A 57,671-nucleotide genomic window follows, 5' to 3' on the forward strand; every position below is an offset into this window, starting at 1 on the left:
GGCCAATACGTTTAATATTCATGTGGACACCTCCCCCTGGGAACTGAAGTTAACACCTCAGTCTGGCACTCTGATGCCGTAAGGTGGGAGGTGTCCATCACATCGGCCTACGAAGTGCGTCGAGCGCGCAACGACCAAACTCATGCATTTCTATTATTGAACTTAATTAGCCAGCTATAAGACTTTAACTACGTTCATTCTCTTCCAGGGTTACGCACATGTTTCTGTCATGGTGGTTAATCGTTCCTGTCGTGGTAGGGATCGCCATACTCTTCATCATGGTTTCCCGGCTCTCCAATGAAGTAGATAAACTTGAAACGGCGCTAGAAGAGAGCCGGGGGCAGATGAAGACCCTGGGTGAGAACGCGGAGGCGTTCAAGCTGGCGAACCTGCGCACTGCTGAAAATTTGATACGGGTTAGACGTTGCGTGCAAAATTTGCAGAGCAGCAGTGTGCCTGACCAAGAGAACCTCCTGTTCGAAATGAACTGCGCGCTGAATCTGGCTACCAATAATGCGATCAATAATCCTGATTTTATTGCGCCTCGCGCAACGCCAGAGGCATCTCCAGCGCAGAAGATTAACGAATCGTTGCCGTTAATGTTTCGTTGAAAATGATTAAGCCGCCTTACAGCGGCTTTGTGTCCTGTTGCTGCTATAAATGGCAGGTGAAGATTAATAATTACTGTGAAAGGATCATTAAAATATTTTTAAGGGAGCAGTAAAGTGACGCACAAGAGAAAAGGATGGGAAAGACAAGGCAGTACAACAAAGAGGTCTCCTGTCGCTAAAGCAGCGCCTGTACAACAGGCGGAGATGTGTTCGCAAGCGATAGCTACTCATCAGGAAAATAAAAGTGAAAAGAAGACGTTTTTAAATTTGAGTCGTTTGAATGGCGCTTTATTAATTATTTTAATTGGCTGGCTATGTGCCTATCTGGGATGTGAGCCCTGGATAAACGAACACCTTGGTTATCCAGAGAACCCTGATAAAGTCGCTAACGCAATGAGTTTATTCAGAGCCTGGCTTAACTTAGGTATGGTGACCATCGTGATTCTATTCACCTACTGGGACCGATGGGGTATTTTCAAACAGACGATTTCAAATAACATTGAAGAAGCTGCATTGAAAAAAAGAGTTAATGCACTCTTTCCCCCCTTTGCTTTAGCCCTTATACCCTTTACCACTGCCGCGAGTGATTTAGGGGCGCTTCTTTCCCTACCCAATCTTACTTTCCATCTGTTGATGGCTTTCTTAATACTACTGATTATTATCGATGGATTGGTGGCGGCTATTTTGGTTAAAAAAGATCCTGATAAGTTTTTTAACAGGACATTGTCCTCCCATATTGGGGCGTTTTTTATTCTAATTGCAATTTGGTTTGTCATGACGGTGAGATTGAGTTTCCCGTTGAGTATTTAATTCAGGAAATCCTGTAGGCCGGGTAAGGCGCAGCCGCCACCCGGCATTGTTGCAATCTTTACCTTTCCCTTAACGCCTCTTTCGCCCGGTTAAACGGCTTGATCATATAATCCATCACCGATTTCTCGCCGGTTTTGATATCCACCGTGGCAATCATCCCCGGCACGATGGAGAAGTGGCGGCCCGCTTTATTGACCAGATAATCCTGGCTGGTGCGGATAAACACCCGGTAATAGAACACTTCCGGTTTTGCCTCATCCTGGATGGTGTCCGGCGAGATAGTCTCCACCACGCCGTCCAGCCCGCCGTAGATGGCGTAATCGTAGGCGGTGATCTTCACCAGCGCCTTCTGCCCGGGGTGAATAAAGGCGATATCGCGCGGCGAGAGGCGGGTTTCAATCAGCAGGTGATCGTCCACCGGCACAATCTCCATCATTTCGCCGTTCGGCGGGATCACGCCCCCGATGGTGGTCACCTTGATGTTCTTCACGATGCCGCGTACCGGGGAGGTGACGGTCAGACGGGTCACCGAGTCTTCACGCCCCTTCAGCACCGCCGAGAGCATATCCACTTCCGCATTGGATTTGGACAACGCCTCCCGGGCCTGAACGTAATACTGCGAGCGCAGGTCGGTAAGCTTCAGCTCCAGGTCGCTCTTCTGGCGCTGCAACCGCAGGGCTTCAACGTGGCTGGCGGCACCGGTTTTCACCAGCCGCTGGGTGATGGCAAGTTCCGCATTGACCAGCTCCAGCGCCTGGCGCAGCTCGCGTCGGGAGTCTTCCAGCTGCTCCCGGCGGGAGTTATAGAGCCGGGTTTCGGCGGCGATCAGATCGGTCCATTTCGCCAGCTCGGGCGGGAAGGAGAGCGGCAGATCGTTCACCTCCGCGTGCAGACGGGCGCTGGAGGCCAGCGACGCCCGGTAGCGGGCGGCGCTTTCCCCGACGTTCGATTCTGAGCGGGTCGGGTCGAGGCGCGCCAGCACCTGACCGGCCTGCACCTGATCCCCCTCATGCACCTTCACCTCGGCAAGGATCCCGCCGTCGAGGGACTGCAATACCTGCTCGCGGGAGCTGGGGATCACCTTCCCGGTGCCGGTGGAGACCTCATCCAGGATGCTGAACCACGCCCACACCCCGGCGATGACAAACAGCAGCAGGCTGAAGATGACAATGCTTCTGGCCCCGGTATAGCCGCTCTCGGAGCCGAGGGCGTTATCCAGGTCGTCCATCGCGGCGGCATCATGCTGATTGATTTTCATTTTTCCACTCCCGGCCATTCGCCTGCTGTTGCTGCTGCATCCGGCTGTTGCTCAGCGCCTGGGCTTTCGGCGCATCCATCACCAGCATCCCCTCTTTCAGCACCACCACGCGCTCCACCAGTTCCAGCATCGGCACCCGGTGGGTGGCGACGATCAGGGTCCGGTTGCCGAGCCACTGGCTCAGGCGCTGAATAAACTCGCGCTCGGTGTGTTCATCCAGCGAGGCGGTCGGTTCGTCCAGCAGGACGACGTTGGGATCGCGCAGGAACATGCGCGCCAGCAAAATCGACTGCCGCTGGCCGCCGGAGAGCCCGACGCCGTTCTCCATGATCGGATGGTCCAGCCCCTTCGCCAGCTTCTGCACGAAGGTGGCGGCGCCGCACATCTCCAGCACGGCAAAGATCTCTTCGTCGGTGGCGCGCGGCATCCCGAGGGTGATGTTTTCCCGCAGGGTGCCGTAAAACAGCCGCGCGTTCTGGCTCATCAGGCCGACATTGCGGCGCACGTCCGCCATGTCGAGATGGGGCAGGCTGAGGTTGTCGAGGCGCAGCTCGCCGCCCACCAGATCCATGCTGCCGACCATCGCCTGCAGCAGGGTCGATTTGCCCGCGCCGTTACGTCCGAGGATCGCCACGTGCTCGCCGGGTTTGATCTCCAGCCGGTTGATGCGCAGGGCCGGGTTCTGCACGTCGCCGCCATAGGCAAACTGCGCCTGCTCGAACAGGTAGTGACCGCGCAGCACGTCCTGGCGGATCGGCGTCTCTTCGCGCTGGTTCTCGGTCGGGAGCTGCATAATATTGTCCAGCCCCTCTTTGGCGGCCTTCACTTGCTGCCAGCGGGCCAGCACGCCGCACAGGGTCGCCATCGGAGCGATCATCCGCGAGGCCAGCATCGAGGCGGCCACCACCGCACCGGTGGTCATTTCACCTTCGATCACCATCGGCGCGCCCACCACGATCACCGCGGTGTAGACCAGGCTCTGAATGGTCATCCCCCAGCTGATTAAGCCCTGGGTCAGTTCGCGGGTTTTCAGCCCCGACTCGGCGGTGATCTGCACGTAGCTGTTCCACTGTTGCAGGAAGCGGTTCTCCGCCTGCATCAGCTTGATATCCTCCAGCCCCTGCACGCTCTCCACCAGCACGGCGTTGCGCAGGGTCGATTCATGGGCCGCCTGCTTCGCCAGCGCCGCCAGCTTTTTCTGCAACAGCAGGCCCGGGAGCACCATCAGCACCGCCGCCACCGGGGCGATCCACGCCAACGACGGGGCGATGATCGCCAGCACGCCGACAAACAGGAAGAAGAAGGGCAGGTCAACGATAGTCGAGATGGTCGAGGAGGTGACCATCTCGCGGATCTGCTCCAGCTCGCGCAGCTGGGAGATAAAGCTGCCGGTGGAGCGGGGCACCGCGCTGTTGCGCAAGCGCAGGGCATGGCCGAACACCCGGTCCGAGACGCGCAGGTCGGCCCGCTTGCCCAGCAGATCCATAATGTGGCTGCGGGCGAGCCGCAGGATAAAGCCGAACAGGGTGGCGATCAGCACCCCGATGGTAAGCACGTAGAGGGTGGGGTAGGACTGGGCCGGGATCACCCGGTCATAGACCTGCATCGAGAACAAAATCCCGGCCAGCGACAGCAGGTTGATGAACAATGCCGCCAGCATCACGTAGGTGTAGGGGCGCAGGTCGCGCATCACCAGGCGGTAGAGCCAGTCCGGGCGATATTTGGAGATATAAGCATCCACGCGGCTGTCTTTTAACGCTGCCAGCGGACGCAGGGCCACCACCTGATGAATGGCGGGTAGCATCTTCGCCAGTGAGATGCGGTTGGTCTGGGCCTTGCCGTCAAAGAAGCAGACGTCGACCATATCTTCGCCGTCGAAGTGCTCAATCACCCCGATCTTGCCGTCATTCAGCTCCACCACCACCGGCAGCCGCCAGCTGTTAAGGGATTCCTGACCGTTATTCAGCAGCCGAAAGGAGAGCCCCGCCTCCCGGGCCAGCCCGGTCAGGGCCGGGGTTTTGCTTTTACCCTGTAGCCAGGGGGCACCGGCCACCAGCGCGCCGGGAGAGCAGGCCACCCGGTAGCGGGTGGCGACATAGCCAAACGCCTGCGCCCAGTGCTCCAGCGCCTCCTGCGTCAGTGGCTCCTCGTGAAGGATATCGTCTCGCGTCATGGCTGGATCTCCACTGACTGAATAGTGTGGTTTTCGAGGTCGAAGGCGTTGCGCATCCGCCCGGTGTTATACAGGCAGTTGATCTGCAGCTGGTGCAGCTGTCCGGCGGTCTGCCACTGGGTAAAGCGTGCCTGGTAGACCTCCTGCTCGGCGTTCAGCACGTCCAGCAGGGGGCGGGAGCCGAGATCCAGATACTGCTGCTGATAGAGTTCACGGGTGCGCTGGCTGAGGGTCTCTTGGCGGGACTGGATCTGCAGGGTGCTCATCAGGCTCATCACCTGGCTGCGCGACTCCTGCAACTTCTGCCGCACGTCCAGCCGGGTGCGCTGCACGTTGGACTGGGCTGCCTCCACCGCATGGCTGGCGGCGTTGCGCCGGGCGCTCAGGCCGCCGCCCTGGTAGATGGGCATCTCGACGTTGACCGACACGTTGTACTGGGTCTTATCCAGGGTGTCGTGGCCGGGATAGCGATTGTTAATGTAGTGACGAACTTCCGGCTCCAGCGAGATGGTGGGGGTCATCTGGGCGTTGGCGTAGTCCAGATTGGCCTGGGCCACGTTGGCCTGCGCCCAGGAGGAGAGCACCGCGGGCACCAGCCGGTCGTCCGGCTCTTTGATGTCGCAGCTTTGGGCCAGTTTAGCCGGGAAGCTGTTGCTGACCGCGTTGAGGTTGCTCCAGCCGAGGTTGTTCATCAGCGTGGCGCGGGCGCTGTCGAGGTTGGCCTGATACTGCATCAGCTGCGCGCGTGCCCCTTCGATACGGGCATCGGTCTGCACCACGTCGGAGAGCGAGGTGGCCCCTTCGTCGTTACGCTGGCGCGTCAGTTTGCCGATGCCGCCCAGCGCCTCAAGCTGCTCTTCGGCGGTCTCCACCATCTGCTGCCACATCTGCACCTGCACCAGTGCGGTGGCGGTATCCCGGGCGATGGTATCGATGCTCAGCAGGACGTTGGCCTGCTGCTGCACCACGCCCGCGTCTTCGGCCCGCACCTGGCTGGAAACCTTGCCGAAGTCATAGAGCATTTGGGAGAGGGAGAGCACTACCGAGGGGGTAAAGCCGGTATCGCTGGAGTTGTTGCTGTAGCCGTTGTTGATCCCGGCGCTGATCTGCGGGTAGTACTTCGATTTGGCAACATCCACCTGCTGGATCTGTTCGTAGAGTTTGCCCACCGCTTCCTGAATGGTGGGGTGCCAGTTGACGGCGCGCGTCACCGCATCGCCCAGGGTTAAGGTGCCGGGCGCGGCCTGGCTTGTCGGCAGGGCGACCCGTCCATTGAGGGCGGGGAGCTCCTGGTTTTCACGTAATTGTCCAAAACTAATGACCGCAGGCGAGTCGGCCGCCAGGGCCTGCCCGGACAACAGGCAGCACCCTAGCCACCAGCAAGGTACTTTGTTCATGGCATTATCCCTAAAAAACTGAACAACTTTATTATGTCTGGCCCGGGCGACGTGAGCCCGGGCCTTGTTATTAGCGCTATTGGGTAATGATATGTTGTTGGTTAACCAGTTCCTCGTAGGTTGTCTGAACGTTATCCAATGTTACCAGTGTAGTATTTGTGTAAATATTTGCCGCTCCGTCTCGATCGACGGAGATCACGGTATTGCCATTGCTGTTGGTGACGTGCAGATAGTTACCCAGCGTGGCGCTGCTACCGTTCCAGCCCACCAGCAGATCGCTGATGTCGATCTTGTCTCCCTGTGCCAGCGAGAAGTTGGTCCAGTGGTCATTGCTGCCGTTGCCCGCCGTGCCGTTACCTGCCGTGTTGTTCAGCACCTGGTAAATCAGCGTGTCGCCATAGGCGCTACCGGTGAAGGTATCGCTGTGCTCGGAGCTGACGAACTTCGGTGCCATGTTGATGGTCAGGGTGGCGGTATCGGTGGTGCCGTTATCGCCGGTCAGTTTGTAGGTAAAGGTCTCCTTAGTGGTCATGGAAGCCAGCGAGACGCCGCTGTTCAGGGTGTAGCTGTAGTGGCCATCCACCCCGATGGTCAGCACGCCGTAATGCCCCTGAATGTTGGCGGTGGCATTAGCGGTGGTGTACGGATCCAGAGTCGTGACGGTGCCGGTATAGCTGGTGACGCTCAGACGGCTGTCCACCGAATGGAGCTGATCCAGCACGCCGCCGGAATCCGTGCCGTCAAAGATATTGCCGGTGACGGTGTGGCCCGCGCTGGTGAGCTCATTGTTGAGTAACACCGTGGTCCCGGTGACGTACGGCGTGATGGAGATCTGGCCTAACCCCAGCGGGCCCATCGACCCGGTAAAGCTCAGGGTGTAGGTCCCGGCGTCCAGATCCAGACCGGTGACGTTAATGGTCGCCACACCGCCCAACAGCAGACCGCCATTGAAGGATCCCGTTCTGGTGACGCCTGGCCCGCTAATGGTCCAGTTGACGTTCAGACCGCCCAGCGACAGCAGGGAAGCGACGTTAAAGTGGAGCACGACGTCGTGCAGGGCGGTGTTGGCCCCCACCACAAACGTCCCGCTGCCTGAACCCGAGGTGGAGGCCAGCAGAGCCGCGTTCCAGGTGGCGTTACCCACCGTATCATCCCGATAGGCCGCCACCGGGTGCGTCGCATCGACGCTCAGCTCGCGGCTGACGTCGTTGACCGCATCCAGGGCTACCGGCGTTGGGGTGATGTTCAGCGAGGCGGTGTCCTTATCGCCATTCGGAGCCGTGACGGTATAGACGAAGGTGTCCGGCGTGCTGATGTGGTCCGCGCCCACCCCGGCCCGCAGGGTGTAGGTGTATTTCCCGTCGGCGTCGATCGTCAGGGTGCCGTACTGCCCCTCAATGCGGGTGGTACCGGTGGCGTTCACGTTGACCCCGTTCACCTGGGTGACATGCGAGCCCGCCGGCAGGATGTCACTCTGCAACACGTCGCCGGTGGTGGCGGCGGTGGTGCTGGTGACGGCGTAGACATGATCCTGCAACACGTTGATCTGGTAGCCGGTCAGGGCGGTGATCCCCGAGACGGTGTTCATCAGGAAGATGTAATCCCCCGCCGGCAGGGTCAGGGTCAGCGGTGCCGAGGTGCCGCCCAGCAGCGGCGCGCGCAGCCAGCCAGCCTCGGTGCGCATCCGCTCATAGCTCTGGGTCGCCGGGTTGAACTTGTAGATATAGAGATCAAACACCGACGCCAGCGCCACCCCGCCCACAGAACCCTGAATCGTCATGGTGCGGGTGGTGCCTTCCGCCACGCTGTACTTCATGGTCTCGCTGCGGTCGTCCAGCAGGTTGAGGTTCAGCACGTTGCCCAGATTGACGCCCACCACGGTGTAGCCGCTCTGGCTCGAGGTACCGTAGTCGATGGCCTGTACCTGGGTGTTGAAGGTCAGCGAGGCGGTATCGTCCACCGCCGTCACGCTGTTCCGCACCGTGTTTTCGCCGAGGGTGATGATCAGGCGGGCGTCGTCCGTAGCCCCTTTCCCGGCGATGTTGTAGACGAAGGTATCGGTCCGGCCCAGCACCGAGGCGCTGGTGTTGGTCAGGGTGTAGGTATAGCTCCCGTCAGCGTGCAGGGTCAGGGTGCCGTACAGCCCGTTGATGGTGGTGCCCGCCGCCCCAGCCGCCACGTTGACGGTGACGCCGTTGGCGTTGGTGACGCTGGTGACCACCGTGCCGTTCGGGGCGCTGTCGCTGCCGCTTACCGGATCGGTGTCGGTGATGACGTTACCGTTTTTCACCAGCGCGCCGGTGAGGGTGCCCGCGGTGGTTTGCGTGACGTCCACATCGAGGCTGGTGTAGGACCCGGTCGCCAGCAGGTTGGAGTTGTAGCTCAGAACGCGATACTGCCCGCCCGGCACGCCGGTGAGGTTCAGGGTCACGCCGCTGGACCCGAGGGTCAGCAGGTTAGCGAACTGCGGCAGGCCGGTATCCACTTCGGTGGTCCAGGTGGTGCCGTTCCAGCGTTGAACAATGATCTCCAGGGTGTTGAGCAGGGAGAGCACGATGCCGCTGGCGCTGGCGTTGATCTCCATATCCGCGCTGCCGCCGGTCGGTACGGTGAAAGTCACCTGGGCAGAGTTTTCCCCCAGCAGCGACAGCACGTTGCCGACGCCGCCCACCAGCTGGACGCCGTAGTCGCTGTACTGGGCAGTGCTGGTGGTGGCGGTGGTGGTCAGGGCCAGACCGACCACGTTGTCACTGGCCGACAGCGGCAGGTTAGGGGCGATCACCGTCCCGGTAACGGAGGTGTTACCCGCCGCATCGGTGGCCGAAAGCGTGATCCGCTCCCCTTCGGACTGCTTGTCGAGGAAGGTGTAGCTCCAGTTGCCCTGGGCGTTGGCAGTGGTGGTGACCACGCTGTTATCGCTCAGCAGCAGGGTGATGGTGCTGCCCGCTTCCGCGGTGCCGCTCAGCACGCTGCCGTCGGCGTTGAAGGTCCCCTGCGGCGTGCCCGGCGCGACGGTATCCACCACAATCGAACTCAGTGGCGTTACCGCGCTGGTGCCCACCGCATTGCCGGCGGTGGCGGTAAAGGCGTGCGGGCCATTCCCCAGCGGCACGGTTGGCGTGTATGTCCAGACCCCGGCGCTGTTGGTGGTCACCGTGGCTAACAGCACGTTGTTGTCATACAGGGTGATGGTGGAAGAGGGCTGCGCGGTCCCGGTCAGGGTCGGGGTGGTGTCGTCCGTGCTCTGGCCGTTCAGCAGGTTGCCGATGATGCTGCCCGCGTTGTCGTTGACGCTGGTGATGACCGGTGGGTTCGGCACCAGCGAGTACGGCATCCGCAGATCCACCGCCAGCCCGGCGTTACCGGCCCGGTCGGTGGCAAAGACGTGCAGCAGCTCGGCATTAACCTGCGGCGTGGAGAGCGTGATGCTGAACTTGCCGCTGGCATCCGCGACGCCGGTCCCCAGCACCGTCACGTTGTCAGTGCCGAGAATGGTCACGGTGCTGCCCGCCTCGGCGGTACCGTTGACCTGGCCGCCGCTGTTCAGCACGGTGAAGCCGCCCGGCGCTCCCGGCGCGACGGTATCCACGGTGATCGAGGTAATCGGCGAGGCCGCGCTGAGGTTGCCCGCCGCATCGGTCGCCGTTGCGGTGAAGTTATGCACCCCGTCGGTCAGCGTGGTGGTGGTCTGGGCCAGGGTCCATTGACCCTGGGCGTTGGCCGTCACCTGGCCCACCAGGGTGGTGCCGTCGTAGATGCGCACCGTTGCGCCTGCTTCGGCGGTGCCGTTGAGGGTCGGACGGGTGTCGTTGGTCGGGTTACCGTTGAGCACCGGGCCCTGGATTGAGCCAACGTCATCCACCACCGAGGTGATGACCGGCGCGCCCGGGGCGGTGGCATCAAGGTTCAGGTTAAAGGCTGGGGTCGGCAGGCTGACGTTGCCCACCGCGTCGGTGGCGGTCACTGTCAGGCTACGCAGGCCGTCGGCCAGCGGCGTGGCGGGGGTAAAGCTCCAGGCGCTGTTGGCGTCGGCCACCACGCTGCCCAGCAGCTGGTCGCCGTCGTAAACGTTCACCGTCGAGCCCGCTTCCGCCGTACCGCTAAGGGTTGGTCTGGCGTCGTTGGTCAGCTGGCCGCTGGTGAGCGACACCACAGTGCCAACATCATCCACCACCGAGACCAGCACCGGCACCGCTGGCGGCAGGGTGTCCACCGTCAGGGTGAAGGTGGCGGACGGATCGCTGACGTTGCCAGCCGCATCCGTCGCCACCGCCGTGAAGTTGTGCTGGGCATTGGTGAGCGGCGTGGTCAGCGCAAGCGTCCAGTTGCCGCTGCCGTCGGCGGTAGCGGTGCCGAGCAGGGTCTGACCTTCGAAGATCTGCACCCGGGCGTTCGGTTCACTGGTACCGGTCAGCACCGGCAGGGTGTCATCGGTGCGCTGACCGCTGGTCAGGGCGCCGGTGAGGGTGCCCACGTCGTCCTGGGCCAAGGCGATGACCGGGGCGACCGGTTTCAGGGTATCGACAATCACCGTGAAGCCCGCCGAGGCCTCGCTGAGGTTGCCTGCGGCGTCGGTGGCGCTGGCGGTGAAGGTGTGGCTGCCGTTGCCCAGTTCGGTGCCCGGGGTGAAGGTCCAGTCCCCTGCGGCACTGGCCTGCACCGTGCCGAGGGAGACGCCGTTGTCATACACCGTCACGGTGGCGTTAGCGGCAGCCCGGCCCGACAGGGTTGGGGTTGGGTCGTCCGTCACCTGGCCGGAGACGGTAAGCGGGTTCTGGATGGTGCCCACGTTATCGGCGGCAGAGACGATAGTCGGTGCCGCAGGTGCCAGGGTGTCCACCGTCAGGGTAAAGGCCCCGCTGGCCGGACCGGTATTGCCGGCAAGATCGGTGGCGGTGAGGGTCACGCTGCGCAGCCCGTCTTCCAGCAGGGTGTCAGGCGTAAAGCTCCAGCTGCCTGCGGCGTTAACCACCGCGGTGCCGATCTCCTGCCCGTCGACGAGAATGTGGATCGTCGAGCCCGCCTCGCCGGTGCCGTTGAAGGTTGGCCGGTTATCGTTGGTGATGCCGCCGTTGTTGACCGGGCCGGTCAGGGTCCCGACGTCATCCACCACGCTGCTGAGAACCGGGGCCAGCGGAGCCACGGTATCAACGCTGAGGGAGAACGCGGGCGAGGTGCCCGAGACGTTACCCGCCGCATCGGTGGCGCTGACGCGCAGTTCGTGCGGCCCCTGGGCCAGATCGCTGGTCGGGATAAAGCTCCAGCCGCCGGTGTCGTTCACCAGCGCGGTGCCGATCTCGATCCCGTTATCGAGGATATGCACGGTGCTGCCCGCCACGCCGGTGCCGGTCAGTTCCGGACGGGCATCGTTGGTGAGCTGCCCGCTGACCAGCAGGCCGGTATTGCCCGCCACGTCGTCGCTAACGCTGACCAGCACCGGGGTTGCCGGTGGGGTCATGTCGACGGTGAGGGTATAGGCTCCGGAAGGCTGGCTGAGGTTGCCTGCGGTGTCGGTGGCGATGGCGGTAAAGCTGTGTTCGCCTTCCGCCAGCACTACCGTTGGGGTGAAGCTCCAGATCCCGCTGGCGTTGGCGACCACGGTGCCGAGCAGTCTGGTGCCTTCATAGATGGCGACGCTGCTGCCCGCTTCCGCGCTGCCCGACAGGGTTGGGGTGTTGTCGTTGGTGACGCCGCCGTTGACCACGTTGCCGGTGACCGGCCCCACGTCATCGTTGGCCCCGGTGATCACCGGCGCAGCGGAGACGGTATCCACCACCAGCGAGAACGGATCCGAGCGCAGGCTTTCGTTGCCCGCCGGATCGGTGGCGCTGAGGGTCAGGGTATAAGTGCCGTCGTCCAGCGCCTGAGGCAGGGTAAAGCTCCAGGCCCCGGTGGTGCTTACCGGGACGCTACCCAGCAGGGTGTCGCCGGAATAAACGTTAATCACATCCCCCGGCGTGGCGGTGCCGTTGAGGGTTGGCTGGTTGTCGTTGGTCGGTCTGCCGCTGACCACCGCGCCGGTGACGGTACCCAAGTCATCAATCACCGTACCCAGTGCAGGGGCCGCCGGTGGAGTGAGATCGATATTGACCGTCGCGTCCGGCGACTGGCCGCTGGTCTGGCCGTTGACGGTGGCGGTGACGCTAAAGCTGTGGCTACCTTCCCCGAGGGCGGAGACCGGGAACGACCAGGCCCCGGAGGTGGCATCGGCGGTGACGGTGCCCAGCGCCGTGGTGCTGCCGTCGAGATAAATCGTCACCAGACTGCCCGGGATCGCCGTCCCGGTCAGGGTTGGGGTGGCGTCGTTGGAGCTGAGTCCTTTGACGTTGACGCTGCCGCCGGTGCCGTTGTCATCGAGGATGGCATCGATGGTCGGGACGTCCGGCAGCGCAGGGGTGGCCGGAACGTTATAGGTTGCCGGGCCGCTGACGTTGCCCGCCACGTCGCTGGCGGTCAGGCTGAGGGTCACCGCATCGCTCTGCGGCGGGGTCAGGGCAACCGAGAACTGCCCCTGGGCGTTGGTGACGCCAGTGCCCAGCACCGTGTTGTCCGGGCCACGTACCGTAATGGTGGAGCCCGCTTCGGCGGTGCCGGTGAGCGGCGTACCGCCGGAGACAATGCCGGTCACCGCAGGCGCACCCGGCGCCTGGGTGTCAACGACGAGGTTCACCGGGCTACCTTCGCTGATATTGCCCGCGGCATCTGTTGCCACCAGGGTCAAGGTGTGCGGACTATCGGACAGCGGGGTGCCGCTGGCGACGGGGAGCGTCCACTGTCCCTGGGCGTTGGTCTGCACCTGGCCCAGAGACTGGCCGTCAACAAACACGGTGATGGTGCTCAGCGGTTCGCCGGTGCCGCTCAGGGTCGGGGTGCTGCTGTTGGCGTACAGCGCACCGTTGGCGAGGGTGCTGTCGGAGATCGCCAGCAGCTGCGGGATCGCCGGTGGCACGGTGTCGATGGTAAAGGCAAAGGGACTGCCCGCCTCGCTGACGTTCCCGGCGGCATCCATCGCCGCCACGGTCAGGGTGGTCACGCCATCCTTCAGCACCGGCGTGGTGATGGTCCAGGTGCCGTTGCTGACCAGCCCGCGGCCCACTTCAATGCCGTTGCTGTAGAGGATCACCGTGGTGCCGTTCTCCCCGCTGCCGGTGACGGTCGGGGTGGTATCGTTGCTGCTGCTGCCCGCCGTGATAGTGCCGGTGACCGGCCCGACGTTGTCAGCCACGCTGGTGATGACCGGGGTATCCGGCACCTGGCTGTCGACGGTCACGGTGATGGCATCCGACACCTCCGAGACGTTACCCGCCGGATCGGTGGCGGTGAGGGTGAAGCTGTGATCCCCCTCGGCCAGCGGAGTGTCGGAACGCCACGTCCAGTTGCCGTTGATGTCCACCACCACTTCGCCCACCAGCACGTTGCCGGTTTCGGTCTGGTCGTAGATGCTGATCACGTCATCCGGCGTGCCGGTCCCGGTCAGGACCGGACGGGTGTCGTTGGTGGCACCGTTATTGCCCACCGGGCCGGTAATGTCGCTGACGTTATCGGTCACCACTGGCAGCCCCGGTGCGTCCGGCGCCTCGGTATCGATGGTGATGGTTACCGGATTCGACGGCGCACTTTCGTTACCCGCGCCGTCACTGTTGGTCACGATCAGCACGAGGTTATAGGTGCCGTTCGGCAGATCCTCTGGCGGCGTCCAGCTCCAGGTTCCTCCTGGCTGTACGGTGGTTTCGCCGATTTTGGTGGTGCCGTCGTAGATGGAGACGATATCGCCTTCCGTCCCGGTGCCGCTCAGGGTTGGGGTGGTATCGCGGGTACTGCCTCCGCCGGTGATGGGGGTCTCGCCGCTGCCGTCAGGGTTGACGGTGATGTCCGGAATGCCCGGGGTGGCCGGGGCCACGGTATCCACCACCAGGTTAAAGGTGCCGGAGGTGGCGGTGTTGCCCGCCGCATCGCTGGCCGTGGCGGTCAGGGCGTGGGTGCCGTTGCCCAGCGGCGTGGTGAGCTGGATGCTCCATGCCCCCGTGGCGCTGGTGGTGGCGGTGCCGAGCAGGGTGGTGCCTTCATAGAGGCTGATCAGGGTGTTGGCCGGGCCGGTCCCGCGGATCAGCGGCAGGGTTTCGTCGGTCGGCTGGTCGCTGACCACGTCGCCGGTGACGTTGCCGGTACTGTCCACTGCCAGGGTGATGGTCGGGGCGGCAGGCGGCACGGTGTCGATGGTGATGTTAAAGGGCTCAGACGGCTCGCCGGTGTTCCCGGCGGCATCGGTCGCCACCACGGTAATCACGCGCGGCCCCTCGCTGAGGGCGTCCTCCGGGGTGAAGGTCCATACCCCGCCTGCGTTCACCTGAGTGGTTCCCACCTCCACGCCATCCACCCGAATGCTGATGGTGGATCCCGCTTCCCCGGTGCCGTTCAGGGTTGGACGGGTGTCGTTGGTCGGGCTGTTGTTGGCAATTGCCACCGGGCTGCCGGAGAGATCGTTGATCGCCGAGGTGATCGCCGGGGCATCCGGGGCGGTGGCATCCACCAGGATGCTCCAGCTGTTGGAGGCGGCGCTGTGGTTGCCCGCAGCATCCACGGATTGCGCCGTCAGAACGTGGCCGCCGTCAGGCAGCGCGGCGGTGAGCTGGATCTCCCAGGTTCCTTCCGCGCTGGTCCGGGTGGTGCCGATCAGATCCGCGCCGCTGTAGATCTCGATGGTGGTGTTGGCCGGACCGGTGCCGCGGATCAGCGGCGTTGAATCGTTGGTGATCTGGCCGTCGATAACGGTGCCGGTATTGGCACTCACGTTGTCAATCACGTCCACAATGACCGGAACCGCCGCTGGGGTGGTATCCGGAGCGGTGATCTGGCCTTCCGCGCCGGTATTCCCGGCCCGGTCGGTGGCGGTGACCGTCAGCAGTTCGCCGTTCGCTTTCGGCGTGGTGAGGGTGAGGGAGAAGCTGCCGTTTTCACTCACTACCCCGGTGCCGATCACGGTGTTGCCGTCGCGCACGGTGATGGTGCTGCCCGCTTCGCCACGCCCGGTAAGGGTGGTGCCGTTATTGAGGAGAGTGAAGCTGTCCGGGGCCCCCGGGGCGATAGTGTCGACGGTAATCGACGTTACCGGCGAGGCCGGGCTGAGGTTGCCCGCCGCATCGGCGGCGATGGCGGTGAAGTTATGCACCCCATCGTTGAGGGCGACGGTGGTCTGATCCAGCGTCCACTGGCCCTGGGCGTTAGCGAGGGTCTCGCCCACCAGAGTCTGGCCGTCGTAAATGCGCACGATGGCGTTGGCTTCGGCGGTGCCGTTGAGGGTCGGACGGGTGTCGTTGGTCGGGTTGCCGTTGAGCACCGGACCCTGCACCGAACCGACGTCATCCACCACCGAGGTGATGGTCGGGGCGACCGGGGCGGTGGCATCAACGTTAATCACAAACCCGGTGGTCGGCGGGCTGACGTTACCTGCCGCATCGGTGGTGGTCACCGTCAGGGTGTGGGTTCCGTCGGCCAGCGGGCTCTGCGGGGTGAAGGTCCAGGCGTTGTTGGCCCCGACGGTGGCGCTGCCCAGCAGGGTCGTGCCGTCGTAAACGTTCACCGTGGTGCCCGCTTCCGCCGTACCGCTAAGGGTCGGTCTGGCGTCGTTGGTCAGCTGGCCGTTCGTGAGGGCCACTTCGGTGCCCACATCATCCGTGACCGAGACCAGCACCGGCGCAACCGGCACCTGGGTATCTACCGTCAGGGTGAAGGTGGCGGACGGATCGCTGGCGTTGCCTGCGGCGTCGATCGCCACCGCGGTGAAGCTGTGCTGGCTGTCGCTCAGCGGCGTATTCACCTCGATTGACCAGTTGCCGCTGGCATCTGCTTTGCCTTCGCCGACCAGCACGTCATCAGCAAAAATGCGCACCACGGCGTTCGGTTCGCTGGTGCCGGTGAGCACTGGCTGCTGGTCGTTGGTGGTGCGGCCGCTGGTGAGCGGGCCGGTCACCGGGTCGACGTCGTCAATCGCCAGGGCGATGGTTGGCGGGGTCGGTTTCAGGGTATCGACAATCAGCGTGAAGCCCGGAGAGGTTTCGCTGAGGTTGCCCGCCGCGTCCCGGGCGCTGGTGGTAAAAGTGTGGCTGCCGTTACTCAGGGCGGTGGTCGGGGTCCAGCTCCAGTCGCCGGTTTCAGTGGCCTGCACGGTGGCGACGAGGGCACCGTTATCGTAAATCGCCACGCGGGAATTGGCTTCAGCCTGGCCTGTCAGGGTCGGCGTTGTGTCATCGGTGGTCTGGCCGGAGGCGGTGATAGGATCCTGGATGCTGCCCACGTTATCGCTGATGGCGGTCAGCGTCGGCGCGGCCGGGGCCAGGGTGTCGACCGTCAGGATAAAGGGCGCGCTGGCCGGGCCGGTGTTCCCGGCGGCGTCGGTGGCGGTAAAGCGGATGCTGCGGGTGCCGTCCTCCAGCGCCGTCTCCGGGGTGAAGGTCCAGCTGCCCGAGGCGTTGACCACCGCGGTGCCGATCTCCACCTCGTCGACAAGGATGTGGATGGTCGCGCCCACCTCGCCGCTGCCGGTGAGGGTAGGTTGCGCGTCGTTGGTGACATCGCCGCTGTTCAGCGTGCCGGTCACGGTGCCGACGTCATCCACCGCGGTGAGCAGAACCGGTGCCAGCGGGGCGGTGCTGTCGATGTTCAGCGAGAACGCTGGTGAGGTGCCGGAGACGTTGCCCGCCGCATCGGTGGCGTTGACGCGCAGATCGTGTGGCCCCGGGGCCAGATCGCGGGTGGGGGTGAAGCTCCAGCTGCCGCTGGCGCTGACCAGCGCGGTGCCGATCTCGATCCCGTTATCCAGAATGTGGACGGTGCTGCCCGCCACGCCGGTGCCGGTCAGCTCCGGACGCACATCGTTGGTGATCTGGCCGTTGCTCAACGGGCCGGTGTTGCCCGGCACGTCGTCATTGACCAGGGTGATCACCGGCGTGGCCGGAGGGGTCATGTCAACGGTCAGAATATAGGCCCCGGAGATCGGGCTGACGTTGCCCGCGCTGTCGGTGGCGACGACGGTAAAGACGTGCTGACCTTCTGCCAGCACGCTGGTCGGGGTGAAGGTCCAGGCGCCGGTGTTGCTGGCGGTGACGGTGCCAATCAGCTTAATGCCGTCGTAAATGGCGACGCTGCTGTTGGCTTCCGCAGTGCCCGTCAGGGTCGGGGTGTTGTCGTTGGTGCTGCCGCCGTTGGCGACGTTGCCGGTGACCGGCCCGACGTCATCGTTGGCCCCGGTGATAACCGCTTCTCCCGCGGTGGTATCCACCACCAGGGAGAACGGCTCCGAGCGCGGGCTTTCGTTGCCGGCCGGATCGGTGGCGCTGAGGGTCAGGGCGTAGGTGCCGTCATCCAGCGGCGCGGTCAGGGTGATGCTCCAGGCCCCGGTGTTGCCCACCGTGGCGGTGCCGATCAGGGTATCGTCGGCGTAAAGGCGGATCACATCCCCCGGCGTGGCCGTCCCGTTGAAGGTCGGCAGATCGTCGTTGGTGGCTTTGCCGCTGACTACCGTGCCGGTCAGCGGGCCGACGTCGTCCACCACGCTGCCAAAGGCCGGAGCGGTCGGTGGGGTGAGATCGATAGTGACCGTTGCCTCCGGCGACTGGCCGCTGGTCTCCCCGTCGACGGTGGCGGTGACGCTGAAGCTGTGGCTGCCTTCAACGAGGGTGGCGATCGGGAACGACCAGGCCCCGGTGGTGGCGTCAGCGGTGACGGTGCCGAGCGGCGTGGTGCTGCCGTCCTGGTAAATGGTCACGAGGCTGCCCGGGAACGCGGTGCCGTTGAGGGTCGGGGTGGCGTCGTTGGAGCTACCGCCTTTAACGTTGATGCTGCCGTCGGTGCCGTTGTCATCGAGGATGGCGTCGATCGTTGGCACGTCCGGGAGCTGCGGCGTTGGCAGGACGTTAAAGTCGACCGGATCGCTGGCGTTGCCCGCCGCATCGCTCGCCACCACGCTGAGGATGGTTTCGTTGTACTGCGGCGGGGTCAGGGCGATGGAGAACTGACCCTGGGCGTTGGCCACGCCGGTGCCCAGCACCACGTCGTCCGGGCCACGCACCGTAATGGTGGCGCCTGCTTCAGCGGTGCCGGTCAGCGGCGTACCGCCGGAGACGACCTCGGTGACCACCGGCGCATCCGGCGCGTCGGTATCAATCACCACGCTGACCGGGCTGCTTTCGCTGGTGTTGCCCGCCGCGTCGCTCGCCACCAGGGTGATGGTGTGGGTGTCATCCGGCAGGGCGCTGCCAGCCGGCAGCGGGAAGGTCCACTGCCCCTGCTCGTTGACCTGCACCTGGCCGAGCGGATTGCCGTCAACCGAGACGGTGATGGTGCTCAGCGGCTCGCCGGTACCGCTCAGGGTCGGGGTGCTGCTGTTGGCGTACAGCGTGCCGTTGACGAAGGTGCTGTCAGAGATCTCCAGCAGCTGCGGGTTGCCCGGCGGCAGGGTGTCGATGGTAAAGGCAAAATCGCTACCGGCGCTGCTGGCGTTCCCGGCGGCATCCAGCGCCGCCACGGTCAGGGTGGTCGGGCCATCCTTCAGCGCGCTGGCGGTGATGGTCCAGGTGCCGTTGCTGACCAGCCCGCGACCCACCTCAATGCCGTTGCTGTAGAGGATCACCGTGGTGCCGTTTTCGCCGGTGCCGGTGACGGTTGGGGTGGTGTCGTTGGTGCTGCTGCCCGCGGTGAGGGTGTCATTGACGCTGGCAATCACCGGGATCTCCGGCACGAGGCTGTCGACGGTCACGGTGATGGTGTCCGATACCACCGAGGCGTTGCCCGCCGGGTCGGTAGCGATGACGGTAAAGCCGTGCGTCCCCTCCGCCAGCGGCTCTTCGGCGCGCCACGTCCAGTTGCCGTTGATGTCGACCACCACTTCGCCCACCAGCACGTTGCCGGTCTCAGTCTGGTCGTAAATGCTGATCACGTCATCCGGCGTGCCGGTGCCGCTCAGCACCGGACGGGTGTCGTTGGTGGCACCGTTGTTGCCCACCGGGCCGGTAATTTCGCTGACGTTATCGGTGACTACCGGCGCGTCAGGTTGCGCCGGGGCGTCGGTATCAATGGTGATGGATACCGGCTGGGACGGGGCGCTCTCGTTGCCCGCGCCGTCTTTGTTGGTCACGGTCAGGCTGAGATCGTAGGTGCCATTCGGCAATCCTGCCGGTGGCGTCCAGCTCCAGTTACCCCCCGGCGGAATGGTGGTTTCGCCGATTTTGGTGGTGCCGTCGTAGATGGTGACGATATCACCTGCCGTCCCGGTGCCGCTCAGGGTTGGGGTGGTATCCCGGGTGCTGCCGCCGGAGGTCAGGGTCTGTTCCGCACCGCCCTCAGGGTTGACGGTGATCGCCGGAATGCCCGGCGTGCCCGGGGCGAGGGTATCGACCACCAGGTTAAAGCTGTCGGAGGTGGCGGTATTGCCCACCGCATCGCTAACGGTAGCGGTGAGAACGTGGGTGCCGTTAACCAGCGGGGTGGCAAGCTGCAGGCTCCAGATGCCTTCCCCGTTGCTGGTGGTGGTGCCGAGCAGGGTGGTGCCTTCGTAGATGCTGATCTGCGCGTTCGCCGGGCCGCTGCCGTGGATCACCGGACGGGTTTCGTCGGTGGGCACGTTGCTGGTCACATCCCCCTGAATGCTGCCGGTATTGTCTTCGATGCGGGTAATGACCGGGACGGTGGGCGCGACGGTATCAATGGTCAGGGTAAAGGTCCCGGAGGCGGGGCTGCTGTTACCGGCGGCATCTTTTGCCACCGTGGTGATCGCGTGCTGACCATCTTCCAGCGCCGTGGCGGGGGTAAAGCTCCACGCCCCGCCGTCGCCGACCTGGGCGGTGCCCACTTCCACGCCATCCACCAGAATGCTGATGGTGGATCCCACTTCGCCCGTACCGTACAGGGTCGGGCGGTTGTCGTTGGTGGTGCCGTTGTCGCCGATGGCTACGGCGGTCTCAGGCAGATCGTTGATCACCTGGGTAATCGCCGGGGTAGCCGGTGGCGTGGCATCGATGATGATGGTCCAGCTGCCGGAGGATTCGCTGCGGTTGTCATTGCGGTCAACGGCCTGGGCTGTCAGCACATAGCCGCCGTCATCAATCAGCAGCAGCTCGGTGGACCAGTTGCCGTCCGCGTCCACTTCGGCAAAGCCAACCTGGTCCGTGCCGCTGTAGATGTAAATGGTCGCCCCCGGTTCGCCGGTGCCGGTGATGACAGGATGGGTGTCATTGGTGATCTGCCCGTCGCGGACCACGCCGGTGATGCCCTCCACGTCATCCACCACGCTGGTGATGACCGGGGCCTGCGGTGGGGTGACGTCCGGGGCGGTCACGCTGGCTTCCTCCCCGGTATTGCCCGCGGCGTCGGTGGCGGTAACCGCCAGATCCTGGCCGTTCAGGCGCGGGGTGGTGAGGATAATTTCGAAGCTGCCGTCCGTGCCGGCCACCCCTCTGCCAATCACGTCGTCGCCATCGCGGATGGTGACGGTGCTGCCCGCTTCCGCCTTACCGGTGACGATGGAGCCTTCAGGATTGATCGCCAGGTCGGTCGGCGCATCAGGCGGGGTGACATCGCCCACCACGGCGCTGATTGGCTGACTCTGGTTTCCGGCGGCATCGGAGGCCACCACGTTAATGGTATCCCCTTCGGTTTGTGGCTCGTCGAGGGGAACCCGGTAGTCGCCGTTGGCATCGGTCTGGCCGGTACCAATCACATTCCCGTTACCGTCGGTGATGGTGATGGTGCTGCCTGGCTCGGCGCTGCCGGTGACCTCGGTGCCGCCCGGGATCAGGCTGATGGTCGGCTGGTCCGGCGGCGTGCGGTCAATGGTGAACGCAAACGGGGCGGACGGATCGCTGGTGTTGCCCGTCAGGTCGGTCTCCGTCAGGGTGATGACGTGGGGGCCATCGGCAAGCGGCGTGTCTGGCGTAAAGCTCCATTTGCCATCCGTGCCCACCGTGGTCTGGCCCACGGCCTGACCGTTGTCGTAGATGGTGATGGTGCTGCCGGGTTCACCGGTGCCGTTGAGGGCAGGGCGGTTGGCATCGGTGGTCTGCCCGGCGGTGAGGACGCCCTGCACCGTCCCGGTGGTGTCGGTGATGGTCACGCCGGACGGGGCATTCGGGGCGAGGGTATCCACAGTAAAGTTGAAGGCCGGCGAGGCCGGACCGGTATTGCCCGCGCCGTCGGTGGCCCGGGTGGTGATCTGGTGCGCCCCTTCGCCGAGCGCGGTGGCCGGGGTGAAGGTCCAGCTGCCGTCGCTGTTGACCTGCGCGGTGCCGATGGCTGCGCCGTTGTCGTAAACCGTGATGGTGCTGCCCGGTTCGCCGCTGCCGCTAAAGGTCGGGCGGGCGTCATCGGTGGTCTGGCCGCTGGTGAGCGATCCGGTCACGTTGCCCACATCATCGACAACGCTGTTGAGCGTCGGAGCCTCGGGCGGCGTGGTATCCACGGCGGTCACCGGGGTGCCCGGTCCGGTGTTGCCTGCCCCGTCGGTCGGGGTCACGGTCAGGGTCTCTCCGTTGGTATAGGGCTTGCCGAGATCGACGGTGAATTCGCCGTTGCCGTTGGCCTGGCCCTGGCCGATGACGTTGCCGTTGGCATCGGTAACGGTGATGGTGCTGTTGGCCTCGGCGCTCCCGCTAAGCTGGGTGCCATCGGCTGAGAATCTGAGGTTGGTTGCTGCGCCCGGCGGCGTGGTGTCGTTCGGATTGGTGCCCGGCAGCGTCGGGTTACTGCCATTGCCATTGCCTCCGTCACTGCCACTTCCACTGCCATTATCACTGTCGCTCCCGCCGCCGCCACCGCCACCGCCGCCACCTGCGGCCAGCGCGATGCCGCCTGCCACCGCCACGCCACCCAGGGCCCACGGCCAGATCGCCGCCTCACCGGCTGACGCGGTGGCGGTGCCCGCCAGCAGGGCATCAACGGAGGCAATCGACTGGTAGCTCTCTGCCGCCATTGGATCGGCAATCCACCACAGGGCGCCGTTACTCTCTTCCAGCACCAGCTGGCTGATCCCCTGTTCACCGGCAACAAAGAAATTTTTGAGGGTCAGGGTTTCGCCGTCGGTCAGCTTAACGATCAGGTCGTTACCGCTGCGTTCATAGTTGAGAATGTCGGCGCGTTCGGCGTTGATCTTCACGATGGAGGCATCGTTCAGCGTCACCTGCGATCCGTCTGTTACCGTTTCCACGTGCGTCAGTTTGGAGATGACAGTGATCTTACTCATGTGTATTACTCCCGGCAGAGTGCAATGAAATGGCGAGCGGTTTAGGCCATTTCTATTGCGCAGATTGAGCGCCACCCGTAGGGAAACTGTTTATTTTGAACAATGACCCAGGGTAATTATTTAAAAGTTATTAAGAGCTGCCGATAAAACGATGGTGGCAGCGGATTTTTGCCCATGGTATTCAGGGGGTAAGGCGATTGGGGATCTATTTTTCGGCAGTAAAATCCTTGTCTTTAATATTGGTAACAATTTCGGATTGACTAAATTGGATATAGCCAGAAAGTATTAAAAGCGCAAATTAAGCACTGGTTAATAAAGAGTTAGCGATATTGAAGACGTTATACAGGTGAGGGGTGCGGCAAAGGAACCAGGCGTGATGCGGGTTGGTAGGGTGGATGCAGCCTGGGGTAACAGGCTTTTATTTCAAAGTTAATTTAAGGGGTTAGGTATAAATTGGGTGCTTAAATCAGCCGGGATTATATTTTAGCAGAACTGTGCAAATAATTAAGCTGGAGTTAATTAGATATTGAATATGATATATTTTAGCGTATTTTTTAATATTCCTTGATTGTGGTTGCATTATTAAGATGCCCTGCTATTTAGTGCATGGTTTAAGTTAAGGCAATAACGGTATTTGGTAGAAAAATATTATGCGCGGAATGTCACAATAATAATGTCATTAAGTTTGGGGTTATTTGCCTGAGGGTATTTTGAATGTGTAGGCCGGGTAAGGCGTAACCGCCACCCGGCGATGTTGCAGGAGTGCCCGGCGGCGCTACGCTTGCCGGGCCTACAAGGTCAAAGGCCGTTCGTGGCTAACCGGTGATGATGTGGTTCTGGTTTACCAGCTCCTCGTAGGTGGTCTGGACATTATCCAGGGTCACCAGAGTCGCGGGGGCGTAACCGGTGCCGGTGCCGTCCCGGTCGATGCTGATCAGGGTGTTGCCCTCGCTGTTGCTGACCTGGACATAATCCCCCAGCGTGGCGCGATCCCCGTTCCAGCCGACCAGCAGCTCGCTGATGTCGATTTTATCCCCAGCCGCCAGCGAGAAGTTGCTGACGTGGTCGCCCCCGGTGTCACTGAGCACGTTGTAGATCAGGGTGTTGGCCGCGGGCTCCTCGCTGAGGGCGAAGGCCGCAGTCGTTGCCGTCGCGGTCGGCGGGTTCGGTGCCGCCGGATCGACGTTAATCGACCAGATATCGGAGCTCTCGCTGTGGTTGCCGCGACGGTCAACGGCGTCTGCCGTCAGAGAGTGAGCCCCGTTCGTGAGACTGGCCGGGACCTGGAACGACCAGTGACCTGTAGAGTCGACCTGGGTCATACCGATCTGAATCCTTTCGCTGTAGATAAAAATGGTCGTGTCGAGTTCGCCGGTGCCGGAGATCAGCGGGGTACGGTCGTCGGTTGTTGCCCCGCTAATGATGGTACCGATAGTGGCGGGGACGTCATCCGCCACGTCGGTAATGATCGGTTTGGCCGGAGGGGTAATATCATCCGCTTCTACCTTACTGACATCGCTGGTATTGCCCGCGTGGTCGGTGGCGGTAAGACTCATAATCTCACCGTTCAGTTTGGCACCAGGCAGAGTGAAGGTGAAGTTGCCGGTATCGCCCACCACCACTTCGCCGAGCTTTGTGGTGCCTTCCATAATCACCACGGTGCTGCCCACTTCTGCAATGCCCGTGAGCGCCAGCCCATCGGTGGAGACATCCAGTTCCGCAGGGGCCGCTGGTGGTGTGGAATCCGTGGCGGTAGCCTGGCCAGGATCGCTTTTGTTATCTGCGGTGTCGTAAGCGTACACCGTCAGCACTTCACCGTTGAGCTGGTTAGGGGAGATGTTGACGGTGAACTTGCCGTCGAGGCCGACTTCACCGGAGCCCAGCGCCGTCCCCGCGGCGTTAAGTATCGAGATACGCGCCCCGGCTTCGGCTTCCCCGCTTACGCTGTCGCCCGTCGCCGCCACCACGAGGGCGGTCGGCGCTGCCGGGGCGGTAACGTCCCGGGCAACCAGGTCCGCTGCTGGCCCTTCATTACCCGCCCGGTCGGTGGCCGCTGTGCTCAGCGTCTCGCCGTTGAGCTGAGCCTCGCTCAGGGTCACTGAAAATGCCCCGTTGGCATCCGCGGTTGCCGTGCCTAAGATGTCGCCCAGATCGTTACTCACCGTGACCGTGGAGTTGGCTTCTGCCGTACCGGTGAGGATCGTCCCTTCGGTATTGAGCACCAGTCCGGTCGGCGCAACCGGCGGGGTACGGTCGATGGTAAATTCAAACGGCGCGGAGGTGGCGCTCAGGTTCCCCGCCACATCGGTTTCCGTCAGGGTGATGCTGTGCAGCCCATCCTCCATGGCCGTAGGTGGGGTATAGCTCCAGGAGCCATCGTCCTCGACGACCACCTCTGCCACCAGCAGGCCATTGTCGTAGATGGCGATGATGCTGCCCGGATCGCCCAAACCGCCCAGCTCAGGCTGGTTGTCATCGGTGAACCCGCCGCTGGTGAGCAGACCCTGAAGCGTCCCCTCGTCGTCGGTCACTTCCAGCACCGGCGCATTTGGCGCAACGGTATCGATGGTAAGGTTGAACTCCTCCGAGTCCGGGCTGACGTTGCCCGCAGCATCGGTGGAGACCGCGATAAACTGATGGTAGCCATCTGCAAGATTGTTGGCGGGGGTGAAGCTCCAGCTGCCGTCGCTGTTCACCACCGTGCTGCCGATAGACTTGCCATTGTCGTAAATAGTGAGGGTGGTTCCGGCCTCGCCGCTGCCGCTGAAGACAGGGCGGGGATCGTCGGTGGTATCATCGCTGTTAAGCGCGCCGGTCAGGCTGCCCACCGCATCGTCCGCGAGGATAATCATCGGCGCTTCAGGCGGGGTGGTATCTTCGGCGGTAATGTTGGTTGACGGGCTGACGTTACCGGAGCCGTCGGTGGCGATAGCCGTCAGGGTCTCGCCGTTGGTATAGGGAACGCCCAGCTCGACGGTAAATTCGCCGTTGCCGTTGGTTTTCGCTTTGCCCACCACATTGCCGTCGGCATCGGTGATGGTGACGGTGCTGTTGGCTTCGGCATTGCCGAGCAGCTGGGTGTTACCGTTGGCGAAGTGCAGGTTAGTGGGCGCGTCAGGCGGTGTGGTATCGAGTGGCACCGGGCCCGGATCGATCCGCTTACTGCCGCCACCGCCACCACCACCACCACCACCGGCTGCCAGCGCAATCCCCCCTGCCGCCGCCACGCCGCCCAGCACCCACGGCCAGATCGGGGTATCCCCGGAGGAGTTATTGACGTTACCGGCAATCAGGGCATCGGTGGAGGGGATCGACTGGTAACGCTCTACCGCCAGCGGATCGTCGATCCACCACAGGGCTCCGTTTTCATCCAGCACCAGCTGGTGGTTGTTGACGAAGTAGTTTTTTAGCGTCACGGTTTCGCCGTTGGTCATTCTGACGAGCAGATCGTTATTGGTGCGGTAATAGCTGGCGATATCACCTCTGCCGGCCTGAAGCTTCACCACGGAATCTTCGCCCAGTATTATCTGGTTTCCTTCTGCTACCGTTTCCTGATGCGTCAGTCTGGAGATGACAGTGAATTTACTCATGTGTATGACTCCCAACAGAGTGAAAGAAAGGCTGTGTGTTTAAATTCATTTATGCTCAGCAGAGTTTAAGCGTCCCAAAAGAGACACTCTTTGTCAGAAATAGTGACCTGCTGTAATGTTTTTAAAGCGGCTCATGCCAGGCGTGATGTTTGCCATCCCTGTTATTAATAGTGCGATCGTCTCATTAGAGATTAAAAATGATATAGTCAGAAAGCACTAAAAGCGCAAATAACGAAGCGGCGAAATAAATTCTGACGATTGATAACGTCTGGTGTAGTCTGATAAAAAGAAAGTTGTAATGGGTGTTTTTTGTTAGTTGTTGTGTTGCAAGGGTTTTGTTGTTTTTATCAGGAAGAGTGAAGGCCGTTGAAATTGAGGTCGATCACAATTTCGCATTATAAATGCATCAGTTTATTTCATTAACGATGGGCCCTTAATAATTACCCGTATTTTATCAGTAGCGAGATTGCAATCTCTGCCGGTGAAGCTATTAGTCGGATTGCCCGGAATGATAATAATACAAAAGTATGATTTTAGACTTTTATAATTAGGGCATGAGTTAATAGCTCTACGACATAAGTCTTATTTTCGTCGTGAGTATTATTTTTCGGAGCGCAGTATAGAACATAATCGCGAAGGTATCCGGGGCAATTATTAATAAATATTATCGAATAAAGTCGAGGTTTTGCGCGTTTATCGGTTGGAAGTTCCCTGTGAAGCTAACCGGAGTCACCACCATGCGTAAACTCACTTCTGCCTGTTTCATGCTGATCGTTCTCGTCCAGGCACCTCTGGCCCTGGCGATGGGCGATAATAATACCGACAAGACCACCCCGGACTGCCCGAAAGGGCAGGTGTATGACAGCGTGAGCAAAAAATGCGTGCCGGATAAGTCCGGCAGCCTCAGCGATCGGGATAAAACGAATTATGCCTATCACCTGGCGAAAAAAGGGGAGTATCAGGCGGCGCTGAACCTGCTCGACAGCCTGAAAGAGAGCAACACCGCGGAGGCCTGGAACTATCGCGGCTATGCCACCCGCAAGCTGGGGCGCACCGACGAGGGGATTGGCTACTATCAGCGGTCGCTGGCGCTGGCCCCGAACTACGCCAAAGCGCGGGAATACCTGGGCGAAGCCTGGATGGTGAAAGGGCGTCCCGATCTCGCCGGGGAGCAGCTGAAAGCCATCGCCGCCATCTGCGGCCAGGACTGTGAAGAGTACCGCGATTTGCAGGCGGCCATTAACGGGCACCCTGAATCCTGAAACCGGGCGCGAGGATCGAAAAATCACTAACAGTGACGTTCGCCAGCAGCTTGCTGTCCATCTCAATCGCCTCTGGCGTTACGGCCTGGTGCTGTCGCGCAACCGGGATATGGCTGAGGAGCTGGTGCAGGCGACCTGTGTGCGTGCCCTGGAAAAGAGCGCGCAGTTTGCGCCGGGTACGCGCATCGACAGGTGGCTGTTTTCGATCCTCCATTCGATCTGGATCTCCGATCTGCGCGCCCGCCGGGTGCGGATGGGGCAGGGCTTTGTCGATACCGAGGATCTGCTGGCCCCCGACACGCACGAGCAGGACGAGGATCGGCAGCGTTATCAGCAGATCATGCGGCGGGTTAACGCTCTGCCGGAAGCGCAGCGCAATACGCTGTTTCTGGTCTACGTCGAAGGCTTCAGCTATCAGGAGGCGGCGGACACCTTATCGGTGCCGATTGGCACCATCATGAGCCGGCTGGCCACCGCCCGGGCGACGCTGGCCAAAACAGCGCCTGTCCCGCCTGCTGCAAAGGAGAAACGCTGGTGAAAAGGATCCGTTTTACGCCCCCCTATGACGATGAGGCTATCGTGGCCTGGCTGGATGGCGAGATGGAGGAGAGCGATGCCGGGCAGTTTGCCCGCCTGCTGCGCAGCGACGACCAGCTCGCCGGACGTACCGCCGAACTGATGAAGAGTAACCAGGATTATCACGCGGCCTTTTCCCCTCTACTGGACGAGGCCCCCGCAGCGCGGATGCAGGCCCGGCTGGCGGCCCATCTCAGGGAAAACGCGTCGCCACGCACGGGGGTCAGCCGTCGGGCGCTGATTGCCGCCTCGGTCTGTTTTCTGCTGATCGGCACGGGCGCGGGCTATCTGGCGCGCACGTTATCAGGCGAAGGGCCGGAGGCGCGCGATGAGAACGCCAGCATCCGCGATCTGGAGGCGCACTACATGTCGCTCTACAGCGCCGAGACGCTGCTCGACGCCGACAGCTCGCCCCCGATGCTGCGCCGCGGCCTGGCCCGCATCGCCCGGGATGTGGGGTTGCAGCTGCACGCGCAGCAGCTGGCGCTGCACAATAGCGAGCTGAAGATGGTGCGCATTCTGCGCTATGAACATACCGCCATCGGCCAGATTGCCTGGAACCAGGCCGACTATGGCCCGCTGGCGCTGTGCATCTCGGCTCACGGGCAGGGGCGGTCAACCGCGATAGCCACCGAACAGCGTTACGGGATGCATATCGCCTGGTGGCACGACCGGGGGTATCAGTTTGCCCTGATTGGCCGCACGCCTGTTAAACAGTTAGAGGAAGCGGCCCGCCAGCTACAGGCCGCGCTGTCATAGCGCGGCGGGCTTTGCCTGGATCTCAATGGCAATGGCGATCCGATCGTCCACCACCAGCGCAAAGCGATCCATTTTATAGGCCGATCGTGAGATGGCGGTGGTGGCATGCAGAGCGATCGCCTCTCCCGACAGGCGATCGAGCCGGGCATCGAGGATCACCGGACGGCTGAGCTCCCGGACGGTGAGGGAGCCAAAAGCGCGGTAGTGATCCGGGCCGAGCTTGACCACCCGGGTGCTGGCAAAGGTGATGGTCGGGTAGCGGGCGGCATCAAAAAACATATTGCTCTTCAGCTGCCAGGTGAGCAGGTTGTTGGAGGCCTGCAACGTCGCCACCGGAACGGTGACGTTGATGCGGTCGTCAAATTCATTATCCGGGTTTAGCGTGACTTTACCCGTCACCCCTTTCAGATTGGCCCATGACGGAATGCCGCCAAAGGCACGCCACGACAGCTTGATGGCGGTTTTGTCCGTGTCGATGGTATAGGCGACCGGTGCCGCAAAAAGCGACGGGCAAACAAGCGTGACCGCCAGCAGGAGAAGAAGGCGCAGCATAAGGTCTTCCTTTCATAGAGCAGGTTTATTCGGGGTAGGGCCCTGCGTGAGATAAGCGTAGAAAGACCCGGGCGCGTCGGCAAGCAGGGCGATGAAATCGTGCTACAGTGAGCCATTAAAATTTGATCTAAAAGGGTTTTACGATGGATTTGATCGCGGATTTAAAACGGAAATACCCGGGCGCGTGGGCATGGGCCTTCGGCGATAGTCCTGAGATGGCCGACGAACTGGCGGACCTGGTGGTGAAAGGGATCAAGACCGCCTCCTGCTGCTCGCTGGCCTCGTTTAATACCGATGACGCCGCCCCCGGGCCAGGGAGTTACCATATTATTCTTAACGGCCAGGGCGCGCCGGTCTGCGTTATCAGAATGGTCTCTCTGCGCCTGGTGCGCTTCTCCGAAGTGACGGAAACCTTTGCCCGTAAAGAGGGGGAAGGGGATTTGAGCCTGGCGTACTGGCGCGCGGAACATCAGGCGTTTTTCACCCGCGAAGGGGTGTTCGCAGAGGATATGGAGCTGGTGGCCGAAGAGTTTAGGGTGGTGGAGGTGGTGTGATGTGTGCGAACAACCCCCTCTGCCTTGAAGTAGAGGATGGGGAGGGCATCAAACATTTAACCCATAAAAAGATACTTCTCACACTTTAACATTCAACTATATGAATTATTTGTATTTTATATTTTTAGATTGATACAGTTCTGGCTTAAACATTATTTCGTCCGACAAGCAGGGTTATTTAATCGCTGGCTCGGCGCACCACAACAGGAAATACTTTATTCATGAACGAGTTACCGGCTACACCGACCCGTTTTACCTCTATTGAAGAACTGGGTTTAACGGGTGAGATACTCTCTATTTGCACAAATTATGCTGATGGAAAGGGAATACTGGAATTAAACCTTTCTGCAGGCACCGGTAGGTCGGGTTACTGGATAATCGATCAGAAGCGGCATTTTGATCATGTGGTGTTGCGTGTTAAAGAGTCAGATAAGACCTACAAAATATATACCGGGCGTTTTCTTAACCTTCAGTCTCCTGAGGGTAAGAACAAGAAGATTGCTGTGTTTGACGATCTAAAGTTTCAGGGGGTCACAAACACCAATTCCCAAACCTTCAATGGTGGTAAATACAGCGGACATGGACGAACCTATGTCACCGTCCTGTCCTCTTCGGAACCTGAAATGGACGAACCGGTATCGGAAGCATTTCCAGCGACCTTCCGTGAAGGTTCGCAGAGAGTTATCCGGACACGTCCGGACCAGTCCCCCTTCTCGGAAGCAGTCAGAGAAAATTGTTACGGTCGCTGTGTAATAACGGGTGCTACATTGCGATGGCGTACCGAAGCTGCACACATTATCCCACATTGTGATCAGGGCATTCCTGACGTTTCGAATGGCCTGTTGTTGCGACGGGATATTCATGCCCTCTTTGATCAAGGCCATTGTGCAATCAATCCTGACACGATGACGTTACATTTCAGTCAGGCATCCCTTCAACAGGACCGCGATTTGGCAGAATTTCATTTAACTGAAATCACATCCGAAAAACTTAAGAAGCCCGTTAATAAAGATTTTCTGCTTACCCACTGGCAGTGGTTTGTGCAAAAACAAGATGAAGATTCACTGTTCACAAGCTAACAATTTATTTTGTGAGTAAGACCGACGGGTAAGAAAGCCGCACTGCAACGCCGGGTGGCGGCTACGCCTTACCCGGCCTACAAAAACCGTCTTTGACTTGGTAGGCCCGGCAAGCGAAGCGCCGCCGGGCAGGCAGGCCGCACCTCACATCTCTTTAAACGCCAGCTCCAGGCGGGCCTGCAGCGGTTTAAACAGGTAGCTCAGGAAGGTGCGCTCCCCGGTTTTAATGGTCACGTTGGCGGGCATCCCGGCTTTGATCTTATGATGGCGCAGCAGGCGTACCCCTTCGGGGGAGACCTGCACTTCAGCCAGATAATAGGGCTGCTGGGTTACTTTATCGGTGAGGCGGTCCGCCGAGACGGTCAGCACCCGGGCCGGCACCGACGGCAGCAGGGCGTGGTTCAGCGCCGGGAACATCACGTCGACGGTCAGCCCCGGGGCCATTTTATCAATCGCCTGCACCGGAATTTTGGCGTCGATTTGCAGCGGCTGTCCGGCGGCAACGATATCCATCAGGTGTTCCCCCGGCTGGATCACCCCGCCCACGGTGCTGACTTTCACGTCCAGCACAATGCCGTCGATGGGCGAGCGGATCAGGGTGTTATCCAGCTCGTGGCGGGTTGACTGGAGTTCGTCCTCCAGCATCGCCACCTCTTTTTGCTTATCCGTGAGTTCAGACTCCACCTCCCGCTGGTACTGGTGCTGTACCTGATAAGCTTTGATCCGCAGTTCGTTCTGCTGCGACTTCAGCTTCGCGATGTTGAGAATGTCTTCTGAGACGGTGCTGGAGATCTCCGCCGCCTCGCGCTCCAGCACCATCAGCTGGGCTTTGGGGTAGTAGTTCTTCTCGCTCAGGGCCCGGATAGCCCCCAGCTCTCTGTTGATCAGCGTGAACTGATGCTCGCGGTAGCCCTTAATCTTATTGAGATTCTCCGTCTGCCCGACCAGGCCGTCGAGGGACTCCTCGATCATCGACAGCTCATCCTGAATATTTTTCCGCCGGGTCTCAAAGAGTTTGGCCTGCAGCTGCTGGCTCTCGGCGAGGCGTTTATTACCAGCAAAGTTTTTTAACAGGCTGTCGCTGAAGGTGATGGACGCCGCGCCGTTTCGTTCCGCCAGTAGCCGGTCTTCACTGGTTTTGGCGGAGATATACTGGGCGCTTAACGCGCTGTAGCGCATGTCCAGCTGCAGGGTGTCCAGGCGCATTAACACCTGGTTCTTTTTCACCGCTTCCCCCTCCTTCATAAAGATATCGGTCACCCGTCCGCCGCTTAAGTGCTGGATGGTTTTGCGGTTGCTGGAGACCGTTACCGTGCCGTCGGCTACCACCCCGGCATCCAGCGGCGCTTTTATCGCCCAGAGTAAAAACCCCCCGACACCAATCAGGATCACCGCCAGGCCGCGGATCAGCGGGGGCCAGATATTGGTATCCGGCATAGCAGACTCCTTTTCAGCATTGTTCATGATACGGCCTCACGTTGTGATTCAGCGGGTGCGACGGGAACCGGTTTGAGCATGTTGGCCTGGCGCAGGTTGGCAAACACCTGCTCCCGCGGGCCGAACGCCTGGACGGCACCTTCGTTTATCAGCAGCACTTTATTCACCACCCCCAGCAGGGTCGGGCGATGGGAGATCAGCACCACCGTCTGCCCTTGGGCGCGCAGGGCGTTGATGGCCTTGATCAGCGCCATCTCCCCGGCGTCGTCGAGGTTGGCGTTGGGCTCATCAAGGACGATAAAGGCCGGGTTGTTGTACACCGCCCGCGCCAGGCCGATGCGCTGGCGCTGCCCGCCGGAGAGCTGATGGCCGCTGGCCCCGAGCGGAGTGTCGTAGCCCTGGGGCAGACGTAAAATCATCTCGTGAACCCCGGCCAACTGCGCCGCGGCAACAATCAGCTCGCTGTTAGCCTCACCAAAGCGGGCAATGTTCTGGGCGATGCTGCCGTCAAACAGCTCCACGTCCTGGGGCAGATAGCCCATCGACGGGCCGAGCAGGGTTTTATCCCACTGGCAGATGTCGGCCCCATCCAGCCGCACTTTTCCGGCCAGCGGCTGCCAGACCCCCACCAGCAGCTTCGCCAGCGAACTCTTGCCCGAGGCGGAAGGGCCGATGATCCCCAGCACTTCGCCCTGTTCGAGCTGGAACGAGACGTTGCGCAGGGTGGCGGCTTTCTGCCCCGGCGGGGCGGCAAACACCCCTTCGACGCTGATGACGCCTTTCGGGGTCGGCAGGGTGAGGATCGCTTGCGGTGCCGGGTACTCCTCCAGCAGGCGGGTGAGCTGTTTCCAGGCGCTGCGGAACTGCACAAACTGCTTCCAGCTGCCGATGATCTGCTCCACCGGGCTCAGCACGCGCCCGAGGATAATCGACGCGGCAATCATCAGCCCGGGGGTGATTTCCCCGGCGATCACCAGCAGGGCACCGGCCCCCAGCGACACGGACTGCAGCAGGACGCGGACAAAGCGGCTCAGGCTGCTGTAGACCGCCGACTTATCGGCAATGTGGGTCTGGAGCACCATCACTTTGGTGTGGCCCTCCAGCCAGTGTTTCTTCAGGGTGGCAAGCATCCCCATCGCTTCGATGGTGTCGGAGTTTTGCAGCTGCTTGTTGAGGATGATGGCGTTGCCGACGCTCAGCATCTGCGCCTGCTGGATCGGCGTTTTGGTGGAGAGCTCCGTGAGCAGCGTCAGGCAGAGTAAAATCAGGATCCCGCCGAGGGACAGATAACCCAGCAGGGGATGGACCAGGAACGCCACCAGTAAATAGAAGGGCGTCCAGGGAATATCGAGCAGGGCGAACAGACTGTTGCCAGCGAGGATCTGGCGGATCTGCGCCAGCTCGTTCAGCGCCTGCGCCGGGTTATTATCGCCGGTCGCCATTTTGCGCTTAAAGGCGGCATTAAATACCAGCTGATTGAGCTTCACGTCGAGGCGGTTGCCCAGCCGGGTCATGACGCTGGAACGGGCAAACTCAATCATCCCGATGACGATATAGACCCCAACGATCAGCAAGGTGAGCATCAGCAGGGTGGTGGTGTTCTGACTGGCAAGAACCCGGTCGTACACCTGTAGCATATAAATTGCCGGCGCCAGCATAAGCATATTTATCACGCAGCCAAAAAACAGCAGGGTAATAAAGGCAGGCCTGGTCCCCTTGAGGGCGTTTTTCAGTTCTGTTGACTTATACTGGCGCGGCATAGGGTGCTCCTTATTCAATAAGCGTGACCGTGTTAATTAACCCAGCTGGAAATCGGTTAACTGAATCGAGCTGACCGCCGTATTCAGTAACGTGATTTTGTCGCCGTTGACGAAGTTCAGAACCGTCGACGTCCCGCTGGTGGTCAAAGTGATGTTGCTGTTGAAGTTAGCGGCCGTAATGCCCCTTCCTGCCAGGTTGATGAGGTCCTGACCCCCGGCCGGGTTACTGTCGAAGTCGGTAATGGTGTCCTGCCCGAAGCTGGCCCCGAAGATAAAGATGTCGTTGCCGCCCGCGCCGGTGAGGGTGTCATTGCCGCCCGCGCCGTTCAGTCGATCCACGCCCGTGCCGCCGGTGAGGGTGTTCGCCAGGGCGTTACCAGTCCCGGTGAAGCCGCCGTTGCCGGTAAAGGTCAGCACTTCGACATCCTGGCTTAAGGTATAGGTGTTGAGGCTGACCCGGACGGTATCGGTCCCGCCGTTAACCTCTTCCACCACCGTATCGCCCACGTTATCCACGTGATAGGTGTCGTTCCCCAGCCCGCCGGTCATGGTGTCGGCACCCTGGCCGCCGTCCAGACCGTCGTTACCGTTCCCGCCGATCAGAGTGTCGTTCCCGGCCAGGCCGAACAGGGTATCGTCCCCGTCCATCCCGTTGAGGGTGTCGTTGCCTCTGCCGCCGGTCATGGTGTTGGCCAGCGCGTTGCCGGTGCCGTTGAAGTTGCCGGTTCCGGTATAGGTCAGGTTTTCAAGGTTGTCGGCCATCACGTAGCTGGCGGCGGTGACCTCGACCAGATCGGTCCCGGCGTTGACGGCTTCGGTGATAACGTCGCCTGCATCATCCACGTGATAGGTGTCGTTGCCGATGCCGCCAGCCATCTGGTCCGCACCCGCGCCGCCGTCCAGATCGTCATTGCCCGTCCCGCCGATCAGCACGTCGTCACCTGCCAGACCGAAGAGGGTATCGTTACCCGCGCCGCCGTCGATGTAGTCGCTGCCGGCGGTGCCGAACAGGGTGTTCGCCCCGTTGTTGCCGACCAACAGGTTGCCGACCAGCTGGGTCGGGGCCGAGGTCAGGGTCACCGACGGGTTGCCCTCGTCATCGGTGACGGTGACGATCACTCGCAGCTGCCGCTCCAGCGTCGCCTGCGTCGGGGTAAAGGTGGCCGCCGTGGCTCCGACAATGTTGATAAAGCCCAGACCCGAACTCATCTGCCACTGGTAGCGGAAGTTGTTGCCGTTGGTCAGGCCGTCGCCGTCGGTAATGCCCGAGACATCAGCCGTCAGGGCCAGGGTACGGGTTGGGGTCAGGTCGCTGACCACCGGCACGCCCCGGGTCGGTTGATCCCGTGGCCCGACCGGGCTGGTGATGGCCGACACCAGGGATTCCGCATCCCCCATCCGGTCGTTGAAGCTGGCGGTGACCCGCAGCTGCGTGCCGGCCAGGTTGTTGCCCACCCGGAACTCGCTGCCGGTGGCCTGATCGCGCCACTCCCCGCCAATCAGCGCCTGCCAGGTGTAGGTGATCGGCAGGTTGTTCGCCAGACCGTTGCCATCCGCCAGGTTAGCGGTGTTGACCCGCAGCAGATCGCCCACCCCAGGCGCTTTGTTGCTGATATTGACGTCGCCGGTGGCCTTTTGCGCCGTCACCCACAGCTGGGTGTTGTCGCCAAATTCCAGCTTCTCGATGTTCAGCAGGCGGTCGGTACCGTCCCCGACCGGCAGGTTGGCCGAGACGGTGGCGTGGTTAACCGTCAGGCTGCCGTCGGCGTTGCGGGTAAAGTTGTAGTTGCCGTTAACGTCGCGGTAGAGCGCGATGTCGGTTTCGCCTTTATTACCGTCATTGAGGATCTCACGCACGATATGCAGCTGGCCCGGATTAAGGGTGCCATTCAGCATCTCAGTTTTGAGCTCGTTCATGCTGTCGGCGCTCTTGATCACTCCGCCGTTGGCGTCGCGGACCTCAATGCGCACGTTCAGCCAGGCATCGCCATCGATGATGTCATTGCCCGCTTTCCCCATGATGCGGTCGCTGCCGCCGCCGCCGAGGAGAATATCCGCGCCGTTATCCGGGTTGAGCACCACGCCATCTACGGCGCCGTTGATCAGAGTGCTGCCGACCACCTTATCGAGGCCGTTGATCCGCGCCACCCCGTCGAGGGTCAGGTTGTTGGAGAGCGGGGTTCCCTGAACCGGGGCAGTCCCGACAGGTTGATCGGTGCCGGTGAGCACGTCGTCAAATTTCCAGCCCGACAGCCCTTCCACGAGGTCGAAGCGGTCGCGCAGGATAAACTCCTGCTGGTTCACGAAGATCGGGATGCCGAGGTCGGAGTTGGCCCCGACAACGTCCCCCTTGTGGATCGCCCAGTCGAAGCCTGCCATCCCGTTGTTACGCTGGATCCCGGCCCCCTGAACCATAATGTCATCGCCCGCTTCGCCGTCGTAGTCGGTGTCGTTCCCCTGACCGTTCAGCACGTCGTGACCGATGATGGTGCTGTTGAAGAACAGCTCGGAGTTTTCACCCGTCAGGGAGTCAAAGCCGTCGCCGCCCTCGATCCAGTCATCACCCTCGTTGCCCATCAGCGCGTCGCCGCCGGAGCCGCCGAGGATAAAGTCGTTGTCCAGGCCGCCAAACACCTCCTGGGCATCCTCGCCCACCACAATAAAGTCCTGGCCGCTGCCGCCGAAGCTCAGGTCGTTACCGTTCCCGGAGAAGATGACGTCGTTCCCGGCATCACCGTGCAGGAAGTCGGCCCCGCCCACCGGCGTGCCGGTGTCGGTGATGATGTCGTCCCCATCGCCGCCGTGGACGGTATCGGCTTCATCACCGCCGTCGAGACGGTCGTTGCCGCCATCACCCCACAGGCTGTCGATGCCTTTGCCGCCGATTAAGGTGTCGTTCCCGGCAGAGCCGCCGAGCACCACGTGTCCATCACCGGAGTATTTCAGGTACGCGCCATCCAGCTTGCCGTCGCCGTTGACATCCGCCGTGGCCGCTTTGCGTATCACCAGCGGGGTGAGCAGATCTTTCAGCGCGTTACCCCATTTTGGATCCGCCCCCATCTGCACCCCGGTGTTGACCTCCAGGACATGGTCCGGGGTCATGAACAGTTTGGCGTGGACGTGGGAAGAGCCTTCGTCCCCGAGGTCGCTGTTACGCATCACCAGGGCGGCAAAGGAGTTTGCCTCGAGCTGATTGAGCATGTTCAGCCCCTGGGTACGGCTCAGGTAGTAGAAGCGGTCCCCGTCCTGCAACATCTCCATCTGCGTCTCAAAGACGAAGTTGAAGGTGGAGCCGAGCATGCCGCCGAACTCCATCTTCCGTTCAGCCAGGCCGCCAATCCAGAAGTCGACCATATTGAGGCCGGACTCTTTGCTCGCCCAGGCCCCGGTGCTGTTGAAGAAATCAAAGGCATCGGCGCGGGTGGCATCGTCGGCCGGGCCAAACAGCAGGAACTCAACCGCCGCGCGTTTTTCGGCAATGGTGGTGGCATTGAGGATCAGCTGATGCTGGCCGTAGGCGGCCATAAAGTTGAGGATCGAGGCGGTATTTTTCAGATGCGCGGCGAAATCGGCCCAGCTCTCATAGGGTTTCAGCTCACTGTTGCCGGTGAGGTTGAAGAACTGCTCCCGGGCCTGATTGAGGGTCGGCATAAAGGTGTCGCGGCCGCGGGCGATGTTGAGTGCGCCGAGATCCAGCGGCAGGCCGACCAGGTTATTGCGCAGCGCCCCGGTCAGGAACTCATCGATCTCGTTCCCCACCTGACGGGTCATGCCGCGCACGATGGCCCCGATGGCCGCCTGGTTGTCCAATGAGCCGTTGTTATCGAAGGCCAGCGGGTTGAGGAAGGCCTGAATCAGACCCAGGTCATCGCTCTGCATGTCGAAGGTGGTGCGATCCACGGTCTCGGTGAGCATCGAGTGGCCGAAGCGGTACACCACGTGGGCGAACTCGGCGAAGATCGCCGGGTTGATGTCGGCGGTGTTCGAGAAGACGAACGGATCGACCGCCGGCTGCACGGCGCGGGCAAACTCCTCAAACACCAGGTGCTGGTACTCCATCTCGGTGGTGAAGCGCCCGGCCTGGAACAGGTATTCGCCGTTCCACACCAGGGTGCTGGTATCCGCCGGGATCGCGGTGATCTGGTGGTTCGGCATCAGCCACTGGTTGATGAGGCTAATATCGCCGGAGCCCAGAATGGTGGCTTTGTACTGCTCCACCAGACGGTTGTGTTCGTCGTGGAACACCGAGTGCACCGCGGTTAAGCCGATGTTCTCGTTACCACGACCGTCGCCGGTGATGAAGTGGCGGTCGAGCAGCTCGTTATCGTAGGTGCCCGCTTCCGGCGCTCCGCCGATGGCATCATTGCTATCGGCCAGCAGGTTGCCGTTGGCGTCAAATTTCGGTACCGCCGTGTGGGCGATATCATCGAGGAAAGCATGGCCGGTGCGCAGGGTGTCAGATGGCAGCAAGCCGCCGTTGGCTTCAACCAGCCCGTGGAGGGTGACAATCTGCACCTTGCCGTTGGCGCTCAACATCAGGTTGCCGTAGCGGTCGGTCGCCAGCAGCGGCACGTTGAAAATATCCGCATCGGTCAGCTGAATGCCGAGGAACTGCAGGGCATGGGCTTTGACCTCCCCCCAGGTGGCGATCCCGTGCGCGCCATCCAGCAGATTACCGGTCGGCTCGGGCTTGCCATCGATGAGGGTGAATTCGCGCAGGAAGATCTGGTGCGATGGATGGGAGGTGTAGGTCTGGTTCTGATCGATCCACGGAGTGGTGGTGTTGACGGTGTTGTGGGTGGCATCCACTTTGGCCCGGGTGAGGATCATGAAGTTGGTCGCGGAGCCCTCCTTGTACAGCGGATCGTCCGGCATCAGCGGGATAAAGACGATCCCGTTGCCCTCTTTGGGGATCAGATCCAGACCGTGGTCAAAGAACTGGCCGAAGAAGGTCATCCAGCCGTTGAAGGCGGGCGACAGACCGATATCCGGGGAGAGGTTGGGAATGGACAGACTGCCGTTCTCGCTGGTGCCGCCGCCGGGGGCGTCTTTCAGGCCGTCCGCTGCTTCCACCGCTGCCGGATTATTGCTGCTCTGGTCGGAGATAATATTACTGATGGTGCGCGGGTCGGAATCGGTCACCACGCCGCCAGGACCGGAGATACTCAGGTATTTGGCCAGCTCTGGGTTGTTCTGAATGGCTTGCAGATCCAGCGGCACCAGTCTCGGCATGGTCTGATCGGCGGCACCGTACAGCTCCTGACCCGGTAACAGGTTGTTCCAGGAACCATCCACGGTACGGATGCCGTACGGCAGCAGCGGGTCACCTACCGCATCACGCAACGCGTCACCGTTGACGGTGCCATCGGCATTGGTGGCGGATTCGGAGATCTTGATCTGCTTGAGAATAAATGCGAGGTCATGCAGCGTGACAGTAAAATCATATTGTTCGGCCATAATTAATTACCTCAATCTTGAATCGCTATCATCATTCACTTTTGCTGTTTAAAAAGCGTGCAAAAAGAATGTGCCGGGTCGGACGGGATTACGCTTTTTCTGGTTATTGCCTTCATGTGCTCCCTATTAAATCGTTAATGACAATACCCTTTCGCCCACTATTACCGGGGTGGCAGGAGTAAATTTTGGGTAAGTTTATTTATCCCTCCCGTGGAGAGATAAATAAAATCACTAACGGACTCAGGCTCTGAATGTGTAAGCACATTCAAAGTGTTAGGGTCAGGAATGACAATGTTTTAGCGGGGCTTAACGAATGTTTAAAAGTGTTATCACATGTTACGGTCTCGCTATGAAGTTAACTATGGAATGTCTTTATCTTCCGACAATAAGACTTTTTTATGAGCCCTGAGAGGCCTGGTTATTATTTTTTCTACGCCATTTCTGGCACAGTTGTACAACTTTCATCGCGCTGTCTATATTTTCGAAATTAGTTTGGTCTGATTCCTGTCACTTTTTAAAATTATTTAGCAGGCGAATTTATTTTTTTAATTCACGGGGCGGCAAAAATAATATTACCCGGCGAAGCAATATTTGAATGGCTGGTCAAATTTAATAATAGCCGGTGCGTATCAGGGAATATTTACACCCTTTTGCAATTGATAATTATTCCGCTTGTATTACGTCCGTTCGCATAGCACCTGGCAGAAAGGGCTGTGTTATGATAAAGAACTCATTAACTCAACTTCTTACGACGTAGCCTCTATGACACTATCCAGCGAAAAACAGGCAGAAACCTCTCCGGAAACCATTGGGCGTGCATTACGCCGTCGCCCGCTGGCGCGCAAAAAATTGTCCGAGATGGTGGAAGAAGAGCTGGAGCAGATGATCCGTCGTCGGGAGTTCGCCGAAGGGGAGCAACTGCCGTCCGAGCGCGAGCTGATGGCCTTTTTTAACGTCGGTCGCCCGTCGGTCCGGGAGGCGCTGGCGGCGTTAAAACGCAAAGGGCTGGTGCAGATCCAGAACGGCGAGCGGGCCCGCATTTCCCGTCCGTCGGCGGATACCATCATCAGCGAGCTTTCCGGCATGGCGAAGGATTTTCTCGCCCATCCGGGCGGGATCGCCCATTTCGAGCAGCTGCGTCTGTTCTTTGAATCCAGCCTGGTGCGCCATGCTGCCCAGCATGCCAGTAAGGAACAGATCGCCCTGCTGGAAAAAGCGCTTGAGCTGAACAGCCAGTCGCTGGATGACAACGCGCTCTTTATCCGTTCCGACGTCGAGTTTCACCGCGTGCTGGCGGAGATCCCTAACAACCCTATCTTTATGGCCATCCACGTGGCCCTGATCGACTGGCTGATCGCCGCCCGTCCTGCGGTACCTGAGCAGGCATTGCGCGAGCATAATAACACCAGTTATCAGCAACATATCACCATCTTCGAAGCGATCCGCAGTCAGGATCCCGATGCGGCTGAACAGGCCCTGCAGGCGCACCTCACCAGCGTTTTCGCCACCTGGCACGCCTTCGAGCAGAGCAAAAAACGCCGCAAGTAGTCTCCACGATCGTTTAGTGAACTGGATCGCGTTCTGCGCATTTCGATAGTGTTTGTTTCGGTCTTACTGGTATAACAGGTATAAAGGTCTACAGTTATCACATCATCATCACACACTCGAGGTTTGTATGTCAGTTACGCTGAAAGGGGTTATGCCCGCACTTCTTACGCCGTTTAATGACCAGCAGCAGCTGGATACCCAAAGCCTGCGCCAGCTGGTGCGCTTCAATATCGCCCAGGGGATGGACGGTCTGTACGTCGGCGGATCCACCGGCGAAGCCTTTGTGCAGAGCAGCGCGGAACGTGAGGAAGTGCTGGAAATCGTCGCCGAAGAGGCGAAAGGCAAACTTACCCTGATTGCCCACGTCGGCACCGTCAGCACCCATGAGAGCCAGCAACTCGCCCGGGCCGCCCGTCGTTTTGGTTATGACGCCGTCTCCGCCGTGACGCCGTTCTACTATCCGTTCAGCTTTGAAGAGCACTGCGATCACTACCGTGGGATTATTGATTCTGCGGATGGGCTGCCGATGGTGGTGTACAACATTCCGGCCCTCAGCGGGGTGAAACTCTCTCTGGATCAGATCAACACCCTGGTGACCCTGCCGGGGGTGGGGGCCCTGAAACAGACCTCCGGGGATCTCTTCCAGATGGAGCAGATCCGCCGGGCGCATCCGGATCTGGTGCTGTACAACGGCTACGACGAGATCTTCGCCTCCGGCCTGCTGGCCGGTGCCGATGGCGGGATCGGCAGCACCTATAACATCATGGGCTGGCGCTATCAGGGGATCGTGAAAGCCCTGAAAGAGGGGGATATCGCCACCGCTCAGGCGTTGCAGACAAAATGTAATGAGGTTATCGATCTGCTGATCAAGGTGGGGGTGTTCCGTGGCCTGAAGACGGTGCTGCACTACATGGGCGTGATTGAGGTGCCCCTGTGCCGCAAGCCGTTTGCGCCGGTGGATGAAAAATACCTGCCTGAACTGCGCGCCCTGGCGCATCAGCTCCAGCAAGAAAAAGAACAAGGTTAAGACAACGACCGATGCCGGACCTGTCCGGCATCACTGAAGCTGTACCCTACAAAAACAGCGTATGGGTTTACCCATTGCGGAGACTGACATGAATACAATGACACAAAATGTCCCGTGGTATCGTTGCCTCAGCCGTCAACAGTGGCGTGCGTTTTCCGCCGCCTGGGTCGGTTACGTTCTGGATGGTTTTGATTTTGTTCTGATTGCCCTCGTCCTTACCGATATAAAAACCGAATTCGGCCTCACCACTCTGCACGCCGCGAGCCTGATCTCCGCCGCCTTTATCTCCCGCTGGTTCGGCGGCCTGATGCTGGGCGCGATGGGCGATCGCTACGGTCGTCGCCTGGCGATGGTCAGCAGCATCGTCCTCTTTTCCGTGGGCACCCTGGCGTGCGGCCTGGCCCAGGGGTACACCACCATGTTCATTGCCCGTCTGGTGATCGGCATGGGGATGGCGGGGGAGTACGGCTCCAGCGCCACCTACGTGATCGAAAGCTGGCCAAAGCACCTGCGCAATAAAGCCAGCGGCTTCCTGATTTCCGGCTTCTCCGTCGGCGCGGTCGTGGCGGCTCAGGTCTACAGCCTGGTGGTGCCGGAGTGGGGCTGGCGGGCGCTGTTCTTCATCGGCATTCTGCCGATTATCTTTGCCCTGTGGCTGCGGAAAAACATCCCGGAAGCGGAAGACTGGAAAGAGAAACAGCAGAGCAAAACCCCGGTCAAAACCATGGTGGACATTCTCTATCGCGGGGAACATCGGTTCATTAATATCGCCATGACGCTGGTGGCGGCGGTCTCCCTGTGGTTCTGCTTCGCGGGCCAGCTCGACAGCGCTGCCATTGTCGCCATGCTCGGCCTGCTTTGCGCGGGGATCTTTATCAGCTTTATGGTGCAGAGCAACGGTAAACGCTGGCCGACCGGCGTCACCCTGATGGTGGTGGTGCTGTTTGCTTTCCTCTACTCCTGGCCGATTCAGGCCCTGTTACCGACGTACCTGAAAACCGATCTGGCTTACGATCCCGCCACCGTCGCCCAGGTGCTGTTCTTTAGCGGCTTTGGCTCTGCCGCAGGCTGCTGCGCCGGGGGCTTCCTCGGGGACTGGTTAGGCACGCGCAAAGCCTATGTCTGTAGCCTGCTGGCCTCGCAGCTGCTGATTATTCCGGTGTTTACCATCGGAGGGAGCAGCGTCTGGGTGCTGGGCCTGCTGCTCTTCTTCCAGCAGATGTTGGGCCAGGGGATCTCCGGGATCCTGCCGAAACTGATCGGCGGCTATTTTGATACCGAGCAGCGCGCGGCCGGGCTCGGCTTTACCTATAACGTTGGTGCACTGGGCGGCGCACTGGCCCCGGTGCTGGGGGCCTTTATCGCCCAGCGTCTCGATCTGGGCACCGCGCTCTGTTCGCTCTCGTTCGGCCTGACCTTCGTCGTCATCCTGCTGATTGGCTTTGATATGCCGTCCCGCGTGCAGCGCTGGCTCCATCCTGAAGCCCTGCGCACCCATGACGCCATCGACGGCAAACCCTTTAGCGGCGCCCTGATTAGGCGCGAAAGGGCCAGCCAGTTTGTTAAAAACAAAGGTTAAGGGAGGTGCTATGTCATTCCTTAACGCGTTGCATGCACCACAGAGAGCGACCCCATGATCACCCTGGCTATTGATATCGGCGGGACCAAGCTCGCCGCGGCGCTGGTGGACAGCGGCTTACAGATTATCGCCCGGCGGGAGATCCCCACGCCCGCCAGCCAGACGCCGGATGCGCTGGAGGCCGCGCTGCGCGAGCTGGTGACGCCGCTCGCTTCCCGGGCGCAGCACTTTGCCATCGCCTCGACCGGGATTATTCAGCGCGGGGTATTAACCTCGATCAACCCGTCCAACCTCGGGGGGCTTTCCCACTTCCCGCTGGTGGACTGCTTATCCGCCCTGACCGGCCTTCCCGGCGTGGCCTTAAACGATGCCCAGGCCGCGGCGCTGGCCGAGTATCAGCAGATGCCGCACGCCATCCGCGACATGGTGTTTATCACCGTCTCGACCGGGGTTGGGGGAGGGGTGATCCACAACGGCAGGCTGGTGACCGGCTCCGGCGGGCTGACCGGCCACTGCGGCCATACCCTGGCCGATCCGAACGGGCCGCGCTGCGGCTGCGGGCGCATCGGCTGCGTGGAGGCCATCGCCTCGGGGCGGGGGATCGCCGCTGCGGCTGAAGGAGAGCTGGCCGGGCTGGATGCGAAAGCCATTTTCGCTCACGCCGCCCGGGGGCATGAGCAGGCGGTAGCACTGATTGCGCGTTCCGCTAAAACGCTGGCGCGGTTGATTGCGGATCTGAAAGCCCTGACCGACTGCCAGCGGGTGGTGTTGGGCGGCAGCATCGGCCTGGCCGAGGGGTATCTCCCGCTGGTGCAACACTTTCTGGCGCAGGAACCCGCTGTATACCAGACCGAACTCTGTCCAGCCAGCCATCAGAACAATGCCGGGCTGCTGGGCGCGGCACTATGGGCACAAGGAACATTGCAATGATTGTAGGTGATATCAACCAGCTTCAGGCCGCCGGGCTACCGGCAGCGTTCTGTCAGGCCATCGACCAGGCGCTGAGCGCGGGGATGGCGAACCTCGAACCGGGTAGCTACCCGCTGCAGGGGGAGAGGGTATTCGTCAACGTGATGGCGTTTGCGACGCAGCGCGCGGAAGAGAAACGCGCCGAACTGCACCGCAGCTATATCGACATCCAGATCCTGCTGGAAGGGGAAGAGCAGATTTACTACGGCCTGGCGGGCAGCGCCCGGGCGTGTGATGCGTGGCACGAGGAGGAGGATTATCAGCTCTGCTCGCGCATCGACAAGGAGCAGTCTCTGAGGTTAACGCCGGGGATGTTTGCCGTCTTTATGCCGGGGGAGCCGCACAAGCCAGGCTGCTATACCACGCAGTCGGGCATGATCAAAAAAGCGGTGATTAAGGTGCATCGCAGCGTGGTGCTGTAAGCGTTGAAACAAAAAGCCCGCAAATTGCGGGCTTTCACGGCGTTAGTCTTCTTCGCGCTCTCTGACCGCACGCTGGCGTTCGTAGTATTCATCTTCTGCCGAAATAATCTCATCCAGCAGAGAATCCATATCTACAGCATGGGTCTCTTCAACAAACAGCCCGGTGAGGGGCGTTTCCGGGGTGAGTTTGCCGTCTTCATAGAGCATCCAGATCTCTTTCCCGTAGCGCGTTTTCAGCAGCTGCGGGGCGAACTGACCGTAATACTCGGTGATGTTATTCACATCGCGTTCAAACATGGACTGGGCATGGTTGTTGGCGGCGGCATCCACCGCCTGCGGCAGGTCGATAATGACCGGCCCCTCGGCATCCTGTAGCACGTTAAACTCTGACAGGTCGCCGTGGACAATACCGGCACAGAGCATGCGCACGATATTGCGGATCATGGTGGCGAAGTCTTTTACGGCCTCTTCTTCCGTTAAGGCCACATCGCTCAGGCGCGGCGCAACGTCGCCATCAGCATCGGTGACCAGCTCCATCAGCAGCACGCCGTCCAGACACATATAGGGCTGCGGCACGCGGACCCCGGCGTTAGCCAGGCGGAATAGCGCATCGACCTCTGCGGTGTGCCAGACCTCTTCCTGCTGCTTACGGCCAAATCTGGAACCTTTTTGCATGGCGCGCGCGTCACGCGTGTTGCGGACTTTGCGGCCTTCCTGATACTGCACGGCCTGCTTGAAGCTGCGCTGTGACGCTTCCTTGTACACTTTGGCACACTGGATTTGGTCCCCGCATAGCACGGTGTAAACGTCAGCCTCTTTGCCGCTTTTCAGGCGTTGAAGCACGTTGTCTATCAGGCCGTCGTCGACCAGGGGCTGGAGTCTGTTTGGGATTTTCATGCGGCTTTTATAGCGCATTTTTGCCGCTTTTCGTACCAAAAACGCAGGCAAATATCTTCTTTGAAAGGATTAACGCGCCGACTGACCCTCACAGCAGGCTTTGACCGCCTCATAGAGTAACCTGACGCCTGCGGAGAGCTGCTTGCGGTGCGGGCAGATCATGTTCAGCGGCACGCTCTCACCCACGTAATCTTGCATTAATACCCGGAGCCGACCGGCGCGGACATCCTCCGCCACGTCCAGCCAGGATTTGTAGGCTACGCCCGCCCCGGTGACCGCCAGGCGGCGGATCACTTCGGCATCGTCACTCATCATGCTGCCGCTGACGTTGACGCTGTGCATCTCCCCGTCGCGGAAGAAGGTCCAGCGATCGTGCAGACGTCCGCGCAGGACAAAGGTCAGGGCGTTGACCCGGCTTAATTCATCCGGATGGTTCAGGTCACCGTGGCGGGCGATCCACTCGGGCGACGCCACCAGCACGCGGCGGTTATCGGGAGCGACGGGGAGAGCAATATAGGAGGCATCTTCCGGCATGCCGTAGCGAAAGGCGATATCCACCGGATCCTTAAAGACATCGGCGACCTGGTCGGAGAAAAAAATGCGCAGCCGCAGTGCCGGGTAGCGTTCGTCGAACGCCTGAAACACCGGCAGCAGCAGGTTACGGCCTAAATCCGATGGGACGGCAATCTGCAACGTGCCGGAGATCTCCTCTTCCGGGGTCTGGATTTTTTGCATCCCGGCGTACATGGCATCCAGCATCTGTCGCGCGTAGGGTAGCCAGGCCTCGCCTTCCGGGGTTAAGCGCAGGCTGCGGGTGGAGCGCGCAAACAGCCGGATGGCCAGGGTCGACTCCAGCCGTTTGATAGCGGCGCTGACCTGCGCCGGCTGAACGCCCGCCTCTCGTGCCGCATCGCTGAAGCTGCTCAGGGCAGCGACGCGAACGAACAGTATCAGATCCTCAAGCCGCACCATTTTCATCTCCCGAGTATAAGTCTTGTCTCCGCGAGGCTATTTTTCCCGTCGCAGCTTCGCTTTACCATCAAATTATTGCGACACAGTGGATAAAACGCCGGAGACATTATGAAAGCCATTGCCATTACCCGTTCTGCACCCAATAACATTGACGCCCTGCACGAGATTGAGCTGCCGCAGCCGACGGCGTCCGGGCACGATCTGCTGATTGAAGTGAAAGCCATCTCCGTTAACCCGGTGGATACTAAAGTCCGCGCCGGGTTTAGCGGGGATACGCCGCGTGTTCTCGGCTGGGATGCGGTGGGCGTTGTCGCCGCGGTGGGCGAGGCGGTGACCCTTTTCGCGCCGGGCGACGAAGTCTGGTATGCCGGGGCGCTGGGCCGGGCGGGCAGCAACAGTGAGTATCAGCTGGTGGATGAGCGCATTGTGGCCCTGAAGCCAAAAACGCTGGATAACGCCGCCGCCGCCGCGATGCCGCTAACGGCCATCACCGCGTGGGAAATGCTGTTCGATCGGCTGGGGGTTCAGGAGCAGGGCAACGAAGGCGACACGCTGCTGATTGTCGGTGCCGCGGGCGGAGTGGGCTCCATCCTCGTTCAGCTGGCGCGCAAGCTGACAAAAATGACCGTTATCGGCACGGCGTCACGCCCGGAAAGCCAGCAGTGGGTGCGGGAGGCAGGGGCGCATTACGTTATCGATCACAGCAAGCCGCTGTCGGAAGCGCTGGCCGCGCAGGGAATCAATGAGGTGACCCACGTCGCCAGCCTGAACCATACCGAGGCGCATTACGCTGAAATCATTAAGGCTCTGGCGCCGCAGGGTAAGCTGGCCCTGATTGACGATCCCGAGACGCTGGATGCCCGCCCGCTAAAGGCGAAGAGCATCTCCCTGCACTGGGAGTTTATGTTCACCCGCTCAATGTTTGAAACCCGGGATATGATCGCCCAGCATCAGCTGCTGACCCGCGTGGCAGCACTGATTGATGAGCAGACGATCACCACCACGCTGGGTGAGCACTACGGGGCGATCACGGCGGCGAATGTGCAGAAAGCTCATGCGCAACTGGAAACAGGGCGTGCGGTCGGGAAGATTGTGCTGGAGGGGTTCTGAGATGGGCTCCCCAGATATTATCTCAATAATTGCCATTTTGAAGGCAAAACCGGGCAAGCGAGACTCGTTAAAAAAGGCCTTGCAGGCGCTATTATTGCCGACCCGTCAAGAGCCAGGAAATATTGAATATCACCTGTATCAACTGCGCGACACGCCAGACTGTTTTTATGTCCGGGAAGCCTGGCGAGGTCAGGAAGGGCTGGAGGCGCATATTGCGCTGCCTCATTTCCAGGCGTTTATCCTGCAAATGGATGAATTGCTGGCGGAGCCGTTGCGGCTGGACTATTTGACGAAGGTTGAGCCGTAAGCGTTCTCTTTGATTTTACTCACTTCGTTACGTTGATTGAGTATACAAAAAAGCCCGCAGGCTTGCGCCGTGCGGGCTTTCAGGACTTCGTATCAGGCTCTGGTGACCATCAACAAAGAATTTTGGTGGAGCTGGCGGGAGTTGAACCCGCGTCCGAAATTTCTACATCCTCGGTACTACATGCTTAGTCAGTCTTTACATTCGCACGCCAGCTGCGGACAGACACGCCACTAACGAACTAGCCTGATTAGTTTTAACGCTTCAACCCCAGGCAGGATTTCCACGCGATCTCTTTTGGGTTTGACCTCTCTTTGATCCCCGTCTTAAGAGCGGAAGCTAGGGAGAGAGGGCTCTTAGCAGGTTATTAAGCTGCTAAAGCGTAGTTTTCGTCGTTTGCGACTATTTTTTTGCGGCTTTTTACGAGGCAAACCGCCCCTCGGCATGCACCTTGGGTTTCGCAAATCCCGTCGAATCCAGAATCAGCCCCAATAGTGTTACAGCAAGTATACCAGAATTTGCAGCCCGGATACCAGTCCGGAACGCTAACTTATTGAATCGCTCAATAAGTATCCGGAAATTAACGGCCTGCGTGCTTCATGATGCGCGCTTTATCAACCTGCCACTCGCGATCTTTGGCGTCGTTACGTTTGTCGTGCTGCTTCTTACCTTTTGCCACGCCGATTTTTACTTTGCACCAGGCGTTCTTCCAGTACAGCGACAGGGCGAGCACGGTGTAACCTTCGCGGTTGATACGCCCGAAGAGGGAGTCCAGCTCGCGCTTGTTCAGCAGCAGCTTACGGGTGCGGGTGGGATCGCAGACGTAGTGGGAAGAGGCGACCGTCAGTGGCTGGAAGTTCGCGCCAAACAGAAAGGCTTCGCCGTCTTTAAAGATTACGTAGCTATCCCCGATGTTAGCTTTACCCGCACGCAGCGATTTAACTTCCCAGCCCTGCAACGCAAGGCCAGCTTCGAATTCTTCTTCAATGAAATACTCGTGGCGGGCACGCTTGTTGAGCGCAATGGTTGCCGAGCCAGGTTTATGTGCTTTTTTCTTCGTCATAAGTGTCGTGAAGCCGTAGGTAATCTGATGTCAAAAAGTCACCTCATTGCGTCCTGTGAGGTCTAACGCGCTATATTAGCACGAGATGAGGCTCAGCGTTTTTTTAACAGGTGATAAATGCTATTATTTATCGGTTGTTTGATCAGGAAAAATGTTATGCCTCAGATTAGTCGTACTGCGCTTGTCCCCTACAGTGTGGAACAGATGTACCAGTTAGTGAATGACGTACAGTCATATCCGCAGTTTATCCCGGGTTGTACCGGGAGCCGCGTGCTGGACTCAGGCCCGACGCAAATGACGGCGGCGGTGGATGTCTCCAAAGCCGGGATCAGCAAAACCTTCACCACCCGTAACACGCTGACCAATAACCAGAGCATTCTGATGCAGCTGGTGGATGGCCCGTTCAAGAAGCTGATGGGGGGATGGAAGTTTGTCCCGCTCAGTGCTGATGCCTGCCGCATCGAGTTTCATCTCGACTTTGAGTTTACCAATGCCCTGATCGAGCTGGCGTTTGGTCGCGTGTTCAAAGAGCTGGCGGCGAATATGGTCCAGGCTTTCACGGTACGCGCCAAAGAGGTTTACAGTGCCGGCTAACATCGTGGTGGAAGTGGCCTACGCGCTGCCGGAAAAGCAGTATCTGCAGCGCGTAACCCTGGAGGAGGGCGCCACCGTTGAAGAGGCAATCCGCGCCTCCGGCCTGCTGACGCTGCGCAGCGATATCGATCTGACAAAAAACAAAGTCGGGATTTACAGCCGTCCGGTCAAACTGGCGGATAGCGTCAGGGACGGCGACCGGGTTGAGATCTATCGCCCGCTGATAGCCGACCCGAAAGAGCTGCGTCGCCAGCGCGCGGAGAAGTCCGCGAAATAACCTGCCTTAAAACAAAAAAGGTGCTCAATGAGCACCTTTTTGCATTTCTGAAACCTTACTCTTTGGTGAGCGCCGGTTTGTTGTCGATGTTGGTCAGTACGCCGCTGCTGTTGAAGGTCAGCGTCAGGGTCTGCTGGGACACGTCTTCATGGCCTGGCTTCTGACGGAACACGTAGAACCAGGTGTTGGTGCCGAATGGATCGGACATCATCGGCGTACCCAGGGCATAGGCAACCTGCTGCTGCGTCATACCGACACGAATTTTAGACACATCGTTAGGAGCGAGATAGTTCCCCTGGTTGATGTCAGGGCGGTAAACCACTTTTTCCAGAGTGGAGCAGCCTGCGGTCATCATCAGAAGAACCGCTGCGGCAGCGGTCAGCGTTTTACAGCGCATAGTGATTTGATTCCTTTTCGGGCCCGGGCAATACGCGACGGCTCATATGTAATATGCCGATGATAATAGACCTTTCACCACATTAAAACCTCTGGCGTCCGGTCTGTCGGCGTTTTTATTGTTCTGTATGACCCTGAGATACCGAAAAAGTTTAGGCAGCCAGCAGTTCTTTCGCATTCGCCAGCGTGTTGCGGGTGACTTCGCTGCCGCCCAGCAGGCGGGCCAGCTCCTGCAGACGGGCGCGTTTGTCCAGCGGCTGCATGTGCGTTTCGGTCATCTCACCGTCGGTTTCTTTGCTGACAAAGAAATGATGGTGGCCACAACCGGCAACCTGCGGCAGGTGGGTCACACACATCACCTGGGTGGACTCGCCAAGCTGACGCAGCAGTTTACCCACTACCGCGGCGGTCGGGCCGCTGATACCCACATCCACTTCATCGAAAATGAGTGCCGGGGTTTCCATTTTCTTCGCCGTGATCACCTGAATCGCCAGGGCGATACGCGACAGCTCACCGCCGGACGCGACCCGGGAGATAGCCTGCAGCGGCTGGCCCGGGTTGGTGGTAACACGGAATTCAATGCGGTCTGCCCCTTCGGCCGTCAGGTGATTGGTTTCAAACTTCACGTCGATAGTGAAAACGCCGTGCGGCATCGACAGCAGATGCATGCTCTCGGTGATGTGCTGACTCAGCTCCTGAGCGTAACGCTGACGCACGTTATGCAGCTGCGTGGCGGTTTCCATCGCCTGTTGATGATGCACGCTGACCGCCAGAGAGAGGGTCTCCAGCGAGTCGGCCTGATCGTCAAGCTGATGCTGCTCGTCGAGCAGGGACTGATGGAACGCAGGCAGCTCCTCCGGCGAAACGTGGTGCTTACGCGCCAGGGAGATTTGGCGCGAAATGCGCTGTTCCAGCTCAAACAGGCGGTTAGGATCGAGATCCAGACGCTCGCAGTAGTGGCGCAGCTCGTCGCTGGCTTCAGAGATCTGAATCGCCGCCTCTTCCAGCATATCCAGCATGCCGGACACGTTGCTGTCCATCCCCGCCAGCTCGGTCACTAGCTGGCGCACGGTATAGAGCTGGCTTTGCAGATTCACATCCTCGCCGTCGGCCATTAAGGTCAGCGCCTGCTGGCTGGTGGAGAGCAGTTGGCCGCTGTTGGCGAGGCGTTTGTACTCTTCGTCAATCTGCTCAAACTCGCCCGGCTGCGGATTGAACTCGTTCAGCTCTTTCAGCTGATACGCCAGCAGTTCGGCACGGGCCGCGCGCTCCTGGCTCTGCTGCTGATGCTGCGCCAGTTCACGACAGCTTTGATGCCACTGACGATAGTGCTCTGCCATCAGCTGCATAAGGTCCGACTCACCGGCATAGCCGTCGAGCAACGACTTCTGTTGTTCAGGCTTGATGAGCTGCTGATGGGCATGTTGGCCGTGAATCTGGATTAACAGCTGCCCCAGCTCACGCAGCTGAGACAGCGGCACCGCGGTACCGTTGATAAAGCCACGGGAGCGGCCATCGCTGTTGAGGACGCGGCGAAGTAAGCACTCACGCCCATCTTCGAGCTGGTTCTTTTCAAGCCAGCGTAGGGCGGCAGGGGTATCTTTCAGGGAGAAACGGGCGCATAGATCGGCGCGGCTGGCGCCAGCGCGAACCATGTCGCCGTCTGCACGACCGCCAAGGCACAGCCCGAGCGCATCAATCGCAATAGATTTACCGGCACCGGTTTCCCCGGTGATGGCTGTCATTCCGCTGTTGAAATCAATTTCGAGCTCACGAACGATGGCGAAGTTGCTGATGGTCAGTTGTGCCAGCATAAACGTTTTCCTGTATGAAAAACCATAACTGTGTTTGTGTACAGTATAAACTGGTTTTTTATACAGTAAAGTGCTGGATGCGATTTCAGAACAATTTTTTCGACCAGCCGAGCTTGGAGCTTAATGTGTTGAAATAGCTGTAGTCTTTTGGGTGGATCAGATTGAGGTGATAATCGCAGCGGCGGATCAGCACATCTTCACCTTCCTGGATCGGCAGCGCGATTTGGCTGTCGCAGCTGATCTCCAGGTCGTTACGGCGGTGGGAGAAGCGCAGACGGATGGTGCTGCTGCTGTTGATCACCAGCGGGCGGGCCGAGAGGGTATGCGGGAACATCGGCACCAGCGTGATGGCATCCAGCGACGGGGTCAGGATCGGGCCACCCGCCGAAAGCGAGTAGGCCGTGGAGCCGGTGGGGGTCGAGATAATCAGCCCATCGGAGCGCTGGGAGAAGGCAAAGATTTCGTCAATATAGACTTCGAACTCAATCATATGCGCCACTTTACCCGGGTGCAGCACCACTTCATTAATGGCGGTGCTGATCCGTTTCTGGCAATCCTGCTGGCACACCTGTGCCTCCAGCAAAAAGCGTTTTTCACTGATGTAGTGGCCTTCCAGCACGTCAGCGAGCTGCTGTTGGGCGTTATCCGGGTCGAGGTCGGTCAAAAAACCCAGGTTGCCACGGTTGATGCCAATGACTTTAATATCGTAACGGGCGAGGGTCCGCGCGGCGCCGAGCATATTGCCGTCGCCGCCGACCACCACCGCCAGATCGGCCTGCTGACCGATTTCCGCCAGCGTGCCGGTCTTCACATGGGTCAGCTGCAGTTCCTGGGCAATCTGTTGTTCAACAATCACATCGTAGTTTTTCGCGCGCAGCCAGCGATACAGCATTTCATGTGTCGTCAACGCAGTAGGGTGACGTGGATGACCGACAATCCCAATACACTTGAAATGGTTGCTCATTTTCTGAAGGTCCTTGTGCGAATGAATGATGACAATGTGGCTTGTTCCCTTGAATCCCGGAAACTGATCCCCATAATAAGCGAAGTTAGCGAGTTGAATGCAGAAAAACGCGGAGAAATTCATGAGTAGTAAAGAACAGAAAACGCCTGAGGGGCAAGCCCCGGAAGAAATTATCACGGAGCAGCACGAAGAGGTTGAGGCGACAGAGCCTGAGGCTGGTGCTGAGCAGGTGGATCCGCGCGATGAAAAAATTGCGAATCTGGAAGCTCAGGTCACTGAAGCCCAGAACCGCGAGCGCGATGGCATCCTGCGTATCAAAGCGGAAATGGAAAACCTGCGTCGCCGTACCGAGCTGGACGTTGAAAAGGCGCACAAATTTGCGCTGGAAAAGTTCGTGAATGAACTGCTCCCGGTCATCGACAGCCTGGATCGCGCGCTAGAAGTGGCGGATAAAGCGAACCCGGATATGGCCCCGATGGTTGAAGGGATCGAGCTGACGCTGAAATCCATGCTGGACGTGGTGAAGAAATTTGGCGTCGAAGTGGTTGCCGACACCAACGTGCCGATGGATCCGAACGTGCATCAGGCCATTGCGATGGTGGAGTCTGAGGACGTTGCTGCCGGTAACGTGCTGATGGTGATGCAGAAAGGCTATACCCTGAACGGTCGTACTATTCGCGCGGCGATGGTCTCCGTAGCGAAAGCCAAAGCGTAACTGGCCTTCCGTAGTGCCGGGCGGCGGCTTCGCCTGACCCGGCCTATATCCGCTTACTCCGCCACGCTCTCCCGGAGCGGTTTCACCGGCAAAACTTTTACCTGCTTAATCATATTGTCCTGCACGTCCAGGATATCAATATCGTACTGGCCGATACGCACCCGCGTACCCGAGGCCGGGATCTCTTCCAGCGCTTCCAGAATCATTCCGTTAATGGTACGGGCTTCCGCTTCCGGCATCTGCCAGTTAAAGGCTTTGTTGAGTTCACGAACGTTCGCGCTGCCGTCAATCAGCACCGAGCCGTCGTTTTGCGGCGTGACCTCTTCCGCGAGGGAAGGGGACATAGAGGTGGTAAAGTCGCCCACAATCTCCTCCAGAATATCCTCCACCGTCACCAGCCCCTGGATATCGCCATACTCATCGACCACCAGACCCACTTTCTTTTTATTGCGCTGGAATTTGATCAGCTGGGTGCTGAGCGGGGTGCCTTCCGGAATGTAGTAAATCTCATCCGCCGCCCGGAGCATCACCTCTTTGGTGAACTCTTTTTTCTCGGTCATCAGACGATACGCTTCGCGCACGCGCAGCATGCTGATGGTGTCGTCCAGCGAATCACGGTACAACACGATCCGGCCATGCGGGGAGTGGGTCAACTGGCGAACAATGGCCTTCCAGTCATCGTTGATGTCGATACCGACGATCTCATTGCGCGGCACCATGATGTCGTCAACGCTGACCTTCTCCAGATCCAGCACCGACAGCAGCATATCCTGATTACGACGCGAGATTTGCGAGCGCGATTCATGGACGATGGTGCGCAGTTCATCTTTGCTCAGGGCGCTGCTGATCGTCACATCCGCTTTAATGCCCACCATACGCATCAGCACGCGCGTCACGCCGTTTAACAGCCAGACCAGCGGCATCATCAGAATGAGTAACGGTGCCAGCAGGAAGCTGCTGGGATAGGCGACCTTCTCGGGATAGAGCGCGGCGACGGTTTTCGGCAATACTTCGGCAAAGACCAGCACCACAAAGGTCAGCACCCCGGTGGCGATAGCGACCCCGGCGTTGCCGTACAGACGCATGCCGACAATGGTGCCGAGCGCAGAGGCGAGAATGTTGACCAGGTTATTGCCGATAAGCACCAGGCTTATCAGGCGATCCGGTTTACGCAGCAGTTTTTCCACACGGCGTGCGGCCCGATTACCCTGTTTGGCGCGATGACGTAACCGGTAGCGGTTCAGCGTCATCATGCCGGTCTCCGAGCCGGAGAAATAGGCGGAGATAACCACCATGACGATCAGGGTGATGATCAGCGTGGTAGTAGAGATGTGTTCCAGGGGGAACTCCTTGGTTACTTAGCTGGCGATCTGCTGGATGACGCGGCTACCGAAATAAGCCAGTGTCAGGAGGCCTGCTCCCGCCACGTTGAACCAGACTACGCGGCGACCGCGCCAGCCTTCATGATAATGGCCCCATAACAGGACAATATAGACAAACCACGCAATGATGGAGAGCACGGCCTTATCGATATTCTCCATACTGAAGAGATTGTGCATATAAAACAGGCCGGTACTCAGGGTGAGCGTGAGCAGTACCACTCCAACCTGAGTGATGTGAAACATCTTGCGCTCGATGGTCATCAGCGGCGGCATTTCGTTGCTGAAGGCCAGCTTTTTGTTTTTGAGCTGGTAATCAATCCAGGCCAGCTGGAGCGCGTACAGCGCGGCAATGATCAGCGTCGCATACGAGAACAGGGACAGGCCAATATGCACCATCATCCCCGGCGTGGTTTCAAGGTGGGTGATGAACTCATTCGGCACGAAGGTGGCAAAGGCGAGGTTGATCAGCGCAAAGGCATAGACAATCGGCAGTAGCAGCCAGCCGCGGTTTTTTGAGGCCACGATGGTCATGACCGTACAGATCATCAGGCTGACCAGCGACCCGACGTTCAGCAGGCTCAGGTTTTGCCCGCTGCCGTCCCCCGGCAGAATGCGCGCTTCGAGCGCAAAAGCGTGACTTATCAACGCGATGACAGCCGACAAAATAGCCATTCGCCGCCAGCCGCTGTTTTTTTGTAGCAGGCCAGGGATAATCAGCGCGAGGCTGACAGAGTACGCCACAAGAGCGATCAGTGCGAAAACAGGCATATAGGTGTCGACAGTTGTCCTGGTGATAAAGAGAGGCAGTATAACGTTACGTGAGGCGTGCTCCAACCGTTGCATAACAACAAAGACGCCTTCATGTTATACTCCGGCAAAATTCTGTGTACGTGTCGCGCCAGCGACCTCACGTTTCTATCCCAGGCGAGAGACAATGTTTGATAATTTAACCGATCGTTTGTCGCGCACGCTGCGCAACATCAGCGGCCGTGGACGCCTTACCGAAGACAACATCAAAGAGACGCTGCGCGAAGTGCGTATGGCACTGCTCGAAGCAGACGTCGCGTTACCGGTCGTGCGTGATTTCATCAACCGCGTAAAAGAGAAAGCGGTTGGTCATGAAGTTAACAAGAGCCTGACCCCGGGTCAGGAGTTCGTCAAAATCGTTCGTAACGAACTGGTTTCGGCGATGGGTGAAGAGAACCAGAGCCTGAATCTGGCGGCGCAACCGCCGGCAGTGGTGCTGATGGCCGGTCTGCAGGGTGCAGGTAAAACCACCAGCGTCGCTAAGCTGGGTAAATTCCTGCGCGAGAAGCACAAGAAGAAAGTGCTGGTCGTCTCTGCCGACGTCTATCGCCCGGCGGCGATCAGACAGCTGGAAACCCTGGCTGAACAGGTTGACGTTGACTTCTTCCCGTCTGATGTCTCGCAAAAGCCGATCGACATCGTTAACGCGGCGCTGAAAGAGGCGAAGCTGAAGTTCTTCGACGTGCTGCTGGTGGATACCGCCGGTCGTCTGCACGTTGACGAAGCGATGATGGACGAAATCAAACAGGTGCATGCCGCGATCAATCCGGTAGAAACCCTGTTTGTGGTCGATGCCATGACCGGTCAGGATGCGGCAAATACCGCGAAAGCCTTCAACGAAGCGCTACCGTTAACCGGTGTGGTGCTGACCAAAGTGGACGGTGACGCCCGCGGCGGTGCGGCGCTCTCTATTCGTCATATCACCGGCAAGCCAATCAAGTTCCTCGGCGTCGGCGAGAAGACCGAAGCGCTGGAGCCCTTCCACCCGGATCGTATTGCCTCCCGTATCCTCGGCATGGGCGACGTGCTGTCGCTGATCGAAGATATCGAGAGCAAAGTTGACCGTGCCCAGGCTGAGAAGCTGGCGACCAAGCTGAAAAAAGGCGACGGTTTCGATCTGACCGACTTCCTGGAACAGCTGCGCCAGATGAAGAACATGGGCGGCATGGCGAGCCTGATGGGCAAGCTGCCAGGCATGGGGCAGATCCCGGACAACGTAAAATCGCAGATGGACGACAAGGTTCTGGTGCGCATGGAGGCGATCATCAACTCCATGACGCTGAAAGAACGTGCCAAGCCGGAAATCATTAAAGGCTCCCGTAAAC

Annotated in this window: 35 protein-coding genes and 1 other RNA gene (1 of these 36 running past the window's edge); 18 read left to right on the top strand and 18 right to left on the bottom strand. The window is 60.0% G+C overall.

What is annotated here, in order from left to right; genetic code table 11:
• The first annotated feature begins 218 nt into the window (after nucleotides 1–218).
• Nucleotides 219–611, top strand: a complete 393-nt coding sequence (locus WFO70_RS21580) for a hypothetical protein (protein ID WP_337019223.1) — start codon at nucleotides 219–221, stop codon at nucleotides 609–611.
• A gap of 114 nt (nucleotides 612–725) precedes the next feature.
• Nucleotides 726–1,421: a hypothetical protein gene (locus WFO70_RS21585; protein ID WP_337019225.1), complete on the top strand. Its 696-nt coding sequence runs from the start codon at nucleotides 726–728 to the stop codon at nucleotides 1,419–1,421.
• Nucleotides 1,422–1,479: 58 nt separating this feature from the next.
• On the opposite strand, the gene WFO70_RS21590 is transcribed toward WFO70_RS21585, so the two are convergent.
• The 5 genes from WFO70_RS21590 to WFO70_RS21610 all read right to left on the bottom strand — a co-directional run bounded on the left by WFO70_RS21590 (nucleotide 1,480) and on the right by WFO70_RS21610 (nucleotide 26,070).
• Complete coding sequence (locus WFO70_RS21590) at nucleotides 1,480–2,649, bottom strand: HlyD family type I secretion periplasmic adaptor subunit (RefSeq protein WP_337019303.1); 1,170 nt, start codon at nucleotides 2,647–2,649, stop codon at nucleotides 1,480–1,482.
• Nucleotides 2,650–2,659: 10 nt separating this feature from the next.
• Nucleotides 2,660–4,852, bottom strand: a complete 2,193-nt coding sequence (locus tag WFO70_RS21595) for a type I secretion system permease/ATPase (protein WP_337019227.1) — start codon at nucleotides 4,850–4,852, stop codon at nucleotides 2,660–2,662.
• Nucleotides 4,849–6,249: a TolC family outer membrane protein gene (locus WFO70_RS21600; protein WP_337019229.1), complete on the bottom strand. Its 1,401-nt coding sequence runs from the start codon at nucleotides 6,247–6,249 to the stop codon at nucleotides 4,849–4,851. The genes WFO70_RS21595 and WFO70_RS21600 overlap by 4 nt, the downstream gene beginning before the upstream one ends.
• 76 nt (nucleotides 6,250–6,325) lie before the next feature.
• Complete coding sequence (locus tag WFO70_RS21605) at nucleotides 6,326–22,480, bottom strand: BapA/Bap/LapF family large adhesin (protein WP_337019231.1); 16,155 nt, start codon at nucleotides 22,478–22,480, stop codon at nucleotides 6,326–6,328.
• Between the two features lie 815 nt (nucleotides 22,481–23,295).
• The gene (locus tag WFO70_RS21610; protein ID WP_337019232.1) at nucleotides 23,296–26,070 is read right to left on the bottom strand and encodes an Ig-like domain-containing protein; all 2,775 of its coding nucleotides are present in this window, start codon (nucleotides 26,068–26,070) and stop codon (nucleotides 23,296–23,298) included.
• 737 nt (nucleotides 26,071–26,807) lie between these two features.
• On the opposite strand from WFO70_RS21610, the gene WFO70_RS21615 reads away from it, so the two are divergent.
• The 3 genes from WFO70_RS21615 to WFO70_RS21625 are packed head-to-tail and all read left to right on the top strand — an operon-like array spanning nucleotide 26,808 to nucleotide 28,667.
• Nucleotides 26,808–27,332 (top strand): tetratricopeptide repeat protein, encoded by a 525-nt coding sequence (locus WFO70_RS21615; RefSeq protein WP_442913412.1) that lies wholly within the window; start codon nucleotides 26,808–26,810, stop codon nucleotides 27,330–27,332.
• Complete coding sequence (locus WFO70_RS21620; RefSeq protein WP_442913413.1) at nucleotides 27,295–27,870, top strand: sigma-70 family RNA polymerase sigma factor; 576 nt, start codon at nucleotides 27,295–27,297, stop codon at nucleotides 27,868–27,870. The genes WFO70_RS21615 and WFO70_RS21620 overlap by 38 nt, the downstream gene beginning before the upstream one ends.
• Complete coding sequence (locus tag WFO70_RS21625; RefSeq protein ID WP_337019234.1) at nucleotides 27,867–28,667, top strand: anti-sigma factor family protein; 801 nt, start codon at nucleotides 27,867–27,869, stop codon at nucleotides 28,665–28,667. The genes WFO70_RS21620 and WFO70_RS21625 overlap by 4 nt, the downstream gene beginning before the upstream one ends.
• Here the strand turns inward: WFO70_RS21625 and WFO70_RS21630 are convergent.
• Entirely contained in the window at nucleotides 28,662–29,219 is a 558-nt protein-coding gene (locus WFO70_RS21630; RefSeq protein ID WP_337019236.1) for a YceI family protein, read from the bottom strand. The two genes, WFO70_RS21625 and WFO70_RS21630, sit on opposite strands and share 6 nt — an antisense overlap.
• Before the next feature lie 143 nt (nucleotides 29,220–29,362).
• Between WFO70_RS21630 and WFO70_RS21635 the strand changes: the two genes are divergently transcribed.
• A complete protein-coding gene (locus tag WFO70_RS21635; protein WP_337019239.1) occupies nucleotides 29,363–29,773 on the top strand; it encodes an ASCH domain-containing protein in 411 nt (136 codons plus the stop codon).
• Nucleotides 29,774–29,994: 221 nt separating this feature from the next.
• The gene (locus WFO70_RS21640) at nucleotides 29,995–30,852 is read left to right on the top strand and encodes an HNH endonuclease signature motif containing protein (protein WP_337019241.1); all 858 of its coding nucleotides are present in this window, start codon (nucleotides 29,995–29,997) and stop codon (nucleotides 30,850–30,852) included.
• Between the two features lie 144 nt (nucleotides 30,853–30,996).
• Here the strand turns inward: WFO70_RS21640 and WFO70_RS21645 are convergent, their stop codons facing one another.
• Genes WFO70_RS21645 through WFO70_RS21655 form a run of 3 tightly spaced genes read right to left on the bottom strand, consistent with a single transcriptional unit; the run spans nucleotide 30,997 to nucleotide 39,506 of the window.
• Nucleotides 30,997–32,289 carry an HlyD family type I secretion periplasmic adaptor subunit gene (locus WFO70_RS21645; protein ID WP_337019243.1) on the bottom strand — a complete coding sequence of 431 codons (1,293 nt, stop codon included), beginning with the start codon at nucleotides 32,287–32,289 and terminating at the stop codon, nucleotides 30,997–30,999.
• A 23-nt stretch (nucleotides 32,290–32,312) separates the two neighbouring features.
• A complete protein-coding gene (locus WFO70_RS21650) occupies nucleotides 32,313–34,049 on the bottom strand; it encodes a type I secretion system permease/ATPase (RefSeq protein WP_337019245.1) in 1,737 nt (578 codons plus the stop codon).
• 36 nt (nucleotides 34,050–34,085) lie between these two features.
• Nucleotides 34,086–39,506, bottom strand: coding sequence for a peroxidase family protein (locus WFO70_RS21655; RefSeq protein ID WP_337019247.1), 5,421 nt, complete (start codon nucleotides 39,504–39,506; stop codon nucleotides 34,086–34,088).
• 762 nt (nucleotides 39,507–40,268) lie between these two features.
• Between WFO70_RS21655 and nanR the strand changes: the two genes are divergently transcribed.
• From nanR to nanQ, 5 genes are all read left to right on the top strand, one after another.
• Nucleotides 40,269–41,054, top strand: a complete 786-nt coding sequence (gene nanR, locus WFO70_RS21660; RefSeq protein WP_337019248.1) for a transcriptional regulator NanR — start codon at nucleotides 40,269–40,271, stop codon at nucleotides 41,052–41,054.
• A 127-nt stretch (nucleotides 41,055–41,181) separates the two neighbouring features.
• Nucleotides 41,182–42,081: an N-acetylneuraminate lyase gene (gene nanA / locus WFO70_RS21665; protein WP_337019250.1), complete on the top strand. Its 900-nt coding sequence runs from the start codon at nucleotides 41,182–41,184 to the stop codon at nucleotides 42,079–42,081.
• Between the two features lie 88 nt (nucleotides 42,082–42,169).
• Nucleotides 42,170–43,660 (top strand): MFS transporter, encoded by a 1,491-nt coding sequence (locus WFO70_RS21670; RefSeq protein WP_337019252.1) that lies wholly within the window; start codon nucleotides 42,170–42,172, stop codon nucleotides 43,658–43,660.
• A gap of 54 nt (nucleotides 43,661–43,714) precedes the next feature.
• On the top strand, nucleotides 43,715–44,590 hold the full coding sequence (nanK, locus tag WFO70_RS21675; RefSeq protein ID WP_337019254.1) for an N-acetylmannosamine kinase: 876 nt from the start codon (nucleotides 43,715–43,717) through the stop codon (nucleotides 44,588–44,590).
• The gene (gene nanQ / locus WFO70_RS21680) at nucleotides 44,587–45,051 is read left to right on the top strand and encodes an N-acetylneuraminate anomerase (RefSeq protein WP_337019256.1); all 465 of its coding nucleotides are present in this window, start codon (nucleotides 44,587–44,589) and stop codon (nucleotides 45,049–45,051) included. The genes nanK and nanQ overlap by 4 nt, the downstream gene beginning before the upstream one ends.
• 42 nt (nucleotides 45,052–45,093) lie before the next feature.
• On the opposite strand, the gene WFO70_RS21685 is transcribed toward nanQ, so the two are convergent.
• Nucleotides 45,094–45,948 (bottom strand): PA4780 family RIO1-like protein kinase, encoded by an 855-nt coding sequence (locus WFO70_RS21685; RefSeq protein ID WP_337019258.1) that lies wholly within the window; start codon nucleotides 45,946–45,948, stop codon nucleotides 45,094–45,096.
• Nucleotides 45,949–46,017: 69 nt separating this feature from the next.
• On the bottom strand, nucleotides 46,018–46,920 hold the full coding sequence (locus WFO70_RS21690; RefSeq protein WP_337019260.1) for a LysR family transcriptional regulator: 903 nt from the start codon (nucleotides 46,918–46,920) through the stop codon (nucleotides 46,018–46,020).
• Nucleotides 46,921–47,028: 108 nt separating this feature from the next.
• Between WFO70_RS21690 and WFO70_RS21695 the strand changes: the two genes are divergently transcribed.
• Together WFO70_RS21695 and WFO70_RS21700 are read left to right on the top strand one after the other, a co-directional pair.
• On the top strand, nucleotides 47,029–48,030 hold the full coding sequence (locus tag WFO70_RS21695) for a zinc-binding alcohol dehydrogenase family protein (protein ID WP_337019262.1): 1,002 nt from the start codon (nucleotides 47,029–47,031) through the stop codon (nucleotides 48,028–48,030).
• Nucleotides 48,031–48,046: 16 nt separating this feature from the next.
• Nucleotides 48,047–48,337 (top strand): putative quinol monooxygenase, encoded by a 291-nt coding sequence (locus WFO70_RS21700; protein WP_337019309.1) that lies wholly within the window; start codon nucleotides 48,047–48,049, stop codon nucleotides 48,335–48,337.
• Between the two features lie 123 nt (nucleotides 48,338–48,460).
• Here WFO70_RS21700 and ssrA read toward each other — a convergent pair.
• Nucleotides 48,461–48,824, bottom strand: a transfer-messenger RNA (tmRNA) gene (gene ssrA, locus WFO70_RS21705).
• A 90-nt stretch (nucleotides 48,825–48,914) separates the two neighbouring features.
• A complete protein-coding gene (gene smpB, locus WFO70_RS21710; protein ID WP_039030084.1) occupies nucleotides 48,915–49,397 on the bottom strand; it encodes an SsrA-binding protein SmpB in 483 nt (160 codons plus the stop codon).
• A gap of 156 nt (nucleotides 49,398–49,553) precedes the next feature.
• On the opposite strand from smpB, the gene WFO70_RS21715 reads away from it, so the two are divergent.
• Nucleotides 49,554–49,991, top strand: a complete 438-nt coding sequence (locus WFO70_RS21715; RefSeq protein WP_337019265.1) for a type II toxin-antitoxin system RatA family toxin — start codon at nucleotides 49,554–49,556, stop codon at nucleotides 49,989–49,991.
• The gene (locus WFO70_RS21720; protein ID WP_337019267.1) at nucleotides 49,981–50,268 is read left to right on the top strand and encodes an RnfH family protein; all 288 of its coding nucleotides are present in this window, start codon (nucleotides 49,981–49,983) and stop codon (nucleotides 50,266–50,268) included. Before WFO70_RS21715 ends, WFO70_RS21720 begins: the two co-directional genes overlap by 11 nt.
• A 55-nt stretch (nucleotides 50,269–50,323) precedes the next feature.
• Here the strand turns inward: WFO70_RS21720 and bamE are convergent, their stop codons facing one another.
• From bamE to nadK, 3 genes are all read right to left on the bottom strand, one after another.
• Nucleotides 50,324–50,665, bottom strand: a complete 342-nt coding sequence (gene bamE / locus WFO70_RS21725; protein ID WP_039030087.1) for an outer membrane protein assembly factor BamE — start codon at nucleotides 50,663–50,665, stop codon at nucleotides 50,324–50,326.
• Nucleotides 50,666–50,816: 151 nt separating this feature from the next.
• Nucleotides 50,817–52,478 carry a DNA repair protein RecN gene (recN, locus tag WFO70_RS21730; RefSeq protein ID WP_337019268.1) on the bottom strand — a complete coding sequence of 554 codons (1,662 nt, stop codon included), beginning with the start codon at nucleotides 52,476–52,478 and terminating at the stop codon, nucleotides 50,817–50,819.
• Between the two features lie 85 nt (nucleotides 52,479–52,563).
• On the bottom strand, nucleotides 52,564–53,442 hold the full coding sequence (gene nadK, locus WFO70_RS21735) for an NAD(+) kinase (protein WP_337019270.1): 879 nt from the start codon (nucleotides 53,440–53,442) through the stop codon (nucleotides 52,564–52,566).
• A gap of 121 nt (nucleotides 53,443–53,563) precedes the next feature.
• Here nadK and grpE point away from each other — a divergent pair, with 121 nt between their 5' ends.
• Nucleotides 53,564–54,157, top strand: a complete 594-nt coding sequence (gene grpE / locus WFO70_RS21740; protein WP_142486770.1) for a nucleotide exchange factor GrpE — start codon at nucleotides 53,564–53,566, stop codon at nucleotides 54,155–54,157.
• Between the two features lie 53 nt (nucleotides 54,158–54,210).
• Here the strand turns inward: grpE and WFO70_RS21745 are convergent, their stop codons facing one another.
• Together WFO70_RS21745 and WFO70_RS21750 are read right to left on the bottom strand one after the other, a co-directional pair.
• Nucleotides 54,211–55,497, bottom strand: a complete 1,287-nt coding sequence (locus WFO70_RS21745) for an HlyC/CorC family transporter (RefSeq protein ID WP_337019311.1) — start codon at nucleotides 55,495–55,497, stop codon at nucleotides 54,211–54,213.
• A gap of 18 nt (nucleotides 55,498–55,515) precedes the next feature.
• Nucleotides 55,516–56,307 (bottom strand): cytochrome C assembly family protein, encoded by a 792-nt coding sequence (locus WFO70_RS21750; protein ID WP_337019272.1) that lies wholly within the window; start codon nucleotides 56,305–56,307, stop codon nucleotides 55,516–55,518.
• A gap of 166 nt (nucleotides 56,308–56,473) precedes the next feature.
• On the opposite strand from WFO70_RS21750, the gene ffh reads away from it, so the two are divergent.
• A protein-coding gene (gene ffh, locus WFO70_RS21755; protein WP_337019274.1) for a signal recognition particle protein crosses the window boundary here: on the top strand, nucleotides 56,474–57,671 show its 5' portion. 164 nt of this gene lie beyond the right edge of the window; only the first 1,198 of its 1,362 coding nucleotides appear in the window; it begins with the start codon at nucleotides 56,474–56,476; the stop codon falls past the right edge of the window.

This window comes from Leclercia sp. AS011 (genome assembly GCF_037152535.1).
Classification (GTDB): Bacteria; Pseudomonadota; Gammaproteobacteria; order Enterobacterales; family Enterobacteriaceae; genus Enterobacter.

Coding starts and splice junctions, on each gene's coding strand:
- WFO70_RS21650 (WP_337019245.1), bottom strand. CDS start 34,049: ATGCCGCGCCAGTATAAGTCAACAGAACTGAAAAACGCCCTCAAGGGG.
- WFO70_RS21610 (WP_337019232.1), bottom strand. CDS start 26,070: ATGAGTAAATTCACTGTCATCTCCAGACTGACGCATCAGGAAACGGTA.
- WFO70_RS21695 (WP_337019262.1), top strand. CDS start 47,029: ATGAAAGCCATTGCCATTACCCGTTCTGCACCCAATAACATTGACGCC.
- WFO70_RS21670 (WP_337019252.1), top strand. CDS start 42,170: ATGAATACAATGACACAAAATGTCCCGTGGTATCGTTGCCTCAGCCGT.
- smpB (WP_039030084.1), bottom strand. CDS start 49,397: ATGACGAAGAAAAAAGCACATAAACCTGGCTCGGCAACCATTGCGCTC.
- recN (WP_337019268.1), bottom strand. CDS start 52,478: ATGCTGGCACAACTGACCATCAGCAACTTCGCCATCGTTCGTGAGCTC.
- WFO70_RS21655 (WP_337019247.1), bottom strand. CDS start 39,506: ATGGCCGAACAATATGATTTTACTGTCACGCTGCATGACCTCGCATTT.
- WFO70_RS21615 (WP_442913412.1), top strand. CDS start 26,808: ATGCGTAAACTCACTTCTGCCTGTTTCATGCTGATCGTTCTCGTCCAG.
- WFO70_RS21685 (WP_337019258.1), bottom strand. CDS start 45,948: ATGAAAATCCCAAACAGACTCCAGCCCCTGGTCGACGACGGCCTGATA.
- WFO70_RS21600 (WP_337019229.1), bottom strand. CDS start 6,249: ATGAACAAAGTACCTTGCTGGTGGCTAGGGTGCTGCCTGTTGTCCGGG.
- nanK (WP_337019254.1), top strand. CDS start 43,715: ATGATCACCCTGGCTATTGATATCGGCGGGACCAAGCTCGCCGCGGCG.
- nadK (WP_337019270.1), bottom strand. CDS start 53,442: ATGAGCAACCATTTCAAGTGTATTGGGATTGTCGGTCATCCACGTCAC.
- WFO70_RS21605 (WP_337019231.1), bottom strand. CDS start 22,480: ATGAGTAAGATCACTGTCATCTCCAAACTGACGCACGTGGAAACGGTA.
- WFO70_RS21635 (WP_337019239.1), top strand. CDS start 29,363: ATGGATTTGATCGCGGATTTAAAACGGAAATACCCGGGCGCGTGGGCA.
- WFO70_RS21630 (WP_337019236.1), bottom strand. CDS start 29,219: ATGCTGCGCCTTCTTCTCCTGCTGGCGGTCACGCTTGTTTGCCCGTCG.
- WFO70_RS21690 (WP_337019260.1), bottom strand. CDS start 46,920: ATGGTGCGGCTTGAGGATCTGATACTGTTCGTTCGCGTCGCTGCCCTG.
- nanR (WP_337019248.1), top strand. CDS start 40,269: ATGACACTATCCAGCGAAAAACAGGCAGAAACCTCTCCGGAAACCATT.
- WFO70_RS21640 (WP_337019241.1), top strand. CDS start 29,995: ATGAACGAGTTACCGGCTACACCGACCCGTTTTACCTCTATTGAAGAA.
- WFO70_RS21645 (WP_337019243.1), bottom strand. CDS start 32,289: ATGCCGGATACCAATATCTGGCCCCCGCTGATCCGCGGCCTGGCGGTG.
- WFO70_RS21595 (WP_337019227.1), bottom strand. CDS start 4,852: ATGACGCGAGACGATATCCTTCACGAGGAGCCACTGACGCAGGAGGCG.
- nanQ (WP_337019256.1), top strand. CDS start 44,587: ATGATTGTAGGTGATATCAACCAGCTTCAGGCCGCCGGGCTACCGGCA.
- WFO70_RS21750 (WP_337019272.1), bottom strand. CDS start 56,307: ATGCCTGTTTTCGCACTGATCGCTCTTGTGGCGTACTCTGTCAGCCTC.
- WFO70_RS21580 (WP_337019223.1), top strand. CDS start 219: ATGTTTCTGTCATGGTGGTTAATCGTTCCTGTCGTGGTAGGGATCGCC.
- grpE (WP_142486770.1), top strand. CDS start 53,564: ATGAGTAGTAAAGAACAGAAAACGCCTGAGGGGCAAGCCCCGGAAGAA.
- bamE (WP_039030087.1), bottom strand. CDS start 50,665: ATGCGCTGTAAAACGCTGACCGCTGCCGCAGCGGTTCTTCTGATGATG.
- WFO70_RS21590 (WP_337019303.1), bottom strand. CDS start 2,649: ATGGACGACCTGGATAACGCCCTCGGCTCCGAGAGCGGCTATACCGGG.
- nanA (WP_337019250.1), top strand. CDS start 41,182: ATGTCAGTTACGCTGAAAGGGGTTATGCCCGCACTTCTTACGCCGTTT.
- WFO70_RS21715 (WP_337019265.1), top strand. CDS start 49,554: ATGCCTCAGATTAGTCGTACTGCGCTTGTCCCCTACAGTGTGGAACAG.